Raw genomic sequence first — 57,671 nt, 5'->3', positions numbered from 1 at the left:
TTCTAATTGTGGAAAGCGTTGTGTTACCTGCTCATTTTCTAATTTCTGAATTGCTTGATCTAATGAGCGCCCATTTTGACTTAAATCAAACTCTGGATGTAGCGCTAAATCCTCACGATAAACTGTTTCTGAAGAAGCTTCTTCTTCAGCTGTTGTTTCATGCTCGTTGGAAAAGTTTTCAACAGTGGATAACTCATTTTCACTCTTATCCACTGGTTTTTCTACATAGTTATCAACAATATCACCAGAGTTATCCACTGTTTTTCTTTTGCTTTCTGGATAACTAATGGTTTCTTCAGAAAATACAGGAGAGTTTTCAACATTATCCACAGACTTATCAACAGATTCATGCACAAACTCGCTTTTTTCTTCCGCTACAAAAAATGTTCCGGTTGTTTGATCAAAATTCAAGCTTTGCGGTTTCTTAGGTTTCGCTTCTTCAAAAGCGTAAGATAAATCAATTTCGATTTGTTCTGCTTTTGGTTGATCAGCAACCTTTTTCTTGAATCGCAAATTGTCAGCTGCACTGGGAATTAAGTTCTCCTGTACCAATGCTTTTTGAATCGCTTGAGTAATTAGCTCAGTTAATTCCTGTTCCTTCGATAAACGAACTTCTTGCTTTGTTGGATGGACGTTCACATCCACTAACAATGGATCCATTTTGATTTCCAGTACAGCGATTGGGAATCGCCCTACCATTAGTTTTGAACCATAGCCGGCTACAATTGCTTTATTCAAGGAAAAATTTTTAATAAAACGTCCATTAATGATGGTTGAAAGATAATTACGACTAGCACGAGTCACTTCAGGTAAAGAAATATAACCGAATATTTCAAAATCTAAATCTTTCGCTTCAATCTTCAACATTTTCTTTGCTGTATTCAACCCATAGATTCCGGCAATCGTTTGTTTCAATTCGCCTTTTCCTGAAGTTGCTAACATCTTATTCCCATCATGGACTAATCGAAAAGCAATTGCCGGGTGACTTAAGGCTAAGCGATTCACAATATCACCGATATTCGCTAATTCAGTATGCAACGTTTTAACATATTTTAAGCGTGCTGGTGTATTAAAGAAAAGATTGCTGACTGTGATTTTCGTTCCTTGCCTTAAAGGAGCTGGGCGGTGTTCCATTACCGCACCTCCCTTAAGCTCTAAATAGGTTCCTTGCGTTTCTTCTTGATTGGCTGTTTCTACCGTCATCTCTGAAACAGAAGCAATACTAGGCAATGCTTCTCCTCGAAACCCAAGCGTACGAATTCGGAAAAGGTCGTCACGATTGTGGATTTTACTTGTTGCATGACGTTTAAAGGCGTTCTCAACATCTTCTGTCAAAATACCTTCTCCATTATCAATCACTTGGATCGTTTTTAATCCTGCTTCTTCAACTAAAATATCGATTTGACTACTTCCTGCATCTATGGCATTTTCCACAAGTTCTTTGACTACCGAGGCTGGACGTTCGACAACTTCACCGGCTGCGATTTGATTGGCTAAGCGTTCTGATAATTCTTGGATTTTCGCCATCATTCTACGCCTTCTTCCTATATAGTATTTATAGTTAGCTTACTCTTCTTATTTATCGTTGATTTACAGCTGTTTTTTCAATTCATAGAGTTGATTCAATGCATCCATTGGTGTCATTTCTAACAGATTCATTTGTTTCAATTTAGAAATAACTGCTGTTTCGACATCGCTTAATTCACTGAACAAGGACAGTTGTTGCGTTTCTTCTTGTTCTATCGATGCAGTATCAGTTACTGGTTGTGCTATTGCTTCAAGCGGTTCACTTGGAACAGCCACGGAATGATGGCTCACTTCTCCTGATTCTAATGTATGCAAAATATCTGCAGCTCTTGCTAATAAATTAGAAGGTAGCCCTGCAATTTTCGCTACATGGATTCCATAGCTTTTATCAGCTGGGCCATCCATCATCTTATGCAAAAATACTACTTCGCAGTCTTTTTCAACAGCTCCTACATGTACATTTTTTAATTGAGGTAATTCTTCCTCTAGTACTGTTAACTCATGGTAATGTGTAGAAAAGAGCGTTTTTGCTTGTACATGTTGATGGATATATTCAATGATCGCTTGAGCTAATGCCATTCCATCATAAGTCGCAGTTCCTCTACCTAATTCATCAAAAAGAATTAAGCTGTTTGGTGTCGCATGCCGCAACGCTTGATTGGCTTCCATCATTTCCACCATGAACGTACTTTGTCCAGCAATCAAGTCATCACTTGCACCAATCCGGGTAAAAATCCGATCAAAAATTGGTAAGATCGCTTTTTGCGCAGGGACGAAGCACCCCATTTGAGCCATTAAAACAGTTAATGCTAACTGACGCATATACGTACTTTTCCCTGACATGTTTGGTCCAGTTATCAATAAGATCATTTCATCTTCAGCCATATCCACACTATTGGGAATATATTCTTGATGTCCTAATACTTTTTCAACGACTGGGTGCCGACCTTCTTGAATCAGTAATTGGTGTCGATCCGAGACCATCTCAGGACGAACATATTGGTATCGCTCACTGATCGTAGCAAAACTTTGCAGAACATCGGCTGTACTGATTGATTTTGCTAAAATTTGTAATGGTTTGATCGCTTTTTTGACTTCTTCTCTCACTGCTAAAAACAGCTGATATTCCAAATCAACAGACTTTTCTTCTGCTTCTAAAATTTGCGTCTCTAACTCTTTTAATTCTGGTGTGATAAAACGCTCTGCATTGGCCAATGTTTGTTTACGTTCATATTTTTCCAGTTCAACATTTGCCAGATTCGCTTTAGTGATTTCGATATAATAACCAAATACACGATTAAAGCCAACTTTTAAATTTTTGATCCCAGTCTGCTGACGTTCTCTTGCTTCTAACTCTGCTAGCCACTGCTTCCCATTAGTCATCGCAGAACGGTACGTATCTAACTGATCATTAAAACCATCTTTAATGATATTCCCCTCAGTAATTTGTAGGGGCGGGTCTTCTTGAATTGCTTGATCAATCAAATGAACCAGACCATCCATTGGTTGCATTTCCTTCAATAAGTCAGTCCACTGACCTTGATCGATCCCTTCGATCAGTTGACGAATCAGCGGTACTTGTTCTAAAGAAGTCTTTAATTGAATCAAGTCACGCCCATTGACATTTCCAAAAGCCACTCTTCCTGCTAGGCGTTCTAAATCATAAACCTTCGTCAATGCACTTTGTAGATCAAGTCGTTCAAAATAGCTATTCAAAAGAGAAGCTACCATTTCTTGTCGTGCCTTGATTTGATTGAGTTGAATCAGCGGACGGTCAAGCCATTGTTTCAGTAAACGCCCGCCCATAGCTGTTTTCGTTTCATCTAGCAACCATAAAAGCGTGCCGTGTTTTTTTCCTGTACGTATGGACTGGCTTAGTTCGAGGTTAAACTTAGAATAGTAATCCATTTTCAAATAGTGATCCGGTTGATACTCGATCGCTTTTTGGATATGCGCAAGACTTCTTTTTTGTGTCACTGCTAAATAAGTAAGTAATTTTCCTGTCACTTCTTTTTCAAGTGGATCGGATAGCTCACTGGTTAAGAAATTAAACTCTGCATTTTCTTCACTTGTTTCTTGTTTTGAGAAAACTAATCCTAATCGATTCTTTAATTGCTCAGCAAGTTTTTCACTAATTTCATTTCCTAAAACAAGTTCTTTTGTTTGCAAAGCCGTCGTTTCGTTCAGTACAGCTTCTTCATCAAACAAATGAGCAGTTTTTAACTCCCCTGTGCTTAAATCAGCATAGGCAAATCCAAATTCGTTGCCTTGGCTAACAATTGCTGTCAAAAAATTATTGTCTTTAGCAGATAGTCCCTTACTATCCATGACTGTTCCAGGTGTTACTAATTGAATCACTTCACGTTTAACCATCCCTTTGGTGGTCTTAGGATCTTCTACTTGTTCACAAATAGCCACTTTATAGCCTTTTTCAATTAAAATATCAATATAGCCTTGTGCTGCATGATGGGGTACCCCACACATTGGGATTGGTTCGTCTGCATTACGATTCCTGCTGGTTAATGTTAACTCTAAAATTTGAGACGCATTGATGGCATCTTCATAAAATAATTCATAAAAATCACCTAAACGATAGAACAAAAAAGCATCTTGGTATTGGGCCTTGATGCTTAAATATTGTTCCATCATTGGAGTATTCTTAGTTTTTTGAGGCATTGTCTTCCTCCTCTATCCAATTATTGATTTCATCTTGCAGCATTTTCGTCAAATGATGCAATAAATCATTTGCTTCAAGCAATTGTTTCCGATAAGCTACTACGATCGGATGTTGATCAAATTGTTTCGTCAATTGTTCAACCCGACCATTCGCTTCTTTTTCTGCTATTCTTTTCCCATAATAAGCATAGTTTGCTGCTTCTTTTTGTGCAGATTTGATATCTTCCGTTAACTTTTCTAAATAGGAACTAGTTTGTACTTTTCGCTCTAGTTCGTGGTAGCGGATGATTGTTTCATGTTCACTTAAAAGTTGAGCTAATTTATCCGCTTCTCGTTGAATATTCGGCTCTTTATGCAAAAGATGTCTCACTTTCTATTCTAAAAATGGACGGTCCTCGTTGATCTGGATTAATTGGATGGTTTTCGCTTTACCAGTTGCATCGTCAAATTCCAGTAAACAGCCACTCAAAATACCTCGTCCTCGTTCAACGACTTCAAAACGTTTCGGCAAAGCTGTTAAAAATTTTTCGATAACTGGTTCTCGGCGCATACCTAAAATTCCGTCATAAGGACCTGTCATACCTACATCAGTTAAATAGGCAGTTCCCTGCGGTAGAATCCGTGCATCATTGGTTTGTACATGCGTATGGGTCCCAATGACCGCTGAGACTTTTCCATCTAAGAACCATCCCATGGCTTGTTTCTCACTTGTCGTTTCTCCATGAAAATCAACGAAAATGATTGGCGTTCTTTTTTTTGCTTCGGCGATCAAGCGATCCATCTTGCGGAATGGATCATCTAAGTCGACCATAAAAGAACGTGCTTGCATGTTGATTACAGCTAGTTCTACTTGATTGACTTTCACGAATACCATTCCTTGACCTGGCGTTCCTTCAGGAAAGTTTGCTGGACGAACGATTTTTTTTGCTTGATCGATAAATTCAAAAATATCTCGGTTGTCCCAAGTATGATTGCCCATCGTGACAACATCTACACCGTCTTGTAAAAACTTTTTATAAATTTTTTCAGTTATTCCTCTTCCAGAAGCTGCATTTTCTCCATTTACGATTGTGACCTGTGGTTGATATTTCTTTTTTAAACGAGGAAGATAGGTTGTAATCATATCTCTTCCCATTGAACCTACTACATCACCAATAAATAAAACCCGCACACGTTTTCCTCTTCTCTTTTAACATCATTCTATATTATAGTTGTTTTTTTGTAGAAAGAAAAGGGCAGAAAAATCCTCTGCGTAACCCTCATCTGAAACTACTAAAAAACTAGCTGAAGTCAGTCTCCAACTAGTTCTTTTTACTATCCTAGATTATACTTGTTTATTTAAATCATGGAAAGTTGCTTCAATGCTTTCCAAATTCCATCTTCATCATTTGTATCAGTAACCAACTTCGCTTCTGCTTGTACCTCTGGAACTGCATTTCCCATTGCAACACCAATGCCTGACATACGCAGCATCTCCCGGTCATTTTGGCCATCACCAAAACTAATGATATCTTCTTGCGCAATTCCGACTTGTTCTGCTAGGTGTAAAATCGTGGCTGCTTTTGAACCGTCATGTGGAACAACATCCACACTTTTTTCATGCCAACGAACAAATCGAATCTTATCGTAACTAGAAAAATGATGATCGTAATTCTGATCAAAAAATGCTAAAGCTTGATAGATATCTTGTTCTTCCACAAAGTACTGATCAAGTTCAGGTAAAACAGCACCAAAAGAATGCATTGCCTCTTCCATCATTCCCACATGATTGGAAGAATAACGTTTGATATTATCTAGACTCACAAAAGCAGTATCGATATTTTTATCTTGTGCTTCTTTGACAAAATTGTCTAATTGTTCACGGTCAAGCAAATTTTTATAAACTTGTTCATGATCTAAAAATCCAGCAGCGCCATTACATAAGATATAATTTGTAAATGCTAGATCTCGGATAACCTCTTGCGCATGGAAACGACTACGCCCAGTAGCAATCGTTACCAAATGTCCTGCTTTACGTAACTTATCCAAGGCTTCTCTTGTGCTGTCTAATGCTTGTTTATTTGTGTCCAGTAGCGTCCCATCAATATCAAAAGCAAATAATTTACGTTTCATTTTTTTAGTCGACTCACTTTCTTATAAATACTTGCTTGCTTCTCTTCTTGTCAAAGCAGACCATTCTTTTGTCAATTGTTCTTTTACCCAAGAAACATTTGTCTTGCTATAATCGCGCAATGCCCACCCAATCGCCTTTTGAATAAAAAATTCCTTTGAGAAGCGATCTTCAGTAATCACTCGATCCAACAACAGCTGATTGGTAGCTTCTTTAAATCCTAACTGTAACGTAATTGCTATTCGCCGAAGCCAAAAATCTTCTTTTTTTTCAAACAAAAGAGAAACCGTCTCTAATTGTTCCATATGAAGTTTACACCATGTAGCATAAACTTTCCGCCAAGCATCAATCGTATCCCACCATGCTTTTTCCGGTACCAATACAGACAATTCGACCAACTCATCCAATGATAAACGTTTGATGTTTTGTTGAATCAAATCAATCGCCAGGTACTGATACTCCCGTTCTGTTTTTTCATAATAATAGAAAACAAGGAAAAAAAGTTCTGGAACATCAAGCACTTTGCTTTCACGCAAAAGTGTTTGTTGCAATTTCCAACGTTCTGGTTTGGGCACACCTGCAAATGAGAACTGATTTCTCATATACATTTCCATTGGATGTGCTTTTTCTTCATTTTTTTGAAAAACTAAAAGTTCCAAGACAGTCCTCCTTGAAAAATCAAGCCCGTATCTTAGGTGACAGCTGAAAAATCACTGTCACTACCTTTTAGTGGCTCTGTAGGTTGAAAATAGGCTGTGCTTACACAAGCATGATCCTTCATTTATTTCTTTTTAAGATTGGTACGTTTATTTTTCATGCTTTTAAAAGATACCCTCTTATTTTATAGAGTGAAACAAGGTTTGTAAAGCGTTTTTAAAGAGAAACGTACTTGACAGTTTCACCTTGTTTCCCTTATACTGGACTTTGTGTAAAATAATGCAGCGGAAAAATAATAATTTCGTCCCTAGTTCATTGCCCCGATTCGGGTTCAATTGCGTAACCGCGGCTGCAAAGGTGAAGATTGAAGAATGGACTACACGATTATGAATTTTTTATCGGATTATTTTACTCCAAAAACTAAATTTATTTTATTGGAGGAAATTTTAATGTCTCGTTATACAGGACCATCATGGAAAATTTCTCGTCGTCTAGGTATTTCATTATCAGGCACAGGAAAAGAATTAGCACGTCGCCCTTACGCTCCAGGTCAACATGGACCAAACAGCCGTGGCAAACAATCAGAATACGGTATGCAATTAACTGAAAAACAAAAACTACGTCACATGTACGGAATGAACGAACGTCAATTCCGTAACTTGTTCGTTAAAGCTAGCAAAATCAAAGAAGGTAAACACGGGGTTAACTTCATGATCTTACTAGAACAACGTTTAGACAATGTTGTTTATCGTCTAGGTCTTGCAACTACTCGTCGTCAAGCTCGCCAATTAGTTAACCATGGTCATGTGATGGTTGATGGCAAACGCGTTGATATCCCTTCATACCACGTTGAAGTTGGTCAAGTGATCTCAGTTCGTGAAAAATCACAAAACATGACAACAATCAAAGAAGCTGTTGAAGCAACTGTTGGTCGTCCAGCATTCGTAAGCTTCGATGCTGAAAAATTGGAAGGTTCATTAACTCGTTTACCAGAACGTGACGAACTATATCCAGAAATTGACGAAGCTCTTGTCGTTGAATACTACAACCAAAGCCTATAATTTTCAAAGCTTTGGCTTACAAGCCCACTATCTATTCGATAGTTGGGCTTTTTTTATGTAGATTTCCCTCTCTCTTTTCTAGCTCTCTTCTTTATTTGAATTTGATTCGCCCGTGTAACTCTCCTAGAATCATATGTTGAGACTTGCCAAAAAGTTCAAAATGAAACAATGTTTAACTGAACATATAACCTATCCTCAAAGGAAGATAGACTAATATTTTGAAGGAATACTTCGTTTATTTAAAAAATATACTTTACAAAAAATAATTTTTCTTATACAATTTCGTTAACTTAGAAAATAAAAATGGTTAACAAAGGAGAACTTATGACAAAATCACTCAAAGAACTCATTCTTGCTGCAGAATTTGCAGCGATCATTGCCGTTCTTTCACAATTCACTTTCCCTCTAGGTCTAATTCCTTTGACTGGACAGACTTTTGCCATTGGTTTAACTGCTACTTTCCTTGGTAAGAGAACAGGAACTGTCTCCGTCTTGATCTATCTTTTATTAGGTCTTATTGGGTTACCTGTTTTCTCGGGGATGTCTGGAGGGATTGGTGTATTATTCGGTCCTACCGGTGGCTATCTAGTTGGTTTTATCCTCCAGTCTTGGCTAATTGGATTTATCATGGAGAAAGTCGGTTCTCGCTATCCTCTGACAATATCCGCAAACTTAGTTGGTTCAGCAGCCGCATTATGCTGTGGCATGCTTTGGTTAATGATCAGTAGCAGTCTTTCTCTTCACACTGCATTTTTAAGTGGATTTCTTCCTTTTATAATCCCTGAAGCAATCAAATCGATTGCTGCCGCTTCGGTAGGTCTGTTTCTAAAAAAACGTTTGTCTCGACTTCAGTTGTTTAGTATGGATAAATAACTAGACAAAACAACTACTACGTTGTATTCCTTTACGAAAAATTTTTTAAAATAAAATCGTCACTGATTCAAACTGATTGTGACATTACCTAAATTCCTTGAATTGTTGATAAATAAAAAAAGCTTACAATCGTAAGCTTTCAGACTATAGACAAAGTGCTTATTTATAGTGTTTTGTCTTTTTTATACGTTAAAACAGAACGATAAATTGGAGCTGTACCCTATGCTTTCAAAACAAAGTAAGTTTAAAGATCTCTATAAAAAAAGAGAAGAAACGATTGAACGAATATTCAGCACCACAAAAGAATTTCATGGATTACGTTATACCAATCAAATAGGAATTGTAAAAATACACATGAAAATCGGGCTTACTTTTGCTTGTCTAAATATGAAAAAGCTAAATCAAAAAATATCAAGCGAAAAAAGAGTATTTTTCTAAAGAAAAGAAGACAAATTTTTCTTTTGTTTTTGAAAATAGCCCTATAAAAAAGACAAACCTTATTTTTACATAAGGTTTGTCTTCAATCTGATATAAATTATATTTTGTAAAAATTTCTGATTCTTAATTCTTAATACGTTGCTATACAGTTGATTCGTGAACACCATGTACATTAGGATACTATCAGTAGCATTGAACTAACAGATCACTACTTTAAATTTTGGAAGGATCTATCGCCAGAAAAAAACGCCTCCAACATAAAATTAGAGACGTTTAAGCATTCTTTGTACTAACTAAATAATTGTTGCCCCTTACCAAGCGGCAACTATATTTCCAAATCAACGTATTTATTTCTATATCATGAAAGAAAGCTCATCAATAGCAGTACACCTATTGTTATTACTAACTCCATAATATTTTCAATCCATACTGGAAAGAATAATCCTTTGTAAGGTGACCGAAAAAGGGATCGATATTTTTGGGGGATAGTGAAACTCAGTACACTAGATAGTGCCCATAGAAACAAAGCGAATGATGCATGGTGTTTCATAGCTAAAAAAAGACTTAGAGCTAAGAGAATAAATTGACAAATTCTTAGAAAACCCAGGGATTTCATCTCCCACCTCCTCATGTACTAAATACAATCTCTATACTCATTTATTATATCAATAAATTTAACAGAGATTGTATTTTAGTTTAAATGATCAATTTACCAACGGTTATCATATTTAGAAGACCATCTTGATTCAGTAAGTGTAATCCGAGCAGTACCGGTATTTCCATGGTTGTCAATTTTATCTCTGCAATCTTTTGAGTAAAGGGTAAGCTTACCCATTGCTATACCTGCTAAAAGAGCTGCAGCTCCAATAACTACTGATCCAGCAGAAGTACTAAATTTAGCTAAAGCCGTAGCAAGGCTACCGGTTCCTGCAGCAGCAACATACATACCATTATAAGCGGTACGAGCAGTTTGTTTGCCCGAAGCTGTATTATAATATACATTCCAGCCACCATTTTGTATACGTTGACCTAACCCAGCAGCGAAGGCTTCTGCTCCCTCATATTTGTTAAGTATATATTGTGCCGTGCTTTCAGGATTGGCCTTCGAAGCTACTTGATATTGAGGTGTAGCTAGTTCCTGTTCTAATGCGACCCATTTCGCATTTTTCACCACTTCTATTGAAGTTGCTTCTGGCACAGCAATTTCATCAGCTGCTACTACTATTGATGCCGTGGGAGAAAATATACCTAAACATAAAAGAATTGCGAAAAATAAAGCATAAATACTTTTAGAGGACCTACCAATTTCTTTTTTCATTTGTTCTGCTCCATTCATTTATTGTATTGCAAGCGTTTACAATACAATGATAACCCCTAATGGGAATTCATACATTATATTATCCAAAAAGAATGATGATAAAACGGCGTCATTATAATAACATTTTAGAAATGATAAAATATTTTTTACAACACCAAAAAAGCTACACAATAATATTAATATAAATTAAATTTCTGTAAAAATAACAAACCTCATTTAAATTCTTTGTTTTATAGAAGGAGTGTTTTTCTAAAGAAAAACAGACCACTTTTTCTTTTGTTTTTGAAAATAGACCTATAAAAAAGACAAACCTCATTTTTACATAAGGTTTGTCTATAATCTGAAAGCTTTCAATCGTAAGCTTTTTTATCTTCTATTTTTTAAATCTTAGCTAACTCATCGCTTATTTTTTTAGATCCACTTTTTTACCGATCCAATAAATGATGACTCCTCCCACTAGCATGGAAGCTAGCTCGCCCAAAGCAACGGTTCCCCAAGTGAAGAAAAACGGTAATTGATAGAATAGCTTTAATTGCCCAGCAACTGTAAACATAGAAAATGCAAAGATCAAAGCTGTAATCGCCATTTTTATTTTCATGTTTTTCACTCGTTTCGTTATCTCATAGTTGATCAATAAGACGAGTAAGGTGCTGATACTACCAACTACGACATCAATCCATCCCAGTGGTGAGGAAAGATTGGCTAGAGCCACACCTAGCGTGATAGCCAAAATATACTTTTTATTATAGAGCGACAAATAATTGAACATTTCGGAAAGACGTATTTGAATGGCACCAAAACTGATAACTGACAACACGAATGTAACTGCCACATATAAGCCTGTTACAAGTGCCATTCGAGCAATTTCTGCTGTGGTAAAACGATTAGTAGAACGAATTTTCTTTTGATCCATATTCTTTCTCCTTTACAAGGTCGTGATACAATCGATCATCCTTGTGGTCAAAAATGCCACAAAAGATCTCGTCTCTCTCAACTCTTGGTAATAACTACGACCAAAGGATGGGAATTGACTTCCAACTGAAGTGCCGTAGTGCGAATAAATTCGCTAATCATAGCTTATCTGAAAACAATAAAAAAGACAAAATCATTTTAATAACCAACCACCGTCGATTGGAATGATCGTCCCTTGGATATAGCTTGCTTGAGGGGTCGCCAAGAACAACGTTAATTCAGCAACTTCCTCTGGTTGCGCCCACCGTTTAACAGGTGTTTTATTCGCCACCCATTCTGCCATCTCACCATTTCCTGCAAAATCAGCTGCATTCATAGGTGTTTGAATCGCGCCTGGTGCAATTCCTTTGATACAAATACCTTTAGAAGCATAATCTAATGCTAATTGCTTCGTAAAGCCAACAATTGCATGCTTTGCGCTGGTATAGGCAATCCCGCCCCCACCACCGACAAAGCCAGCAATTGATGCCATATTGATGATTGTCCCCTTTTCTTCCTCAAGCATATCTGGAAGGATCAAGTGCGTTAGCTGAAACATACTCTTGACATTAACAGCAAACACTCGATCCCATAAAGCTTCATCTGTTTCCAACAATGGCTGGTACTCATCTAAAATTCCTGCTGTATTCAGCAAGATCGCAACTTTTCCAAACGTTTCGTGACACTGTTCAACCGCCTTTTTTAACAAAGAATGATTCGTGATATCACCTAAAAAATAAGCAAAGGTTTCAGAAAATTGCTGGGATAGATCGTCCATTCGGCCTAATTGCTGATCAAAACCAAACACCCGCGAACCTTGTTCTAAAAAGGCTTTAGCTTGTGCCTGTCCGATACCTGAAGCTGCTCCAGTGACAAAAACAACTTTCTCTGTTAGATCACTGTATCTATTTTTCATTCCACAATGATCCAATCTTCAGCTAAAATGTCACAGACTGTAGGCGCAAAACTGGAAAATCCTTCGTCACTTGTTTTGATTAAAAAGTAAGGGGTAACGGGACAACCGTCAAATTCTTCTCCTGAAACAAGAACGACATACAATTCAAAACCACTCCAACCTTTTCGAATTACTTTATTCCCTTTTTTTAATGCTGGTAAAATTTCTTCAAATGTCATTTATTTCGTTCCTTTCTTTGTCTTTTCGGTCTTGGATCAACACAAATTTTTGGTACAATTGGATATAATCGTTTAACTGTAACTCTCCAGTCACGATAAAGTATTCTAAATCAGACCATGGCTTACGATGCACTTTGCTCGTTGAAAGTAATAAATCAACTTCTCGTCCCCGATAATCTGTTGGTAAAAATTTCAAACAATAAACATTTCGAAAAAAACGATGTAAGTCTTCTATTAACAACTGCTCTTCAAACAGAGGGAAATCTGTCATCAAAAGAATCGTGATCTGCGGTAACTTTGGTGTAAATGCACCCATTGTCTTTAAAACCGTTAAATACCGCCCCATCAAAAAAGACGTATTTTGAAATGCTAGCTGATCCACTTTTTGCTCGGTCTCAAAAAACAAATCGAGCCACTGGATAATTTCACTATTTTCGATCATCAAATGATTTATAAAGTCACTGTCGTTCCCATCAATGGTTTCCTTAGCTTCTGGAAAAAGATAGGCAAATAAATGACTACTAAAAAGATAGGTTTCAGCTTCTTTTGTTAAGGGTTCTTCTGACAATCCTTGTTCCACTTGATAGAGAGCTAATGCTTCTTTTGCTTCATAAAGTGCATGGTAGGGTGGTGTTTGTCTCCTTCGATGGAAAGCAAACATTTCTTCTCGGATGTCTTCATCCGTATAGTACTCTTCTCGTGTCATCAAAACTAAAAATAACGCACCTAATTCTTCTTCATTTTGAAAATAGTTAGGAAACACTGGTTGCATCCAATGACAAAATTTTTGAAACATAGGATTATCAGTAATCAGTTGTCGCTTTCGTTCGTTTAACGATACGTAATGCTTCTGAGATTTACGCAAGAAGAAAGCTCCTAACATATACTCTAGTCTTCTTTTTTTGATCTCATTAAGGCGAACATTGAAAAAAGCCATGATTTGTTCAGCAATTTTTTTCACATCTAATTGTGAAATCGTTACAAAAGGCCAAATTTTCCCACGAAACAACTGCCAAAACGTCATGTGAAGGTAAAGCCGGATGATTTCTTCTTCTCCTTGCACCACATAAGTCCCACGTTGTAAATAAATCCCGTAATTTTTTAATTGTTCTCTCCACTCGTTGATCTTTCGACGCGCAGTTGATTCGCTGATATATTGTTTTTGAGCAAATTGATAGATCGTATGAAACTCTTCAAAAAAAATATCGTGCAATAGCTGGTATTTCAGCGTACTTTGCACGAGAAAAATCAAAAAACGCTCATGTTCGATAGAATCAAGCGTATCATAAAAGGAATAGCCAGAACGAGGGGTTTTCATAAACAATGTTTGAGAGCTCTCGTTGAACTGATGGTAATTTTTTGTTAATTCGTTTAAGTACTTAGCGACACTTCTTGCATCTAATTGGACTGTTTGTGCCAGTTCAGCAATCGTGTGCCACTGATGATCCTCGAAACTTTCCAGCAGGAGAATTTTATAATAAAGGTCTTTATCAAATCGTTTTAAATATTCAGATGACAAATACAACTTTTACCACTCCTTTATGCTAGAACGTTTTTTTCATTGTAGCATAAATCCTGGGAAACAACATCAAAACAGGTTAGTAAAAAACTGAAATAATAATGGTAATAAAAAGACGGTCAGCATGCCATTGACGCCAATGGCTAAGCCTGAAATAATCCCTTCGATCTCACCCAATTCGATTGCCTTTGCTGTACCAATCGCATGAGAGGTACTTCCTAAAGCAACCCCCTTAGCAATCGGACTGCTGATCTTAAAAAGACGAAAGATATGAGTAGCGATCAACGACCCAAAGATACCAGTAGAAACAACAATTGCAAGCGTGACCGCATTGATTCCTCCCATCGTATGAGAAAGATCAACAGATATCGCTGTTGTCACTGATTTAGGTAGCAGAGAAATGACCATCGCTTTTTTTAATGTAAATAAATAGCCAATACCCACACTGACTAAGCAATTAGCTACGATCCCCGCTAAAATTGCCGCAATGACTGGGAAAAAATTTTCTTTTAACAAATGAAAATTTTTATATAAAGGAATAGCTAATGCAACTGTTGCTGGCGTGATCATCATGGTCAAAAAATTCCCACCCACATTATAATCCTGGTAACTGATTCCAGAAAAATGAAGAAAAAGAATGATCACTAAAATAGACAATACCAACGGATTGATAATCGGCAATTTATACTTGCGTAAAAATTTATCTGATAATACGTAGACACCTAACGTTAAGCTTAATCCAAATAATGGGTTACGAATAAATTCAGTCAATTTGTTGCTCCTTCCTTTTGATTTTCTGCAACTTTTGGCTACTTGTTTGTTTCAATTGAACAGATTGTAACATTTTTTCTACTACTTCTGCCGTTTTGCCTGCTACGACCATCGTTACGATCGAACAGATCACTACCGCACCTAATAAAATAGGCCAAATTGTCGCAATATCACCAAAATAGTCAAGTAAACCTACCCCTGCCGGGACGAATAAAATCGTTAAATTATTTAATAAAAAATCACCTGTTCCTCCTAAATGCTCAGGCTTTACTAGTCGCATCTCAAAAGCTAGGAACAAAAATAAGATACCTAGGATACTTCCAGGAATTGGTAAATGGAACAATACACGAGTTCCTTCACCTAAAACTGAGAAAAAGAGGATAATAAAAAATTCTTGAAAAAATTTCATCTATGAAACACTCCTTATTGTTAGCTTTCATTTTACTAACAATATTTTTCTGAAATTTTCAAATTGTGCTGTTTCTAAAGTACAATATTTGAAAAATATAATCGTTTTTTTTTGGTATATTTATAATTAAGGTTGGTGTTTTGTGGGAAAGTTCCATACGTTGTTTTGGAAGTTGGTCAGATTTCTTTTATACATAGAAATCATTTTTTTATCTGCACTTATTTATGACCAATAAAAACGTCGGATGCGAAGCACTACACCTATTGTGTTGTTGTTTCTTTTTTTTTGCATTTTTATAAATTTTGGAGGTATATATGGATTATTCACTTATGACCCGTCTTGTGGCGGAAATGATCGGTACAGCTTTATTAATCATTCTTGGGAATGGTGCTGTAGCAAACGTAGATTTAAAAGGAACAAAAGGTTATGGAAGTGACTGGATGTTGATCGCTGTAGGTTATGGCTGTGGTGTAATGATGCCAGCAATGATTTTTGGTGGTATCAGTGGAAATCATATTAACCCAGCGTTCACAATTGCTCTTGCCTCAAATGGTTTATTCCCATGGGCTGAAGTATTACCTTATATTGCTGCTCAATTGATTGGTGCCGCAATTGGACAATTGATCGTTGTAGCTTGCTACAAACCTTATTATGATCAAACAGACGATGTAAACCATGTATTAGGTACTTTCTCAACAATCAACAGTGTTGGTTCTAAATTCAATGGTTTTGTTAATGAATTCTTTGGATCATTTGTTTTATTCTTTGGTGCACTAGGAATTACTAAAGCACCTTTCTTCCAAGACAATCTTGGTACAGCACACTTAGCTCTTGGTTTCTTAGTATGGACGTTAGTTGCTTCTCTCGGCGGACCTACTGGACCTGGTTTGAACCCAGCACGTGACTTCGCACCACGTTTAGTCCACGCATTGTTACCATTAAAACATAAAGGTTCATCACAATGGGGTTATGCATGGGTACCTGTTGTTGCACCGATTTGTGCTGGTATCGTTGCTGTCTTCTTATACAAATTCTTATTTATGGCTTAATTTATCAAAAAAACTTGGAATCACTTCGATTCCAAGTTTTTTTATTTGGAGAAAAAATTGATTTCTGTCCTCTTTTAACCTATGTCATACTATGCAAAGAACGCAAAATAAATTGCAGACTTTACTATTTATTTTATAAATGGAGGAACTCCTATGCCTTACGAAACAGAGCTTCAACGACATCTTGATATATTTGCTCTTTCTTTATCATTAAAGAAAAATAATAGATGGTCTCCGGAAGATGATAAAGTGAATTACCCACTTTTATTTTCTATTTATATTAAAATGATCCAACAAGATGAACAAGAATTTTTTGTACGTAAGCAAGACAAATTAAAAATGATTCAGTCACTCAACCGAAGCAAGGATTTCTATTCTTTTACTCGTCACACACAACTTTTTCATACTTTAAAGCGGATGATTTCAAATGATCCTCGAGATTTTATTCTTTTACCCTTATCTTATAGTATAAAGAAAAATAAAAAAAGTGGTCATGTTTCCGGAGCACTCATCTACAAAGAAACGAAAAACTATAGAATTATTCTAGTGGATAAAAGGAAGCACCTGTCAAACTCATCTGTAAATATGGTTAAAATTCCTTCGGAGAAAATGGCTCCCCTTTGTAAAGAATTGTTTGCACAGAGAGATCATCCTAAACTCGAAACTTGTTATGATATTCTGTACAGAATTATTGACCATTCCTCTTCTAACAGCTTTTCGTCACTAGACTATACGATGCATGAACAAAAAGAAGGAAATTGTGTGGTCAAAGAAATAGAAGCTACTGCAAAAACTGCGCTCTTACATTGCCGCCATGACCTTCTTGCTTCACAAGGTAAAAAAAAATTAAAATGGAGTGATGTTCCCGAGTCCACTTTGGAGATGCAAAAACGTTTTTTAACTGTGATCAAATCAAAATACATAAAATCTCCTCTTCCTGATTATTTCTTTGAAATTTACAAATTGAGAAAACGAGCGAATGATGAACATTCGCCTTTAACAACGACAGAAAAAAAAAGAATACATGAAATATACAAAAAAATATTTGCCGATCATCCAGAAATTCAAGAAATCTTCAAAGAAACGCCTTCTAGTAACCTTTCAAAAGTAGAGAAACCAATACAGTTAAACAAAGCAATTATAGCAGATCCGAAAATGGGTAAGTATCCAAAAGCTGGCAATACCAAAAATATGATCAATATTTTTGAAAAAATAACTGACGAAAAAAATAGGATAGCTAACGGACTAAGAACCGAAAAAAGGACGCCAAAAGATGAGTTCATTCGCTAAAGGGGATAATGTGAATCAATAATCCGATTGTGCTCAACAAGAAAAAATAAACGAGTGCCTAGCTCCGCAATAAATAGTTAGACCGTGACCGTTCTAACCCTATTTTCAAAAAATGATATTACTCGTTGACAATGGAATAAAAAGCCATGACAACCCTTCTAATAAGAAATGGTCGTCATGGCTTTTGCAAACTCTTCGTACAAATGTTCATTGCGGTAGCGATTAAACTCTGGGTCGTGTTTTCGTAATAGCGTGCGTAACTTCATGGGATGATAACTATCGATCAAGTGATTTTTTCGTACAAACTCCCTCGTCAATTGCCATTCATAATAATAGCCAAAAGGACGGCAACTATAGCGGGTACCATGAATGATTTTATCTTCAAAACGACGATGGGTATGTCCAAAAACAACCTGTTTGATATTATCGTATTGATCTAATAGTTGTCCAAAAGAAGCTGAACCTAAAAAAGCATTTAAGTTGTTCCAGCGTTCGTATGGAGCGTTTTGATAGACAATAAAGTCTTTTTTAGGAACAAAATGTGTCGCTAAAATAACGTCCAGTTTTTTTGCTTCTAACTGGTCTAGTAACTTTTTCATTGCTATCAGAACTCGAGCGTTGACTTCAATGTCACTTCCCTCTCGTTTAATAAAACGATCATACCAGTAAAGGTTCTTCATGCGCAGAATTTGTTTATTTTCTTTTAATTCTGAGAATTGATAATCATACCAACCATTCATCCCAAGTAGGACTGTCTGCTTATTCAACGCCAGATATCGTTCATTTAAAAAGTGAGAATCCGGGAAATGATTCATCATTTCTTCTCCCTCAACATCTGCCAATTCATGGTTCCCAAAGTTGAACGTTGTAGGAATTCCTTTTTTGGCAAAAAATTCAACAACTGCTTGGCAAAGATCGACTTTATTCGCCACATCTCCTGCTAAGTGAAGCCGTGTGATCCCTTTGTCTGTGAGAACCTTCCACAAAATCAGCCATTCTTGTTCACTAAACTGATTGATATCTACATGTAAATCGCTGATAATTGCCAAGTTTCCCATACGCTTACCTTCTGTCTCCTATTTTCTACTCGTGATGTATGATTTGAAGATTACCTTTTAGTAATCCACTGGGGCCTTTTAACTGTAAACTCTTATAAGTCGGTTCAACTGCAATTGTCGTCGGATCATCTAGATACATCAATGCACTTTTTTTGATGTAGATTGGTCCAACAGCTGTTTCTACTTTGACAGAGTATAAACTCAAATCTTTTGTTGTCTCTTTCTTTACGAGAATCAAACGAAAGGATGTATCAATCTGACAAGTTACTCGACTGTCGGCAAAAGGACCATCTCCGTCTTCAATATCAAGTAATAACTGTTCATCTTCATTTTGTTGTGCTAATAATTTTTCTTTTGCTTCATCTGTTAGTAATAATTCCATTCTTATCACCTCAAACTTAGCTTAATGATTTTACAACTCAGATGCAACTAACTTGTTTATGCTACACCTTTATCAACTTCTACCTGCTTGCCATTCTTGTCGTGTCAATCCTCGCAAGACAACTGAAACGATTTTTCCTTTGAAACGCCTTGCATCAGGGATGATTCCTTCTTTTTTCATCCCAAGTTTTTCCATTACACGCCCCGACTTAGGGTTTTCTGCATCGTGATAAGCAAAGATTCGGACCAAGTTTAACTCTTCAAATCCTAATTTTATCAATGCTTGACTCGCTTCTGGAACAAATCCTCTTCCCCAATAGTTCTTATTCAGTGCATATCCGATCTCTGCGTTATCTTCATTTTCTTGTACTCTTAAATCAATTGTCCCGATGAATTGTTGATTTTCTTTTAATTCAATACCGTACTTCCCTAAAGGTGCTGACATAAAATAATTAGCGATGCTGTTTTTCGTATCTTCAACGGATTGATGTGTTGGAAATACAAACCGTGTCGTTTCTTCATCATGAGCATAGTCATACATGTCTTTTGCATCATTTAATGTAACGGGGCGTAAAATCAAGCGCTCTGTTTCAATACGTTGATGTTGCGCAAAAACCAAATTTCGATTGATCAATTGTTCCATCGCTATCCTCACCTTTTGCTTTTTCGTTTTCTTAACTGTAGCGAAATTTGTTATAACTTTCAACTACTTCCGTCGAAAGAATTCTTAAACCTGCCTAAAATAAAGGACTGGAAAGTTCAAAATAAAAAATCCTTAATCATTGCTTGAAAAAGAATAATTTTTTGTTCACGTTTTATTAACATCTTTTCGTTATCGTTGAAATAACCAATAAATACAATGGATATCGGAGGAGTTCCTATGAGAGAATATACGAAAAAAATCTATTTTATTGAAGAAACCCAAAATATTGAAGGATCTTATATTGAAGTAAAAACCTTATTTGTCAACGAGGATAAAGAACAAGCCCTCACGACATTTAAACAATTATCAAAAAAACTAATGCCGTCTTTTGGCTTAGTACTCGGTGAGTATAAAATCAAAGCCGGAAAAAGTTATTTTTCCCAATTATTACAACGGTGGGCACATTTACCAGCTGAATTCTATCGTACGATGACAATTTTAAATTACCAAACATTAGCTGAAACAAAAGGATAAAAATTTAAGTTTTATTTATGTTTCGTTTATTATCCTTATCAACACCATAGGAGGCGAACGAGATGATAAAAAAATTTTTCACACGATTATTTACCCAGCATCAACCTAGAATTAATCCTTATGAAGTCGAAAATGAATTTATGTTGAAGACAGACTTCCCTAAATGCTACTAATAGCTTGCTTTATAACCAAAAGAGAGACTGACAGATTATTTTCTGACAGTCTCATTTTTTCTCCTATTTAAATCTTCTAAATATATATATCTATATACAAATCCATAACCATTAATCTTCCTTAAAAAAAAATGTACTTTTATTAAACAAGCTTATGTTCTAGAAAAGTATTTCTCTTGCTTTACAACATATGATTGTAACGAAGGCTCAGTTCTTTGTTGTCTAGGTAAGGTAAGAATATCTCCCATTTTTTTTAATTGAGGTATAGAAGGTGGCATTTGTTCATTGTTGATTCCTACAATACGAGAATCTTTTTTAAATTCTTCAACAATTTTATTCCGTTTATAAAGCCTCCAATTTCTTTTATAAATATTGTTATATCTTCTTTTTAAAACTATGTATTTTATTTTTTTATATATATTATTTTTTCTTTGACTTCGTATTTTTTCTAATTTCATCATCTTCTGTTGTAATTTTACATTTTTTGGATGATTTTTTCGCTTCAGATAATAATTGTTAAAAATATAGTCAAAAGACTTATTTTGTTCATGTTTATTAGTTTTCAAAGCCTTAAGAAATCGTTTTCTCATCTCTAAAGTTGAATTAGGGCAAGAGTTCCATTTAGGTCTCAATGTTGGTTTAGAATGAGAATATGACAGAATACTTTTTTGACAGTTAAAAAGAGCTACTTTAAGTGTAGATTCTACCTCGTTAACAATGCAGTTTCCAACATTTTGAAGTGACATATCAACGTTAAGCCTAGAAACACACTTTTTTGTTGATATGTGAACTAATTTCTTTAATTCTTCGAAAGGTTGTATCGTTGGTAGAGCAAACTTATTACTTAAATAAAGTACATGATTAAGCTGATCTATTCTTTCAGCATAGATGGTTACAAGTCCAACAGGAAATTGATGATTAAATAGTTTCGCTTTATCAACCATTACTACGTCATAACAATTTCCATGTTTATATATTATTAATCCAGAACAATGTCCTTTACCAGAATAAAGAGGATAGGCAAGTGGTACAATCAAAAATGACGTAGGATCATTTGTTTTAAGACTTTCCAGTATTTGTAACGATGCAGTAGTACTTGGTGCATTACAAAAATCTAGTGTTTTTGTTAATGACGAAAGAATGTGTTCTTTCCTATTTTCATCAATAAAGAACCCATCAGTATCCTGTTCAATCATTTTTTTGTAGGTAGAAAGTAGCATCACTTCGTCCTCTGTGCCAGTATCACCGTCTCTCTTGTGCTCTTTGACAGCATCTTCCATTCTATAGTATAAGTTGGTATTATGTTTTAACCCTAAGGTCAGGGCTAAAAGCTCATAACGACGTTGATAATCATCCATATAATTCAATTCCTTTCATATGTAGAGATTAAGATGAATAATTTAAAAAACTTTATTCGATTCATTAGTGGGAGTTGCTAACAAATATAGCATAGTTGAAGATATAATATTCATTAATTTTTTCCTCAAGAAAGAAATAGTTGTTCTAAGCTTACATAAATATGAGCACATCCCGTTATGACTATAAAAAAGATTACTCCACCATCTATAGAATCTAATATTTTTTTATATATAAAGAAAATGAGACCGATAACAATCGTCCCATCTCATTTTTACTTTATTTCAAGGCTTGAGCAACATCTTCAATCATTAATTTCATGGATTCTAAGCCTCCACCACTTAGATACCAAACGTCTGGCTGTAGCGAAATCACTTTATGATGTTTACCTGCATCCGTTTGTGCAATCAACTCATTCGCAGCGACATTATCCTTACTGTCATCGCCACCGATCGCTTTCGTACGATCTACCACAAAAAGAATACCAGGATTTTTGTCTAATACATATTCATAAGAGACGCTTTGTCCATGAGTAGAAGCTTCAATATGTTCATCTGCTTGTTTAAAACCAAAGACATCATGAACAAGTCCGAAGCGTGATCCTGAACCATAGGCGGATAATTGTCCTTCATTGACTAACGTCACTAACGCAGTTTGATCAAGATTACTTGTTTTTTCTTTTATCTCATTGATTTTTTTAGTTAAATCGGTAAGTCCTGCCTCGGCTTGATCTTCTCGATCAAAAATCTTTCCTAAGGTTTGAACATTTTGTTGTATCGATTCCCATGGCTTGCTTGAATCAACAGCTAAATATAAAGTAGGCGCAATTTTGTTTAATTCCTCTTGATAATCGCTTTGTCTCCCTGAGATAATGATCAAATCAGGTTGCATTTGGTTGATTTTTTCTAAATCAGGTTCTTTAAGTCCGCCTGCGGAATCCACTTCTTTATATTTTGCCAAATAGTCTGGTAAATTCTTAGTGGCCGCACCAACGACTTTATCTCCCACTCCTAATGCATCCAAAGTATCTAAAGAACCATTATCAAAGACGACGACTTTTTGAGGTTTTTGTTTAACTTCAATTTTCTCACCATTACTGTCTTTTACGGTCAAAGAAGATTGAACTTCTCCGCCGCTGGTTTTCGTATTTGTCGTAGTACTTCCCGCATTGCTACCACATGCTGCTAACGCTACTGTTGCTACTAATAAAAAACTGACAACTAATTTTTTCATTCCGATTCTCCTTCTGCTATTTTAAAAATAAAGACAGAATCTGCGTCCTTCAATCTCGCAAACTCGAATGTCCATTTCATATAATTCATCTAAGATGTTCTTTTGGATAATTTCATTGGTGGCTCCTTGAATAAACAGTTCCCCATTTTTCATGGCAATGATCTCATCCGCATAGCTTGCTGCAAAATTGATATCATGAAGCACAATAATGATCGTTTTCCCTAAATCTCGAACTAAGTGTTGTAAAATTTGCATGATCTGAACAGCAAAATTCATATCCAAATTATTTAGCGGTTCATCTAGTAAGATATAATCAGTATCTTGGGCTAACACCATCGCTATATAGGCTCGTTGTAGTTGCCCACCCGAAAGCGTATGGATCATCTGGTTTTTTAAGGAGGTTAAACCTAAGTGTTGCAAAGCTTCCGCCACGATTTGTTGATCCTTTGTAGTTAGCTTGCCTTTTGTATAAGGAAAGCGCCCAAATTCTACCAATTCTTCCACTGTGATTTGCATACTGATGCCATTTGATTGGCGTAAAATGGCTAATTTTTGAGCTAATTCTTTTGATCGCCAGGCTTTCACTTCATTATGATCAAGATAGATTTCCCCAGTATCTTTCGCAATCAAACGACTAATCATGGATAAAACCGTTGATTTACCAGCACCATTGGGACCAATAAAAGCCGTTAATCTTTGGTCATGGATAGAGACATCGACATCTTTGACTACCCGTTTGTCATGGTAACTTTTATTGACCTTTTTTAAATCGATCATCCAATTGTCTTCCTTTCTCGAATCAGTTTGATCATAAAGTACAGTCCTCCTGAAAATTCTACGATGACACTGACAGTGGTATTCCATTTAAAAATTTGTTCAACCAGCAGTTGTCCCCCCACCAAAAACAGTAACGCAACCAAAAAACTACCTAAAAACAACTCTCGATGCCGATAAGTCGCAAATAATCGATAACTAACATTCGCTACAATAAAACCTAAAAAAGTTAATGGTCCTACTAATGCCGTTGCTGTCCCTGTTAAAAGACTGACACCGCACAGGATTAAAAATTGAAATCGCTCTGTATCGATTCCTAAATTGATTGCCTGCTCTTGCCCTAGATGAAAAACATCTAAATAACGACTTTTATAAAACAAAAAGAGCCATGTACCACTAATCAATATAGTTGCTGGTACTAGATAATGACTAGGGATGTTCCCAAAACTAGCAAATAATTTTCCTTGTAATAAATCATATTCGTTTGGGTCCATCACCACTTGTAGAAATGTACTCACACTACTGAACAAAGTCCCTAAGATGACACCAGTCATCAAAAGCAAAAACAAGTTCGTTTGCCCTCTCTTCAGTAAAAAGAAAAAGAGTAATTGACTCAGACCTACCATTAACGCAATATTTGTCAAAAAAAAGCCAATCCCTGTTTGCTGAAGCATGGTCACACCCCCAACGACAAAGAAAAGGACCGTTTGAACTAAGACATAGAGAGAATCTAGTCCTAATACTGAGGGTGTCAGAAACTGATTTTGGGTAATTGTCTGAAAACTGATCGTGGCACTACTGGTGGCTAACGCAACAAGTAAAAAAGCAACGATTTTTTTACTCCGTAAGGCCCAAGCAAATTGCCAATTTCCATAAGTGTTGATCGTTAAATAGCTCATAATCACTAAGAGGACAAGAAGCAACAGTCCAATGAATACGCCCCTTTTTTTAAGCATATTTTTTCCTCCTAACCAACAGATAGAGAAAAATAATTGCCCCGAAGATCCCCACGATCACACTTACTGGGATTTCGTAAGGGTAGATCACCAAGCGAGCAACGATATCACAAAAAAGTAAGAAAACACTTCCCAACAATGCAGTAATACCAATTGTTTTATGTACTTGATCTCCATATAAACGGGCTGTGATATTTGGAATGATTACCCCTAAAAATGGAATACTTCCCACCATGATCAAAACAATCGCACTAGCCAAAGAAACGAGACCGATCCCTAGTAACTGCATTTTTTTATAGTCAATCCCTAAATTGACCGCAAATGACTCCCCCAATCCAACAATCGTAAATCGATAAGCAAAGAAAGAAATAACGATTAATAATGGAACGGTTACATAAAGCAATTCATAATTTCCACGTATAATCGTGGCAAAATTCCCCTGTAACCAAGAAGACATATTTTGGATCAATTGAAATTGATAAGCAAAAAAAGTGGCAATGGAGCCGATGATATTACCTAACATGACACCGATCAATGGTAACATCAGTTGATTCTTTTGAGGTAACGTTTGTGCCAAAAAAAGAAATAAAAGTGTCCCACCAAAAGCAAACAAAAAAGCGGTAAATGAACGTAAAAGCAACGGTGCATTTGGTAAAAAAAGCATCACCACTAAAATACCCAATCTTGCACTATCCATCGTTCCAGCTGTGGTAGGCGAAACAAATTTATTTTGCGTCAAATGTTGCATGATCAAGCCACAAATACTGCTAGTTGCTCCTGCAAGGATCAGGCAAACCGTTCGTGGCAGACGAGTGGCAAGAAACAATTGCGTGCTTTGTCCTTTGAATTGAAGCAAATCAATTACTTGAATCGTTGAGACACCAATAAATAATGAGCTGATAGTCAGTAAACCTAACAACCCTATGAGCCAACCGTAGCGCATCAAACCCCTCCTGTAATTGATAATGATTCTCATTCTTATTCTAAGTGAACAGATGAACAAAAGCAACCGCTTTTTTTCCTTTCAAACTTCAATTGTTTGTATGTTATACTTTTATTAGCTATACAATGAAAAGGAGGATATTTTGATGTCAAAAGATGATGTACAAAGCCACTTAGATAAGGGGATGTATGGTACACCATTAGTTAATCCGGAGGAACAACATAAATATATGGGGACATTCCGTGAACGTTGCTATTTAAGTATGACTGTAGCTGAGATGAAAGATCCTATAAACAAAGAAAACTTTCTCAAAGAAATCGAAAAACAACCCGATGTTACGGTTCTTCTGAATGGCTCGCTACCTTTAACGATCCAGAATCAATATATCCAACTTGCTACCAAACAAAATGTACGCTTTACGATCGTTAATGATTATGTATCTGATGATCCCAATAGCTTTGGTTTATTAGTCGCTGCTAAAGAAGCGGTCAACGAGCCAGTCATTGATGTAGAAAAGAAATATCCCAAACAAGAGTCTCTTTCTCCAAAAGAACAGCCGAAGAAAAAAAGCTTTTGGGAACGACTATTTTAAGCTTATGCTGACTGTCATATTCCCCATAAAAGGCATGATACTCAAAACAATCTCTAAAAAAGAGAAGATACTAAAATTGACAAGCAATTTAAGTATCTTCTCTTTTTTTGGCGTTGAACACTATTTTCAATCTACAACATACCTCATTCAGTAAAAAATCTTTCACCTATGTTATCCCATAGCTAATTTCTTTTGATCTTCATAACTATTCAATCAATTTTAAGGGGCATTAACTAAATTCCATTCAACGTGCCCCGTATAATTTCCGGGTTGTGCTACCTTTGCATCAGTGATTTTGAGCGAGACATTTCCTAAATCATAATTATAGACAGAGGTATGAATTGCTTGAGTAGCTTTCATTATAACGGTTGGGCTATCCGTTTTTATTTCTGGTGAAATAGTACCTTGGACTTCACTACCACAATCAACCAAGTCCGTACTAGGATTAAATGGCGCATTTCCATCATTGATATTTTTCTTCACGATACCTTGGTTAGTTAGGACGATCGAGCTTGTTGGAATCTCCTGAGCGCTATCCCAAACAAGTTGCGCTTGTAGTGACCAACTATTATTAGTTTGACTCTCATCACATACACCGACATCAAAAGAAGTTTGTTTAATAAATGGAATATATTGCTCTCCTGATTCTTTTAATGGTGTTTCAAGAAAGCTAAATTTCTTAGGGATATAAGAAAGTCCAAATGAACTTGTTGTTCCCGGTCTCATATTGTCTGAAGGAGATGGCATTTCTGGTAATGGTGACCAGATGGCTTGATAAGTCGTATTGAGTAAGTCTGTCACCTGATTTCCACTGCCCCCTTCTTTTATGTTCCAGCCGATAAAAATGCTATTTGGTTTCTCAGCGACTAGAGTAGCTTTGAATTGATCAAGTGTTGCCATTTGTAGTTTAGGATCGGTAGGAGAAACCGCAACAGATTGGAAATAGTGTTTTGTTATACTATTATCTTCAAACGTCCCCCCGTTGGCATCAAAAGTAGGGCCAGCGATTATCCGATTATTTGAAAGATAATTATAATTCAATAGTTTATTATCTTTGGCAATAACTAATAGTGGAGTCTTGTTGTCTGTAGTAAAGATATTAGTAGTATCAGTGACATTCGTCAGATCAAATTGTCTTAAATCTAATAAGTTTAACTCATTCATGCCAAGAAACATGCTGTTCATAATCTTTACTTTTTCGGTTTGAAAAGAGCTCAAATCTAATTTTTTTACACTAGATAAATAAGAAAACATATGATCCATATTTACTACTTGACGAACATCCCAATTTGCTAGTTCTAATTCTTGTAATTTTCGATCTGCATTGAACATATAATTCATATCTATAATATGGGAAGTATCCCAACCACTCAGATTTGCTTTAGTTAAAAGGGGATCATTAGCAAACATCGCTCCTGTGTTTGTCACTGCACTAACATCCAATCCCGTCAAATCTACTTCCTTTAAATTCGACCAAAATTGAAAAGCATGTCTTAAATCTGTCGTTTGAATTGGTACTTTATTCCCCGAAGCAATTTTAAAACTGGTAATCGATTTATAATTAGGGAAAACTGCAGTGTTGATATTGTTCAAAATAGTCGACTTTCCATTGATTACTGTAGGCACAACGATTTCTTGGCTCTTTCCAATGTATTTCGTTAAAAGATAACGATCCTTTTGTGGCGTCAACTGATATTGCCATTCCGATACAGTACCGGTTGCTGCTGTAACAGAGGAAGTTATTTGATCTACAGGCGATGTCGCTACATAACTTCCCTCAATAGAATGTTCATTCATTAGGTCTTTTAAAATGACACTGTTTGCTAGTTGTTCTTGCAATTGATTCTGCAATGAAACTGGCCAATGACTTAAATCTAAATTTTTTAATGCGTGACAATTAGTGACGAATCCTTTGACACTTTTAATCATGGTTGTCTTCCAATTGTTGATTCCCTCAATTTTTGTTAACTGTGGACAATCATTAAACATATCACTCAAATCTTCTGGCATTTCATTTTCTAAGATTGTCACTTGTGTTAAATTCGGACAATTCATAAACATACCTGATAGATTAGTCGCATCAAGTTTGTTGATCTTTACAGATTGTAATTGCGCACAGTTTTTAAACATTTCACTTGTATTAGTCACTTGACTAAAATCAGTCTGCCCAAAATCAACATTTCTAAGTGTTTGATTTCTAAAAAATACTTGTGACAAGTTGACACTATTTCCCTGATCACTAGCAATACAAGGGGCGAAAGGAAGATCAGCAGATACCGTCAAAGAATGCACTTCATTTTTGTTGATATCTCTCAAAAATTGTGGAGATAAGATTAGTTTTTTTATATTTGGTTGAATAGCATCTAAAAATGAAGAATTAATCACGATGGCTGGGACTTGGGTATTGTCTGACAATCCTGACAGCGTTAGTTCTGAATCATTCAATAGATAGTTGATGTGTTGATAGACTCCCTGATGAATTCCTCCCGTTGGCGATTCTACTACTTGCTTCAAGTCGTTGTTTTCAACGGCAGTCGCTGTTTGCTCTGTTTGGCTATCTGCAAAGCCTGATTGTCCATAATAAACCATATTTCCTAACAAAATCATCATGATCGAAACATATTTTATTTTTCTCAAATCAGTCAGCTCCTCTTCACTTATAATTGTTTCGCCACAACGAAAAAGTAACCAATACCTAATAAGATGAAACAAATTGAAGTAATAAGAATTAGTGTATTAAGATAAAGAATCGTTTTATTTTCTTCTCCTATAATCACTCTTTTATAATTCATTAAAAATAGGTAAATGGCTAAGCCCATGAAGAGAATACCCGTTGAAATAATAAAAATCGGTATCGTATACATAATTGTTCACTCCTTCCAATCAAATAAATATAAGACTTATACTTATTTGATTCCTCCTTTGAAAGTATGTTATTTCTGTTCATAAAGTAAATCATTCATACTCCTATTTTTTCTAAAAATGGATATAAACGAAAAATAGAATGAGTACTCATTAATTTTTCTTATATCTTATAATGAGATAACTGATGCCAGCTACATTGACTAAAAAGAGAATGATCCAACTAATTTGGAGCCATTGAGGAACAACAACGTGATAAAGCGACTGTTCATTGATATCATTAGCCGTTGTTGGATTGATCGTAAATTCTTTGCTAAATAACCATTCCTTGCCACCTGCCTTAACTGAACCAGTAAAAACATATGTCCCTGCTTTTAGTTCATCCTTTTTCCAATCAAATTGAAAAGGATAGACTGAATAAGGTGCAATATTTACATTTGTTTTTTGTTGCTCTTTGATGACTTTATCTGTATTTTTTTCAAGAATTTTACCTGCAACAGTTGCTTGATCAAATATATAAGGGTTAGGATTTAAAATATCTGCTTGAATGATTTTTCTTCCATTTGATAAAATCGGAGCGACTTTTTCTAAAGTAACAGAAATAGGTTGATTCATTTTGGTTTTTGCATTGTTGGTTAAAACTACTCCTAATGTGTAGTTATACGTATTTTCGATTGATACTTCTTTTTTCTGGTCTTTTGGTGTTTTTTCAGCTTTCTCAGAAACCACGATTCCTCCGACGACCACACCGGGAAATTTTTCTTTGGGTAATGTAACCGTAAGAGAGGTCTTTACTTCACTCTTTGCTGGTACTTTGACTTCTGACTGTGTCGCTTTGACGATCGAAGTCAATGGTAATTTCAAATCTTTGTTGTTTTTTATCGTACCTGTATAATCTAACAAACCATTCGCATTGGTATTTGCGTTTGTAACTTTAACCGTTAATCGTTTCTCCTGATTTGAACTATTGATCAATTTAACACCCAATTGATCTTGTGTGCCTGGTTGCTCACATAGATAAAAATAGCCTAAACTAGTATCAATTTGATGTACATTTGGGATACGTTCGATCGTATAGCCTCCCATTATTTCTTCTGCTTGAACATCCAACGTACCAATAAACATAAACATAAGAAATAAGATGATTGATTGCACTTTTTTTAACAATACCGTTCTTCCTTCCTTTTTTTGATTATCAGCAGCTCTTTGATCAAAAGCTTGGTCTGCCAATAATCAAAAAAAGGAAAAGAGTAAGTCCTTTCCCTTCTTAAGGTAATTATGGAGCAACCGATAGATTCCATTCGACATGTCCTGTATGTGTCCCTGCTGGCGTAGTTTTTGTATCTGCTATTTTAAGAGACACTTGTCCTAATCCATAATCATAGGTGTCATTATGCACAAATCCCTGTGTTCCTGACATCAATAAAACTTGAGCATCTGATGTAATCTCAACATTAGACACAGCAGTAACTGAACCAGCTGGAGCGTCCACTAACTGACCATTTCCAGTATTGACCTTCGCATTAGTTCCAGTATGGGTAGTTTGAATCGACATTCCTTTTTCTCCATTATCCCAAACAACTTGTGCTTTTAAAGACCATCCCATAGTTTCCCGAGTTTTGTCTTTGACCCCGACATCAAATGTGCCAGAATTTTGTGGCATGGTCACAGGGATCGTCTGAGAGCCAGTTTCCAATAATTTTGTTGACGGGATTGTAAAAGTACCTGGTTCATAAGCAATCCCAAAGGCAACCGTAGGATTATTTGATTTATTCCCTGGATCAGATGAGCTGGCAGGATCTTTCGTATTACTTGGTGGCGTTGGATTACTCCCACCATTCGTTGGTAATTCAAGTGGCGCACTGATCGGTGTTTCAGCTGTTGCTGGACTCGGAGTCGTAGTTGTGCTTGCTGCGTATACCCTTGGATTATTAATTAATAAAAAAGAAGCCAACAAGCCAGTGCTGATTAAAAAAGTACTTTTTTTCATTTATTTCACTCACTTTCTTTTTCAAACATCGGGTATTTTTATACTGTCCTGATTGAACAAAAAAAGCGTATCATTAAACTAGATTCAGTTTTTGTTCGTTTTTTTTGATTTCATACTTGTTTTCAAAAAAATCTAAGAGACAGAACAGTAAAAGTAGTACACAAGGCGATCATTTGTACATGACTTTTAAAAATAAATCGTGTACTTAGAGCAACCCGATGCATAAAAAAAACCCCATAAAATCCGAAAATAACACCCTTATTTTCTGGATTTTATAGGTTATTTTTTAGCTAGTGAGTTTTGCCATAATGTGATTAATTTTGAGTCAGGATATTAAGTTCAGGATACAATAAATTCAATACATCTAAAGTCAATCTTCTCCCTTTACCTGCAAATGGGTACACGTGCATATGCATCGCTGGATTGAAGTTAGCTTCGATAATCCCATAAGCAGTAGCGCTATTTTCCGGTGCTACCTCTTTGTCCGGAATAATCAAATCGATTCCACTAATTTTTGCGCCTAAAGCTTCAACTGCAGAAACAGCTATCTGCTTATAACTTTCAGAAAATTCGTCTGTGACATCAATCGAATCGCCACCTGTACTAATATTAGAATTTTCTCGTAGATAAACAACCTGATCTTTCTGGGGAACAGAAGAAATGGTAAGCCCTTGTTCTTTTAACATCAGTTGCTCTAATTCTCCTAATTGAATTAGCTCTAAAGGTGCTCGATGATTTGTGCCTCTTAAAGGATCAAGATTCTTTTCAGCAACCAATTCAGCAACTGTACGTTGTCCATCTCCGACGACATTCGCAGGTTTACGAAGCATGATTGCTTTGACTTTGCCATCAATCACAAAGAAGCGATATTCCGTGCCTGGCATAAATTCTTCTACTAAAATCGAACGATCTTCGCTAAAGGCAATCGCAAGTCCTGCTTGATAGTCCTGTAAATCAGCACCATCTTTAAAAATCGTGATGCCTAGTCCATAGTTCGTTGATTTAGGTTTAATGACAAATGCTTTGTTTGCGAATCTTGGATAGGCTTTGACTGCTTCCTCCATTGTCGTAAACTCGGCTCCGTTTGGCACACGATAGCCGGCTTCTCTCAAGACTTTTTTAGTGACCGTTTTATTTTCCATGATCAAGGGAACGATATAGCTATCTTTACTTGTCATATTTGCATTTTTCACGTACTCAATATGATCGTGATGCTGTAACCGCAAAAATTGATCCGATTCGTCAATCACTTTCACTTCAATACCTTTTTGGATCGCATCAAATAACAAGATTTGCGTAGACAACTCCATCTCTCTAAATCCTGCGAGTTGATACGGACGTTCATGCGCTTTTTGATAGTAAGAAAGACCCAAAGAGGTAGCAAACTGATGTTGACTACTTTCTTTTGCTGCTTGATAGATTGTTCCTGCTAGTGTTTCACTTGGACGTTCCAGTTCTTCTAACATTTTTTCAATCAATGGTAGTGCCTCTAGTTGCTCAAGTTCGAGCGCCATCTTCTTCATATCAGTTAAAAGATAACGGCCTTCCTCGATAAACTCGGTTTGATTTAGAGGATGTTCAAGAGAGACGATTTCATTTTTTCTAGTTCCTTCTTCTACCCATTGATCAGCTGCTTCTTTTTCTTCCGTCCATAACATATAAGTTAAAAATAACTGTAAGAAACGAACTTGTTCTTGATCAATTCCTAAACGTGCATTGGGATTTAAATCGATATTTCTTAATTCGATATAACGCACACCCGTTTTAGCTAAATCTGCTACCCGTTTACCACCACGAAAACGAAGTGGCGTATAAAATTCTTTTTCTTCTGATAGTTTTCCTTCTTCAACCATCTTTTCAATGTCGAACAAATATTGCTCCATTGAAGCATACGAAACTTTGACATTTGGATGATTCGTATAACCATACGAACTATTCCGAATACTTCGAACTGGCTCATTAGGAGCTGGTTTATCAATGAAATAGTTTGCTTCACTTAATGGTGATGCCCCATAAAAGTAGGTAATCAACCACCGATAGCGCAGAAAATTGCGCGCAGTTTTCAAATATAGCTCTGTTTTAAAAGCAGCAAACTCCGAAAACTCTGTTTGTTGCACAAACAACGATCGAAGCAAATCATCTCCAAATTCAAAATTAAAATGGATACCACTAACCATTTGCTTTCTTTTCCCATATTCTTTAGCTAAATAGCGGCGATATAACACATCTTCAAAATTTGCTAATTTTGCAATCATGATGTCTTCATCTTTTGCTGGCAATGCTGGTGGCATACTTAAAGGCCAGATCATTTCATTTTCAGGAATTGAGCGAGCAGCAACATCATAAATGGCTGACATATATTGGAAAAGCTCATGGATCGAATCGGTGACTGGTGTAATTAATTCAATTTGTGTTTCACTAAAGTCTGTCTGTATATATGGATGAAACGTACGATCGCCAAAAACACTTGGATGATCAGTACGTGTTAGATCTCCTGTAAGGTTCACTCGCTGTCCTTCTCGTTCCACACCAAAACGTGCTTGATCGATAAATGGACGTGAACTAGGATGTTTTAGTAATTGTTTAAAATTCATGTTGATTATCCTCCAGTTCGTATGCCTCTAATTATAGTAAAAAATAGCCAGAAAAAGAATGAAATTGTTTCAAAATATAAAAAAAGCCTATCCAATTTTATGTACGCTTACTTCGTCGGTTGGGTTGGTTCACTCCCATACCTTACTAATCCCATCATTATATGTAGAATTACCGTTACCTTTCTATAAGAAAAAGCATCTAGCTAAAAAGATTCAATTTTTTAGCTAAATGCTCTTCTTGCTGATAAAAAGAATAACTGCTTACTCTTCTTTCAACAATCCTTTAAATAAACCAATAACAAAATCATTAGGTTCAAATGGTTCAAGATCATCGATTCCTTCGCCAAGCCCTACCAATTTCACTGGTAAGTGAAGTTCATTACGGATGGCTAACACGATCCCACCTTTGGCTGTACCATCTAGTTTGGTTAAAACGAGCCCAGTGACATCAGTTGTTTCTTTAAATTGTTTTGCTTGTACCATTGCATTTTGACCAGTAGTCGCATCTAGTACAAGTAATGTTTCGTGAGGTGCATCTGGTAATTCTCGTTGAATGACACGTTTGATTTTTTCCAACTCATTCATCAAGTTGACTTTGTTTTGTAAACGTCCAGCTGTATCTACTAACAACACATCTGCCTGTTCACTTTTCGCACGTTCCATCGCATCATACACAACTGCTGCTGGGTCGCCACCAGCATTTCCCCGAACCACTTCGACACCAGCACGTTCGCCCCAAACCACTAATTGGTCAATCGCACCTGCTCGGAAAGTATCGGCTGCTGCCAGCAGCACTTTTTTTCCTTCATTTTTGTATTGGTGGGCTAGTTTTCCGATACTGGTTGTTTTTCCAACACCGTTTACCCCGACAAACAAAATAACTGTTAATCCTTCTTCTTGTAGATTTAATTCATTAACTTCGTTGATTCCTTCTTGTTCATATAAATCCACTAATTTTTCAATGATTGCATTTTGGATCTCAGCTGGTTTCTTTGCGTTTCTCAGTTTTACTTCTTGACGCAACGCTTCAGAAATCTGAATAGCCGTATCAAACCCAACATCCGCACCAATCAGTGTTTCTTCTAATTCTTCAAAAAAGTCTTCGTCTACTGTCCGAAAATTAGCAAACAATTCATTCATTCGTTCGCCAAATGTTTTTCTGGTTTTTTCTAATCCTTTATCATATTTCTCTTGTACTTCGACTTCTTCTGGTTCTTGTTGTTCACCAGTAAAAGCACGCTTGATTTTATCAAAAAAGCCCATACGATCCCCCCTAATCTAAAACAAATTTTTCGATAACTTTGGCTACACCATGTTCTAAGTTACTTGACGTAACATAATTCGCTGCTTCTTTAACAAATGGGACGGCATTTGCCATGGCAACACCCATTCCAGCGTATTCAATCATCGGCAAATCGTTTTCTTCATCCCCAATTGCCATGATCTCAGCTGGTTCTAAACCTAAATCTTTTGCTAGTAAAGAAATACCATAAGCTTTTGTCACACCTTTTGGCATAAATTCTAAAAGCATACTGCGGGTCTTGATGATTTCATAACGTTCATGAAATTCGGCTGGTATTTCTTTGATCTTAGGATCTAATTCCGCTTGCGGATAGGCAATAACTGCTTTATTCAACACAAACTCGTCTGTCAGATCTGCTAAATTTGCCGGTTGAAACTGCAATAATTTATTTAATGTGTTGTATAAAGATTTCTTCCCTGGTGCAGTCGGTAATTGTAAAACCACATGATCTGATAATACATCTAAGGGCAATGCCAATTTTTGCGCAAGATTATATAAACGATGGATATCAGCAACTTCCATCACTTTTTTCTCAATGATTTCTCCTGTATCATTTTTTTGAACAAGACCACCATTGAAGGTGATGCTATAATCCCCTTCGTCCACTAATCCTAACTCTTGCAAATAATGAGCCATTGCTGCTAAGGGACGACCAGTACATAAAACGATCTTAACACCTTTTTCTTTTGCTTTCGCTAAAGCTTGCTTATTCTCATCTGAAATTTGTTTTTCTTCATTCAATAATGTACCGTCTAAGTCGATCGCAATTAATTTAATCATTTATTTCCTTACACCTTCGTTTCCATTTTTCCTTCTTCATTGATATCTTCCATACGGACAGACACAATTTTTGAAACACCTGATTCTTGCATGGTTACTCCATATAAAACATCGGCAGCTACCATGGTACCTTTTCGGTGTGTGACCACGATGAATTGAGTGTCATCTTGGAAATCACTTAAATAACGTCCGAATCTTTTCACATTTGCTTCATCTAACGCAGCTTCTACTTCGTCTAAAATACAAAATGGAACAGGACAAACTCGGATGATTGAAAACAGCAAGGCGATAGCAGTTAATGCTCTTTCCCCTCCAGAAAGCAAGCTCAGACTTTGTAATTTCTTGCCTGGTGGTTGCACTTCGATTTCGATCCCTGTTTTTAATAGATCCGATGGGTCAGTCAATACCAATTCTGCGCGACCACCACCAAACATATTAGGAAAGACTACTTTAAACTCTTGCCTGATTGCTTCAAAGACTTCTTTAAAGCGAGCCCGTACTTCAGCATCCATTTCTTCCATTGTTTCAAACAATTGGTTCTTTGCAGATAACAAATCATCACGTTGTGTGGCTAAAAACGTATGTCGTTCATTCACTTGCTCAAATTGCTCAATCGAACGGATATTCACTGGTCCAAGGTCTGCGATCTGCTCTTTTAAGACTGCTACTTTCGTGCGACTACTTACAATATCGGAAGTTGGCTGGTAATCAGTGACAGCTTTTTCAAAGCTGATTTGGTATTCCGTTTGCAAATAGCTCAGCTGATGATCCAACAACATTTCTGCACGGTCTTTTTGCACTTCCAGTTTCGATTGTTCTGTTAGTTGTTGCTTTTGTTGTTGGTTTTTTTCAGCAAGTACTGTTTCAAGCTGATCGATTTCTTTTTGCGTACGTTCTCGTTGTTCCTTCACTGCCACTAGTTCTGCTTGCAGTTCTTCACGCTGTTGCGCAAGTTCCGTGATTTGGCTCGCTAAACTTTCTTCAGTGATTTCATGATCAGAAAAATCTGCAGTCAATGTTGCTAATTGTTGCTCTAAACTTGTCTGACGTTCAAGTGCTTCATTTTTTTGAACACGTGCTCCACGTAATTGGATCTGTAAATGATTGAATTGCTCTTTCAAGACAGCTAAATCTGCTTGTTCCTGTGCTTTTCGTGCTTGGACTTGTGATCGTTTTTCTTCCATTTGATCACTTTCTTGGTTCAGTGATTTGATCTCTTCATCGATTTGTTGTCGTTGTTGTTCGATTTCCTTTTGTCTTGCCGTTAACTCTGCTTGTTGTTTTTGATATGTTTCGATGAATTGTTGCAATTCTCTCGTTTCAAAGTTTGAGAGTTGCTTTTCTTTTTCAAAGCGTGCTAAGTCATTCGTGATATTTTGCAGTTGATTCGCTATTTCCTGCTCTTCAAACCGCAATTGTTCATTTTGCGTACGCAACTTTTCTTGTTTTTGGCTCAAGTCAGCGACTTTGGTTTGTAGTTCTTGAACAATTTTTTCTTGATTTTGCAACTGCTGATCTGCTTGTTCATATTCTGCTGTCAGCTGTTTCAATTCTTGATTTTGAGAGAAGAGACTGCCTTGATTCCCCCGTTTATTTGCTCCACCCGTCATGGAACCACCAGCATTCATCACGTCTCCTTCCAGAGACACTACTCGGTATTGGTATCGTATGGTCTGAGCAATAGCATTGGCACTAGTTAGATCCTTCGCTAATAAGATCGTTCCCAATAAATTGTGGACCACGGTTTGAATTTCTGCAGGGAATGTCACCTGTTCACTTGCAATACCTAAAAACCCATCTACCGTTGCTGCTTGCGAAAGAACGTGCGCAGGTAACTGTCTAGGTTTAATCGTTGTTAACGGTAAAAAGGTCGCTCTACCCCCTCTTTGCTTTTTCAAATAAGTGATTGCTTGACGTGCATCGTGTTCGTTTTCAACAATGACGTGTTGCGCTGCTCCGCCTAGAGCTGTTTCGATTGCAAGGGTAAAAGAGCTAGGTACATCAATCAACTCAGCGACTGCACCTACGATACCAGATAATTGTTGTTTATGTTGTAAAACTAACCGAACGCCCTGGTAAAAACCAAAATAGTTTTCTTGGATTTCTTGTAAACTTTTTTGGCGTGCCTTTAATTGTTGGACTTGGTTCATCAATTGGTACATTTTAGGTTGTTCATTGGTTAATTTAGTTTGTACTGTTTTCCCTTTTGTTTGAACTTCTTCCAACTCATGTTGGTTCTTAACTAAAGCTTGTTGAAGATTTGCTTGTTTTTCAGATAGTTCCTGTTTTTGAGAGGATAACGCCAAGACAGAGGCTTCTACTTCTGATTGCTTCGCTAATGTTTGTTTACTTTTGGACGTTTCTTGTAAATATTGACGTTCAAGATATTTCAATTCATTTCCGACATTCGCTTGTTCTTGCATCAAATCAACATATTGATCTCGTAATTCAGATAATAATTCCTTCGTTGATTTTTGATATTTTTCCAATTCTTGTTGTGTCTTCATCAACTGTTGTTGTGCTTCTTGGATTTCTGTTTCTTTTTCAGTTGTTTCTTTTGTCAATTTTTCCTGAAGTTCCTCAAAATGCGCTACTTTCTTTTGCGCCTCGGCCAAAGAAGCCTGATATTCTTGCGTACTCTTTTGTGTATGCTTTGTCCGCTCTATTAAGACATCTTTTTGCCCTTCTGCTTGTTTTAAACTTTCAGACAATGCCAACAGACTTTGTTGACCTTTTTCAATTTGACGGTCTTTTTTGGCGTTTTGCTTTCTTTTTTCTGATAGTACGGCTTCTTGCGATTGGATATGTGTCGCTAATTTTGTCAGCTCTTGATTGAATTGTGTCAGCTGAGTTTGTTTTTCTTCCCACTCTTTTTTCGCTACGTTGATCTCCGTAATCATCAACGCTATATCCGTTTGGGTTAATTCTTCTTTTAACTGCAAAAATTTCTTAGCGATTTCACTTTGCTCAGCTAGAGGTGTTAATTGCTCTTGCAACTCGTAAATAATGTCTTGCACTCGACTAAGATTATCTTCTGTTTCAAATAACTTTTGTTCCGCTTTTTTCTTGCGTTGTTTATATTTTAATACACCTGCTGCTTCTTCAAATATTCCCCGACGGTCTTCTGGCTTACTACTAAAAATTGCTTCTACTTTCCCTTGTGAAATGATCGAAAACGATTCTTTTCCTAAACCTGAATCTAAGAACAGTTCTTGGATGTCTTTCAATCGACAAGGTTGTTTATTGATAAAAAAATCACTTTCGCCTGTTCGTCGATAGCGACGAGTCACGCTGATTTCTTGATAATCCAATGGTAAATAATGATCGGTATTATCCAAAAGTACTGTAACTTCTGCCACATTCAAAGGCTTACGAGAGTCTGAACCAGCGAAAATAATATCGGGCATTTTCCCACCTCGAAGGCTCTTAGCAGATTGCTCGCCTAAAACCCAGCGGATTGCTTCAGTGATATTACTTTTGCCACTCCCATTTGGTCCAACGACGGCTGTCACACTATTTTCAAAATCAATCACTGTTTTATCTGCAAAGGATTTAAATCCAGCTATTTCAATTCGTTTTAAATACACGAAGCGTTCCCTCACTTACTTTTACAGTGCTGCCAGTGCATTTTCTGCAGCAGCTTGTTCTGCTAGTTTTTTCGATTTTCCTTGCCCAGTCCCAATCAACTTGTCATCTACATAGACTTCGATCCAAAAAATCCGTTCATGTGCCGGACCTTCCTCTTTTATTAATCGGTATTCAATAAATACATCACCTGATTTTTGCAACACTTCTTGCAACTTCGTTTTATGATCCATCTCATGTGAAAAAGCACCTGCTTTGACTTTTGGAAAGACAACTGTTTGAAGAAAGGCATGGGCTGCTTCAAACCCTTGATCAAGGTACAAAGCACCTAGAAAGGCTTCAAATAAGTCACAAAGAAGAGCTGGTCTGGTTCTTCCCCCAGAATTTTCTTCTCCTTTACCTAACATGATATATTTATCAAATCCACATTCTTTGGCAAACTTGGATAAACTATCTTCACGAACGATCGCCGCACGTGTCTTTGTTAGTTTCCCTTCTGGGATATCTGGATATAAACGATATAAATATTCTGAAACCATTAATTCTAATACGGCATCTCCTAAAAATTCTAATCGTTCATTATCTGATAATTGAAGGTTGCGATGCTCATTCACATAGGATGAATGGGTAAAAGCTTGTTCAAGTAAATTGAGATCGTGAAAAACGATAGTATACTTTTCTTTTAATTCATTTGTCAGCTGATTGTCCATTTTTCACATTCCTTTATGGATATTTTTTCAATACTTCCTTATTATACTGGTTTTTGTCTAAATTTGAAATGGTTCCGACAAAAGGTAAGTAAAGGTTTAATAAACCTCAAGGATCCAATGATTTTTTTCGATTAAAGAGTTTATTAGCTGATCATTTGATTGATTTGATAAATAGGATTCAAAAGTTGCCAGCTATACGAAAAGACCTCCCAAACCGTTTCCGTGTTTGGGAGGTCTTTCTCATTGCCAGATTCGTTCAATACTTTCGCTAAACGGCATGTATGTCCTTATTTTAAGAACGTGATTCTGCTGTTACCGTTACTTTCGCCCATGGATTTGGTGCATCATATGACCAATCCCAATCTTTAGTACGATCGCTCACTGGTAGTACTTCATTACGGAACAATGTTGGAATTGCGAAAGCTTCTTCAAATGCATATGCTTGCCATTTTTTATATGCTTCTTTTTGATAATCTGCATCAAATGCTTCACTTGAATTGATATCATTGATCAATTTCGTATTTTCTTCTGATTCAAAACGAGTGTAGTTGAATGCTGCATTTGGTCCCCATAGTCCGTTTGGATTTGGATCAGTTCCTGTACTCCAAGCTGCTTGATATACATCAATTTCAGGATCGTCATTTTCTAATTTATCGTAGAATGAGTTAAATTCGATTAAACGTCCAGTCGTGTATTTCACATCTAAGCCGATTTTTTTCCATTGTTGCACATAGTAATCAGATAATGGTTGCGCTGTTTCGCCACCTGACATTGAAGCAAAGTTGATCGTTAATTTATTTCCGTCTTTATCTTCACGTAACCCATCACCATCTACATCTTTATAGCCAGCATCATCCAATAATTTGTTTGCTTTATCGATATCTTGCGTAAATCCTTTTAGATCGTCATCGTGGAATGATTCAAATACAGGAGGAATCAATGAAGTAGCATTGCTTCTTAACCCTGCATAGAAACGTTCCCCTACTGCATCGTTATCTAATGCATAACCCATTGCTTGTCGCAATGATTTATCTGCCATTTTAGAATTTGGATCGTATTCAACACTGCTCTTTTCAGCATTCCATTTACCTAATTTGAAGCCTAAGTAAGTGTATGATGTTTGTTCACGTCCTAAGTTTGTGTAACCTGAGACATCTTTATATGTGTCATACGTATCTGTAGGCATTTGGAAAATCATGTCATAAAGTTTTGAGTTCAAAGCTTCTGTTGCACTAGCAATCGGCAATGATTTCATCGTGATTTTTTTCAATTGTGGTTTGCCATTCCAGTAATATTCATTTGGTAGATACTCTACTGATTCTCCTGCAACGATATTACTCATGTAATATGGACCAAAAGTCACTGGATTTTTACGTACTTGATCACTTGATTCCATGTCTTTGATTGCTACACCTTCAAGTGTGTGTTTTGGAGCTGCATATGCCCAAATCCCACCACCTGATTGAAGCATACTTGGTTCCACTTTTTTATATTCGATTTCAACTGTCTTATTGTCCACTTTTTTGATACCTGAGATTGTCGGAGCGCTACCGCTATGGTATTCTTCCATCCCAACGATGTTTCGGAAGTTATCATCATAACGGATACCTGTATAATCCTTGTTACCGATAATTTCATAAGGGAAAATCACGTCATCTGCGGTTACATCTTTACCATCTGACCATTTTACATTGTCTTTTACTTTGATCGTTGCTTTTTTCGTCTCTTGGTCTAAATCTAAACTCGCTGCACCATCATTTGTGATCTTGAAGTCCGCATCATTTGTAAATAGTGCTTCATGAGAAGGTGCCATAAATGCTGCATCGTAAGAATCTTGATAAAATTCCCATTGGAACAATCCTTTGAATTGACTATCGGTTGCTACTGCAGCCTCCAATTCGCCATCTTTTATTGCATCTTTATCATTTTTCGTTGAGATTGGAAATGTTAATTCCTTCTTCTCACCGTTATTTGCTGAACTCCCAGAAGAGTTAGAACCTCCGCCGCTTCCACAAGCAGCTAATGCCATTACTGAAAAAAGTGTAACAACGCCTAAAATTGATTTCTTCATTCCTTATTTCCCCCTTTGCTTTCTTCTTTATCCTAATCGTTGGCGTGCATCGGCAGAACGCTTAAACGCTTGTCCAACATAGTTTATACTCAACATCAATACTAAAATTAGAATTGACGCAGGTAACCAGATCCATTGTCGATTCACTAAAACCTCACCGTTGCTGGCATAACCGATTAGCGTTCCTAAACTAGGAACATTTGCTGGTAAGCCAAACCCTAAGAAAGTCAAAGTGGTCTCGATCCCAATATTTGCTGCAAAGTTCATCGTTAAGTTGGTAATGATCAATGAACTTAAGTTAGGCATGATTTCACGGAACATGATTTTAAAATCACTTGTTCCCATTGTTTTTGAAGCACTCACATAATCACGCCTTGCTTCTGATAAAGTTTTACTTCTGAATAATCGAGCTTTAGCAACCCAATAAAATGCACTCATAATGAAGATGAACGACCAAACATTATATCTAGAGATAATCGATACAAATACGATAATAATCAACATAATCGGTAAAATCATAATGAAGTCAACGATACGCATCAAAATGTTATCGATGATCCCCCCATAAAACCCAGAAATGATCCCTAGTCCAACCCCGATAATCGAAGTGATGACTGTGATTGCAAAACCAATGGTGACGGAGTTTCTTGCACCGATAATCAGTTGTCCTAAAACATCCCGACCACCTTCATCTGCTCCTAAAATAAATTTTGTCCCCTCGGTAGAGATAGCACCTGGAGCTGCATATTTATCAAAGATGCTGACATACATTACTTTATCTTGGTCTGTAAATAACGCACCGATAAAGATAACTAACAATAAAATAACTAGTAAGCCTAATGAAAAAATGGCGATTTTATCTTTTTTAAATTCACGGGCAATCATTCGTAATCCCATTGGCGGGATACTTTCTTGCACAACGTCTTTCTTTTTATCACTCATTTGTCTTTTCTCCTTTCTGATTGAATTTTATTGGATACGGATACGTGGATCAACAATGCTCATGATGATATCTGAAAGCAAGGTTCCGATCAACGTCGCAATTCCTAAAATCAATACTAAGGAGGTAATAACTGTATAGTCACGTTGTCCGATCGAATCAATAAACAATTTACCGACTCCTGGGTAGCCAAAAATCTTTTCAATAACTACTGAACCAGCAATCAAGGAAGTAATTTCATAACCCATTTGTGAAGCCATCGGCAATGCCGCGTTTCGGAAAATATGACGACTAAATACTTTATTGGTTGGTACCCCTTTTGAACGGGCAGTTCGCACAAAGTCTAAAGATTTTGAATCAATGACTTCGCTACGTAAATACTGGATCGTTACAGCTGTAGCTAAAAAGGCTTGAGTGATCGATGGTAAAATGATGTATTTCATGCGATCAATCAACTGGGTGAAAAAGCCCCCTTGGATTCCTAACGTCTGGGAGCCGCTGGTTGGGAACCAACCTAGACGATAACCAAATACAAATAACATAATCAATCCAAAGATAAATAACGGAACAGCAAAACTAAAGAAATTGTAGATTACAACAGCTTTATCCAAAAATGAGTTTTGGTATCTGCCCGCCAACATACCTAGTGGTACAGCAATCAAATAAGTAATGATAACTGTTAAGATCGACAAGTAAAGAGTATTGACGATACGCTCACCAATCAAATCAGAAACTGAACGTTTGTATAAGAAACTTTGACCGAAGTCTCCTTGTAACGCATTCCCGATCCATCGGAAATACTGGACATACCAAGGATCATTCAAACCAGCTGCCTGTCTCATTTGCTCGATGACTGCTGGATCTTGGTTGGGGTTGATCAACCCGGTAAAAGGATCTCCAGGCATCGCTTTTGCCAACATAAAGATCAAAATACTAAGAATAATAACTTGTGGGATCATTAATAATACACGTCGTAATATCGTTTTCCACATTAGCTGGCACCTCCATCTTTCAACGCTACTTTATGCGTCGGTGTGATCGTACGGAGATCGTACACTCGACCAGTTGCATCGTAGTACTCCTTTTGATTTTGGATGTACTCACGTTCCACTCTTCGTCGATTCTCTTTGTGTAACTCCCGATTTTCGACATCAATCCGAGGGATAGCAGACAGTAAACGTTTCGTATAGATATGACGTGGATCATTATAAATATCTTCTCGTGTACCAATTTCAACGAATCGACCTTTATACATAATTGCGATATTATCACACATATGTTTCACGACTCCCAAGTCATGAGAAATAAATAAATAACTTAAACCAAATTCTTGTTGGATTCGTTTCATGAAATTTAATACTTGCGCCTGAACGGATAAATCCAATGCAGAAACTGGTTCATCTGCTACGATGAGTTTTGGGTTTGTCGCAACTGCACGTGCAACCCCTAAACGTTGACGCTGTCCACCTGAAAACTCATGCGGATATTTATACAGCGCATCTTCCGGCATCCCTACGATATCCAGTAGATTTTTCACTTTTTTCTTTTCCTCTTGATCACTCAAACGTTCAAAGTTACGGATCGGTTCTGCAATAATATCCAATACTCGCTTTTTAGGATTCAAGCTGGACATTGAGTCTTGGAAGATCATTTGAACATCTTTGTTATAGCCAATTTTTTGTCGGTTACTTTTTTTAGTGACATCTTTACCTTCATAAATGATTTGTCCTGAAGTCACTTTTTCTAATCCAACGACTGCTTTCCCTGTCGTTGATTTACCAGAACCAGATTCTCCGACTAAGCCATACGTTTTTCCTTTTTCAATAATGAAGTCGACACCATCTACTGCATATACATGATCCGTTACTCGATTAAAGAATCCACTACGAATAGGATAGTGTACTTTCAAATCGCTGATTGTAATTAATTCTGTCATCTACACCTCTCCTTTTTCGTCTCTAAAGTGGAAATGTTTGTAGCAAGAGCAACGAACCAAATGATTCGGAGCAATTTCATGAAGGACAGGGTTTTCTTCGTGATCACTGGCTGGGATCCAAGGAATCCGAGGAGCAAAGCGACAGCCAGTTCGTGGCATGTTTTTCAAAGAAGGAACAACGCCTTCAATCACATGGAGCTCAGCTTCATGGTTTCCCTCTTGAGGAATAGAGTTCAACAATGAACGGGTATAAGGGTGTTTAGGATTTTCAAAAAGTTCTTTGACCCCAGCTACTTCAACAAATTGACCGCCATACATTACCGCTACCCGATCAGCCATTTCTGCCACGACACCCAAGTCATGCGTGATCAGAATGATTCCTGTTTTGGTTTCTTCTTGTAAGTCTTTTAATAAATCAAGGATTTGCGCTTGAATCGTTACATCTAGCGCTGTCGTTGGCTCATCCGCAATAACAATCGGTGGCTTACACGCAATCGCAATGGCGATGATTACCCGCTGTCTCATCCCCCCAGATAATTCATGAGGATATTGTCGTCCGACTCTGACAGGATTAGGAATCCCAACTTGCTCCAACAATTCTAAGGCACGAGCTTGCCGTTGTTCAGCGTTCATTTTGGTATGATAAGATAACCCTTCCTTAATTTGATCTTCAATACGCATCAAAGGGTTTAACGCAGATAACGGATCTTGGAAAATCATCCCAATATCATTCCCGCGGATTTTGTTATACAAAGTTTCATTCAATTCAATCAAGTTTAAATCATTATATAAAATTTCGCCTGTGATCTTTGTGTTGTTTGGATCAAGTAACCCCATAATAGTAGTCGCTAATGTACTTTTCCCGCAACCAGATTCTCCAACGATTGCTAAGATCTCGTTTTTATCTAATGTAAAAGAAACGTCATCTACTGCATCGTAATACTCATCTTTAAGACGGAAGCCTGTATGTAGGTTCTGAACATCTAATAGTTGATTATCTGACAATCGAATACCCCTCTCTGCTCCCTGGTTGGAAGTTTTCTTAATAAAAAATGATATCCCACAGAATAAAACGTTTTATAATAAGCGTTATTCTAAGGATAGTGCAATATATTATTAATAATTATATATAAAACCCCTCTACAATGCAAGAAAATTTCAGTCAGTTGCCAGAATTGTCAGAAAAATCTATTTAAAATAAAGATAAATCACTTGAAAAATTAAAAAAAAGTGAGTAAAGATCCGATTGATCTTTACTCACTTTCATGCTGATGATTAGTTAAGATGATTGCTGATGTAGTCAACTGCCCCACCAACTGTTTCAATTTGTTCTGCATCTTCGTCAGAAATTTCTGTTCCAAACTCATCTTCAAGTTCCAAAACAAATTCCATGATGCTGATTGAGTCAGCTTTTAGGTCATCTTTGATATTTAATTCATCAGTTACTTTATCTGTATCAATTTCAAAATGATTTGAAATAATTTTCGCTACTTTATTAAATACTTCTTCACGTGACAATGTTTTCACCTCCAACAATTATCAAAATTGCCGATTTCCTTCACCAAGGCTAATTTTACTGACATTTTCTAAGATTGTCCACCTTTTTTTCTATAGGGTCGTCGTCGAGCAACCAGAAACATTATTCTGCAGGTTTTTCGAATTGTTCAACTAACTGCCCTACCACATTGGTTTCCAGCATAGTGTGGATTTGTCTGATGGTATGTCTCACTGCATCTGGTCCAGTCGCACCGTGAGTTTTGATGACTGGTGCCTTTAATCCAAAAAGAACTGCTCCGCCATGTTTTGAATAATCCATTTCTGATTTTAATGAACGTAACCCATCTTTCAACAATAGTGCGCCCATTTTTCCTTTAAACCCTTCATTTAAAATGGCAGCTTTCAAAAGGTCCATCAGATTCATTGCTGTTCCCTCAATGGATTTCAATACTGCATTGCCTGTAAATCCATCGGTTACAACAACATCTGCTACCCCGTTCAATAGTTCCCTCGCTTCAACGTTTCCAATAAAATTCAAACTGGTTTCATTTTGAAGTAATTCGAAAGCTTTTTTAGTTAATTCGCTTCCTTTTGTTGCTTCCGTCCCATTATTCAATAAAGCAACTCGAGGTCTACCGATTCCTCGGACTTTTCTTGCATAAAATGAGCCTAAGATGCCATATTGTAATAAATGTTCCGGTTTATTTTCAGCATTTGCACCTAGATCAAGCATATCAAACCCTGCATTGGGTTGACCGACTACCGGTAAAGTAGACATCAGACCAGGGCGTTCGATGTTTTTGATACGACCAACAATAAAGAGTCCAGCTGCTAATAATGCGCCAGTGTTCCCCGCTGAAAAAATCGCGTCTGCTTCACCATTTTTGACAGCTTGTGCTGCCAAAACCATCGAAGCATTCTTCTTACGGCGAATGGCTTTAACTGGTTCATCATCACTATCGATTTTTTCATCTGTATGAATGATCGTCACATTGTGTTCTGTTGTTAGATATTTTCTTATTTCATTTTCCTTACCATAAAGGATAAATTCCACATCTGGGAAATCTTTTTGAGCTAAAGCCACACCTTCCACAATGGCTTGTGGTGCGTGATCTCCACCCATTGCATCTACGGCAATTTTCATTATTTCCACTCCTTTTTTATCATCACTATAAAGTATAGCACAGTCTATTAATCAAAATAACGATTATCTTGATTTTCCAAGTCTAAACTACGGACCAAATGTTGGTATTCTGGCAATAGTTGCCAATCCTTTAACTGCCATAGCTTTTGTGCCTCATCACGAGCTACCTCTAATATATTACTATCTGTTACAAGATCAGCAATTGCAAATTGCGGTAAGCCTGATTGGCGAAAACCAAATACTTCTCCTGGTCCACGCAACTCTAAATCTTTCTCACTTAGAATAAAGCCATTGTTCGTTTCTGTCATTATTTTCATTCGCTCAATCCCTAATTCATTTTTAGGATTAGCTACCAATACACAATAAGAAGCATCACTACCACGTCCAACACGTCCACGTAATTGATGTAACTGTGCTAATCCAAAACGATCAGCATCCATGATCAACATGACTGTAGCATTCGGAACATTTACACCCACTTCGATGACCGTCGTTGAAACCAAGATTTGCATCTTGTTTTCTTTAAATGTTTCCATAATTGCTTCTTTTTCCTGGTTCTTCATTTTACCATGTAACAATCCGACTTCATACTGAGGCGCAAAAAGCGCACTTAATTTTTCATAAATTTCAACAGCGTTTTTAACGTCTAATGCTTCTGACTCTTCAATCAACGGGCAAATGACATACATTTGATGTCCTTTCGCCAGCTCCTTCCATGTCCAATCTAACACACTATTTAATTGTGGCGTACGAACCCATCTCGTCTCTATTGGAATCCGGCCAGCTGGAAGTTCGTCAATTACCGAAACATCCATTTCTCCGTATGCAGTAATCGCTAAAGTCCGAGGAATTGGTGTGGCTGTCATAAATAAAACATCTGGACGCCAGCCTTTTTCACGGAGTACTTTTCGCTGATTCACACCAAAACGATGTTGTTCATCCGTAATAACTAAACCTAAGTGTTGAAATTCGACTCCTTCTTGAATCAACGCATGGGTACCGACAACGATATCGATTTCTCCTTGTTCCAGCAATTCGAGTAGTTCTCTTCGTTCTTTGGCTTTCGTCGAACCCGTTAACAGAGCAAGTTTAACTTCTTGCGCATCAAATAATTGAAGAAGGCTTTCCATGTGTTGTTGTGCCAAAATTTCAGTTGGTACCATCAATGCGCCTTGAAACCCTGCAGTGACCGCCGCATATAAGGCAATTGCTGCAACAATCGTCTTTCCGCTACCTACATCACCTTGCAATAGGCGTTGCATATGTTGCGGACTTCTTAAGTCACGACAAATTTCATTCGTGACTCTTTTTTGGGCATCCGTCAATTCAAAAGGTAGTTTTTGAATAAATTGTTTCAAGCGCTGGATGTCATATAAAATTTCAATGCCATTTGTTTCTGCTTTTTCCGATTTTTTAAGCCCTTGAAGTCGCATTTGAAATAAAAAGAATTCTTCAAAGACAATTCTTCGTTTTGCTTGATGGTTTTCTTCATGATTTTTCGGAAAATGCATGCTCTTAACAGCTGTTGGCCGATCCAACAGTCGATATTTCTCAACTAATCCATTGGGAAGATTCTCTTCGATCAAATCACCATACTCTTCGAACCCTCTTCGAATCAAATCGACTAAAGTTGTTTGACGGATTGATTTATTGACATGATAGATTGGAGAAAAATCATCCACCGCTTGAGAACCCAAAATTTTCATACCATTTAATGACTTCCGTTTCGCATCCCATTTTCCATAGACAGCAATTTCTTCGGATAAGATCACTTTATCTTTCAAATAAGGTTGATTGAAAAAAGAAACATTGAAGACAGCATGATCCTGCATCATACGAAATTGGAGTCGATTCTTTTTGTATCCAAAGCGACTCATTACTGGTGGTGAAACAACCAGGCCTTTTAAAGTCACTTTTTCTTGATCAAGTATTTCATTTAAATTTCTTTCTTGAATGTCTTCATAGCGAAAAGGATAATAGGTCAATAGGTCTTCGATGGTTTGGATTCCCAGACTAGCAAGACTATCCGCCCTTTTTGCTCCCACACCGGCTAACATCGTCACTGGATCATTTAAAGACCTCATATTTCACCCTCCTTTACCGTATGTTTCACTATCAATCCATTCCTTAGAAATAGGGCTGCACCAACAACCTGGTACAGCCCCCGTTCTTTTACCGTTCGTTCAGGCGAAAAGGATTGTCCTTTTCTATTCTGCAGAGAATAAATACGGATAAACCGGTTGATCGCCTTGATGAATTTCAATTTCTAAATCTGGATATTGTTCAACTAATTTAGCTGATAATTCTTCTGCTTGATGAACCGAACCACCTTCACCTGCTAAAATCGTCACAATTTCTGTTTCTTCAGTGATCATTTTTTCTAAGGTAGCGAATGAAGTTGCCATCATGTCAGAATCTGAGATAACGATTTTCCCATCAATCATCCCTAAGAAATCGCCCTCAGTAATTTTCACCCCATCAATGGTTGTGTCACGAATCGCATGAGTAATCTGCCCACTAACGACACTTGCAAGCATTTCTGTCATAGTCGCTTTGTTTTCTTCCAACGATACTTGATCATTAAATGAAAGCATCGCAGTTAATCCTTGTGAGATCGTTTTTGATGGTACGACCGCTACTGGGATATCTGCTACTTCAGCCGCTTGATCCGCAGCCATGAAGATATTTTTATTGTTTGGTAATACGATGACTTTATCCGCATTGACTTCCTTGATCGCTTTAACGATATCTTCCGTACTTGGGTTCATCGTTTGTCCACCACTAATGACGTAGTTTGCTCCTAAACTTTCAAATAACTCTTGCACTCCTTTACCGGCTGCAATCGCTACGATCCCATAAGGTGTACGAGCTGCTTTTTGTGGCTTCGCTTGCTCATCGTGTTCTAAAATCGTTTCATGCTGTAAACGCATGTTGTCGACTTTGATTTTTACTAATGAACCAAATTTTTGTCCATAATTTAATACTTCACCTGGATTTTCGGTATGCACGTGGACCTTAATGATCTCATCATCATTAACAACCAATAATGAATCACCGATTCCATCTAAGTAATTACGAAATTCTTCATAGTCAAATTGGCTATCAACGGTTGGTCCTTCACCGATTTTTACCATGATTTCTGTACAGTAACCATAATGGATATCTTCTGTTGCTAATTGACCTTGGACACTGCGATGATGCTCAGCATTGACCATTTCATCCATTTCAGCTGGTGATGGTTCATAGACTTCTGTCATTTTGAACTCACCATTCAAGGCACTTAAGAAGCCTTCATATACAAATAGCAAACCTTGACCGCCACTATCGACGACACCGACTTCTTTTAACACTGGTAACAAATCAGGTGTTTTCGCTAAGGCACGTTTCCCACCTTTTACCACAGCCGTCATCACTTCAACAACGTCGTCACTTGTTTTAGCTTTCTTTTCTCCAGCTTTTGCAGCTTCACGGGCTACTGTCAAAATGGTTCCTTCAACAGGCTTCATGACTGCTTTATAAGCTGTCTCAACGCCATGCGTAAAAGCCGCAGCTAAATCTGCAGCGTTTAACACTGTCACGTCAGGTATTTGCTTTGAAAAGCCTCGGAATAATTGAGACAAAATAACTCCTGAATTTCCTCTGGCTCCCATTAGTAGGCCTTTTGATAACATTGCTGCTAACTCGCCTACTTTTTCAGAAGTAGAATCAGCAACTGCTTTAGCTCCACTTGTCATAGATAAATTCATATTGGTACCTGTATCTCCATCAGGAACTGGGAATACATTTAACGAATTGACATATTCTGCATTTACTTGCAGACGATTCGCGCCCGCCTGAACCATTTCCTGGAATTGGCTTGCACTGATTTCTGTTACACTCACCTAGATAATCCTCCTTCAGATCGACTGCTGAATCATTCAGCAAGCCTTCTGCCTAGTCTGGCAGTACACGAACACCTTGGACGAAAACATTAACAGAATTGGCTGTTACACCTAGTAATGTCTCCAAGTTGTATTTTACTTTTTCTTGGACATTGCGAGAAACTTCTGAAATTTTTGTACCATAACTAATGATCGTATAAACATCTACTGCGATACCATTAGCTTCTTGGCGAACAACTACTCCTCGAGAATAATTTTCTTTTCGTAGAATTTCAGTAATATTATCTTTTATTTGGTTCTTGCTGGCCATTCCTACAACACCGAACACATCTGTTGCGGCGCCACCAACAACTGTTGCAATCACATCATTGGTAATTTCAATGGTTCCAGCTGACGTTTGAATTTTTACAGCCATGAATGAGCCTCCTTAACGGGCAAAATACTCCCATTTTTCTTCTATCATATTTTATCATAGCGTCACTCGAAATAAAAGGCAGTTACCCTAAAGTACTCAAAAACCGCTGAAAATTTTAAAATTAGTCCTGTATAATTTACAATTATTCCCATGGATTGTCAATTCTTGCTATGAAAAGACACTTGCATATTACCCCTTCATATGATATGTTATTCTGGTATGAGCTGAATTATTCTATCGCTCCAAATCGAGGTAAAGGGGGAAAATTACATGGCAAAAGTTTGTTACTTTACTGGTCGCAAGACAAAAAGTGGAAACAATCGTTCTCATGCGATGAACTCAACAAAACGTACTGTTAAACCTAACTTACAAAAAGTTCGCGTTATGATCGACGGAAAACCTAAAAAAGTTTGGGTGTCAACTCGTGCTTTGAAGTCAGGAAAAGTTGCACGCGTTTAATTGAATGAAGTTTGAACCGTTCGGTGCGTGAACGGTTTTTATTTTTATTATAATGCCTTACTTTTCATAAAAGAAGTTAGTTGAAAAGCCTACAAATGATCTTGATGAACGATCATTTGTAGGCTTTTTAGGTTTTGCCAAGTCCTTAATATTAAACATCTATTCTTTTAAAAACTGGTATTTTATTATTTATAAAATCAGTTTATATAAGTTTTTTTGCCTTTTATTTTCAAAATAAATGTTATTTATTATTGTTTTTTTATTTTTTTGGAAATGCCAAGTCTTTTCATGTAGTTAAAAATATGAATATGATAAACTAGAGATAACTTCATATTTCATAGAAATTTGGTGAATGAATCAATGAAAACAAAAATCAAACTTTTTTTAAAAGAAAATGGTCGTTATGCTTTTGCTAGTTTTCTGATCCCTTTTTTGATACTTGCGTTAGTTTACTTAAGTATCGGAATTTATCCAGGAAGTAGCCGAAGCATTCTTGCAAGTGATGCATTTTCTCAATTTTCAAATTTCCATGCAAGCTTTCGGAACATGTTATTAGGAAAGCAAAGTATTTTTTATACTTGGAACGCCTCATTAGGTCTGAATTATTTATCTTTAATTTCATATTACTTAGGCGGATTATTTACTCCGCTTGTTCTTTTGTTTCCTAATAATATGATGCCTGATGCTTTATATTTTCTAACTCTGCTTAAAGTTGGGTTTGCTGGATTATCTTTTTGGTTCCTTGCGCGGACGTATAAAATTCCACGTTGGGGACAAGTGGCTTTAAGTGTTAGCTATGCTTCGATCTCTTTCATTACCGCTCATTCTGAGATCATTATGTGGTTAGATGCGTTTATTTATCTTCCACTTATTATTTTGGGTATCCATCGGGTCATGGATTATAAACGACCAACATTATTATTTGTTAGTTACTTATTGCTCTTTTTATCCAGTTTTTATATGGGCTTTATGATCGGTATTTTTTCTTTTCTTTATTTTATGGCAAGGCTGTTTACAAAATGGTCACTCTACAAAAAATCGATTGTACCTTATGGGATTACTTCCTTATTAGCTGGTGGAGCATCAATGATCATTATTCTTCCAGCAGTCTTGGATCTCCGATCAAATGGCGAAACATTAACACAGATCACTACACTAAAAACCGAAGCTACCTCATATTTGGATATCATCATGAAAAACATGATCGGTGTCTATGACACAACCAAATATGGCTCCATTCCTTTTATTTATGCTGGTTTGTTTCCATTAGTTTTATGTCTATTTTATTTTGCTAGTCGAAAAATCAACTTAAAGAACAAACTTTTGTATGGTAGTTTATTTGCTTTATTGATTGCTAGTTTCTATCTTGTACCACTCAACCTCTTTTGGCATGGTATGCATGCGCCTAATATGTTTTTGTTCCGCTATTCCTATTTGTTTTCTTTTCTCGTCCTTTTGTTAGCGGCCAAAGGATGGGAACGAATAACTAAAGAGGATCAAGGCTTACTCCTAAGTATCATCATCATTTTAGCAGCAGTTTTTGCTATCGCATGGGGACTTAAGCCTAATAATAGTTACTCTTATATTACAACGACATCGTTTGTCTTAACGATTGTTTTCTTGAGTCTTTACGCGTTAACAATTGGCTTTTTCCAGCAACCAAAACAGCCCGTTAAATACCTTAGCTTATTGTTACTGTTACTGATGACAGGAGAAGCAAGTGTCAATACGAATAGTATGATTCATGGGATATTAGACGATTGGAATTATGCTTCACGAAGCTTATATACTGATCCTGCTCCTAGCATCAAGTCACTTGTTGATCAGACAAAAAAAGAATCGGATACTTTTTATCGATTAGAAAATCTTGATCCGATTTCTCCTAATGATTCCATTAACTATGGCTATAGTGGTATCAGTTTGTTTTCTTCTATTAGAAACAGGAACTCTTCTGCTTATCTAGATTCGTTAGGCTTTCGTTCAAGAGGAACAAATCTTAATATCCGCTACGCAAACAATACGTTATTGATGGATGGGTTTACAGGAATAAAATATAATATTGCTAAAAACGACAGTAGCTTTAGCAAATATGGCTTTGTGAAAGAAAGTCAGAGCGGTGACTATACACTCTATAAAAATCTAAATGCTTTACCGCTAGCTTTTACAGCACCAGTAGATATTAATCACGTGGAACAACCATTAACTGACAATCTCACGAGTCAAACCAATTTGATCAATCGGCTGGCTGATTTAAATGAGCGGTATTTTACTTTCTACACACCAACTTTGAAAAGCCAACAAAACGTCACAGTAAACAAGACGTCTACCGGGGTGACTTATTCTGAAACCACGAATAACCAGCCCAAAACGCTCACTTGGGAAGTGCGTGTACCAGCAAACACACAAGCTTATCTCAGTTTGTTCCCTACTAACTATGCCCAATTAGAAAGTTCTACCGCCACGATTACTGTCAACGGTGTGTCACGAAAGACTCAGATCAGTATTTCTGGACAATATTATGATCTAGGATATTATCCTCAAGACACAACAGTTACTTTCTCTGCTAGTTTTTATGGTACAAAAGAGGTTAGCTTTATGGAACCTAAAGTTCTTGGACTTGATGTTGTTGCTTATCAAGCAGCAATGAATCAAATCAAAGAAAATGGTGTTGCTATGAAAACGACCGGCCGAACAGCCACTGGTACTGTCAACACATCCGAAGAAAGAATGCTAGTCACAACGATCCCTTATGATGCTGGCTGGTCCGCAAAAATCGATGGAAAGGCAGTCAAAGTCGAAAACTTCAAAGATGCCTTTGTAATGATCAAACTACCTGCAGGCAAACATACCGTCACTTTTAGTTACTTACCTCAAGGTTTTATCATCGGATCGATTTTGTTCGTTCTTTGTATCGGACTTTTTATCCTATATGTGTGGTATCAAAAGAAAGAGCCCAAAGTAAATAAGCGATATAAACATAGTTAATGATCCACTCAGCGCCATCATTTCTAAAATTGAAATGATGGCGCTGATTTTTACGTTGATGACTCTTATAGTTCTGATTACTTATCTACTACCGTATTCAGTAATTTCATTATGTTCTGTTATCTTCCTTACAGGACTTGTGGAGCCTGCAATCCTTGACGTTGATTGCAGACTCGAACTTGATTCACGCCTTTTCTCCAAAAGCTCTCTTAAGCGTTGAACATCACCCTGTTGATTACATGAACTGCCCTTATTTAAATTCCCACCTCCGGAAAGAGAGTGTGAATTGTCAAGGACCCAACCGCTTATTTTTATTATTTCAACCTACAAAACATGTTCCGTCATGGCAAAACCTACCAAAAAAAAAGACAGAAAGAAACTTTTCTTCTTTCTGTCCCAATTATTCTATCTCTCATAACCAACATCAATTTCTTATCATTCCTCAACGAAGTTAAAAAGTTAAATGTTCTGGTTTATTGATTACTTATCTGTCGTACCCAACGGCGCCCTTAGGATTATTTATCCGGCTTACAAGATTTGGAGATGCTGTAGAATGCATTTTGACCTCCTGTGTGCCGCAGTTTCCTAAAATTCCTCTCAGTTCTTTTTTCTGACTATTACTCAACCTACCGTTATCTACCTTTCCATTCTCCACTTCTCCGTTATTAAACTTGCCATTATTCCCCACTTCATTACTTAATTGTCTAGCTTTTTTTTGATATATTGGGTTGTTTTGCAAGTCACCGATATTATTCAAATATGTAGGTCTAAACAAAGGCATGCCACCTGTTTTTTTGGTTTGAGAGGTATGTTGATCTAAACTGCCTGTTTTTCCTTCTATCTTGCTGACTAATATAGGATTTATCACTTCTAAATTTAAATTTGTTTCTTCTGGAGTTGCATCATCTTTTTTATCCAATAAACTACTTCTACTTGATTGTCCTTCTTCCACAGATAATCGTGGTTCCTGTAAGTGTTGATTTTCGGTTAACTTATCCGTTTCAAATACATTGTTTATTTTTGAAATAAGGGTGTTTATCTCCCTATTCGCTTTCTTCCAGTATTTTTTTTTATCATCCTGTTTTATGCTCTCGTAGCTCTCAGCAACAAATTTTAATTCTGACTTTGTTTCTTCAACATTTCCATTATACGTTTTTAATGTTTCTACTGCTTTTTTTTGAAACATATAATGTAATTTTTGTGGATCTTCCCCTACTCTTCGAGCATATTTTTCACAAAACTCTTGGAGGTCAATACCAACAAATCCGTTTATATCTCGCAATACACGATGATGAAGAGAAGTGTCCTCTATTTGAGCTGTTAATTCAGCTAATCCCACTTCCATTTGCTTTTTCAGCCGAGGATCTGTTTGTTCACTTGATTGTTTATCAAGTGTATTCTTCAGATTTTTCAAATCAGCTAATTCTTGTTCCAATTCTTGCTCATTTTTTGTAAGATATTCTTGATCTTGTTCATTTAATGTGTATTCATTTTCCTTACTGAGAATCATCTTACTATCTATGTTATGTATACCTGCTTTTTTTAACGTATTGCTTGTGCTGAGATCGTAATAATTATAGCTTTTTGTTGCGACTGAATTTTCCGCTTTTGTCATTAGGATAAAAACATTTCGTTTCAACCCTTTTTTCATTGCAATCTGGTAACGAACTTCTAGTAAATCTCGTAAATTTTCTTTAAAGCTTGGAGTGTCTATATACCCGTTTTGATACGCCGTAATAATCTCATCATATAATTTCTTTTTTGTTTTCCTCAAATCTTTTATTCCTAATTTTACATACTCACTTCGTTCTTTTGAAATTTCAGGAACAGCATTTTCTAAGTCATTTTTGTACTTATAGGCGTTAGCTTCTATCAAGCCATTATGTTCAAGTACCTGAAATATTTTAGAACAGAGTTCGGTTATCTTCTTCTTCGATTCATTCCAGGTTATTTCACTATCCGTTTTCTTTAATTCTTGATATTCTTTATCAATAGATTGCCGTTCACTGAAGTTAGTCCCCGACGTTTTTAAATGATCTGCCAGTGTCAATTGAAACGACCGATAGAGTCGTTGCGGATTTTCCCCTATTCTT

Annotated in this window: 49 protein-coding genes and 1 pseudogene (2 of these 50 cut by a window edge); 9 read left to right on the top strand and 41 right to left on the bottom strand. The window is 36.8% G+C overall.

Features of this window, described 5'->3' with window-relative positions; translation table 11 throughout:
* From mutL to IGK81_RS00835, 6 genes are all read right to left on the bottom strand, one after another.
* On the bottom strand, positions 1 to 1,527 hold the 5' portion of the coding sequence (gene mutL / locus IGK81_RS00860; RefSeq protein WP_034698748.1) for a DNA mismatch repair endonuclease MutL. 573 nt of this gene lie to the left of the window's left edge; only the first 1,527 of its 2,100 coding nucleotides appear in the window; its start codon is at positions 1,525 to 1,527; the stop codon falls past the left edge of the window.
* A gap of 63 nt (positions 1,528 to 1,590) precedes the next feature.
* On the bottom strand, positions 1,591 to 4,203 hold the full coding sequence (gene mutS / locus IGK81_RS00855) for a DNA mismatch repair protein MutS (protein ID WP_034698680.1): 2,613 nt from the start codon (positions 4,201 to 4,203) through the stop codon (positions 1,591 to 1,593).
* Positions 4,187 to 4,561, bottom strand: coding sequence for a YlbF family regulator (locus IGK81_RS00850; protein ID WP_010736830.1), 375 nt, complete (start codon positions 4,559 to 4,561; stop codon positions 4,187 to 4,189). The genes mutS and IGK81_RS00850 overlap by 17 nt, the downstream gene beginning before the upstream one ends.
* 15 nt (positions 4,562 to 4,576) lie before the next feature.
* On the bottom strand, positions 4,577 to 5,374 hold the full coding sequence (locus IGK81_RS00845) for a TIGR00282 family metallophosphoesterase (protein WP_010720381.1): 798 nt from the start codon (positions 5,372 to 5,374) through the stop codon (positions 4,577 to 4,579).
* 167 nt (positions 5,375 to 5,541) lie between these two features.
* Positions 5,542 to 6,315 (bottom strand): Cof-type HAD-IIB family hydrolase, encoded by a 774-nt coding sequence (locus tag IGK81_RS00840; protein WP_010720382.1) that lies wholly within the window; start codon positions 6,313 to 6,315, stop codon positions 5,542 to 5,544.
* A 21-nt stretch (positions 6,316 to 6,336) separates the two neighbouring features.
* Complete coding sequence (locus IGK81_RS00835; protein WP_034698678.1) at positions 6,337 to 6,972, bottom strand: DNA alkylation repair protein; 636 nt, start codon at positions 6,970 to 6,972, stop codon at positions 6,337 to 6,339.
* Between the two features lie 447 nt (positions 6,973 to 7,419).
* Between IGK81_RS00835 and rpsD the strand changes: the two genes are divergently transcribed.
* The 3 genes and pseudogenes from rpsD to IGK81_RS00820 form a co-directional block, all read left to right on the top strand.
* Positions 7,420 to 8,031, top strand: a complete 612-nt coding sequence (gene rpsD, locus IGK81_RS00830) for a 30S ribosomal protein S4 (RefSeq protein ID WP_010720384.1) — start codon at positions 7,420 to 7,422, stop codon at positions 8,029 to 8,031.
* A gap of 324 nt (positions 8,032 to 8,355) precedes the next feature.
* Positions 8,356 to 8,904: a biotin transporter BioY gene (locus IGK81_RS00825; protein ID WP_010736828.1), complete on the top strand. Its 549-nt coding sequence runs from the start codon at positions 8,356 to 8,358 to the stop codon at positions 8,902 to 8,904.
* A 246-nt stretch (positions 8,905 to 9,150) separates the two neighbouring features.
* Positions 9,151 to 9,303 (top strand): annotated as a pseudogene (locus IGK81_RS00820) (transposase); the annotation flags it as partial.
* A gap of 748 nt (positions 9,304 to 10,051) precedes the next feature.
* On the opposite strand, the gene IGK81_RS00815 reads toward IGK81_RS00820, so the two are convergent.
* The 7 genes from IGK81_RS00815 to IGK81_RS00785 form a co-directional block, all read right to left on the bottom strand.
* Positions 10,052 to 10,660, bottom strand: coding sequence for a hypothetical protein (locus tag IGK81_RS00815; RefSeq protein WP_141639396.1), 609 nt, complete (start codon positions 10,658 to 10,660; stop codon positions 10,052 to 10,054).
* A 403-nt stretch (positions 10,661 to 11,063) separates the two neighbouring features.
* Positions 11,064 to 11,573 carry a QueT transporter family protein gene (locus IGK81_RS00810; RefSeq protein ID WP_034698672.1) on the bottom strand — a complete coding sequence of 170 codons (510 nt, stop codon included), beginning with the start codon at positions 11,571 to 11,573 and terminating at the stop codon, positions 11,064 to 11,066.
* A 192-nt stretch (positions 11,574 to 11,765) separates the two neighbouring features.
* A complete protein-coding gene (locus IGK81_RS00805) occupies positions 11,766 to 12,527 on the bottom strand; it encodes a 3-oxoacyl-ACP reductase (protein ID WP_034698670.1) in 762 nt (253 codons plus the stop codon).
* Positions 12,524 to 12,745, bottom strand: coding sequence for a DUF2829 domain-containing protein (locus IGK81_RS00800; RefSeq protein ID WP_010720389.1), 222 nt, complete (start codon positions 12,743 to 12,745; stop codon positions 12,524 to 12,526). The genes IGK81_RS00805 and IGK81_RS00800 overlap by 4 nt, the downstream gene beginning before the upstream one ends.
* Positions 12,735 to 14,270, bottom strand: coding sequence for a helix-turn-helix domain-containing protein (locus IGK81_RS00795; protein WP_034698668.1), 1,536 nt, complete (start codon positions 14,268 to 14,270; stop codon positions 12,735 to 12,737). Before IGK81_RS00795 ends, IGK81_RS00800 begins: the two co-directional genes overlap by 11 nt.
* A gap of 63 nt (positions 14,271 to 14,333) precedes the next feature.
* A complete protein-coding gene (locus IGK81_RS00790) occupies positions 14,334 to 15,035 on the bottom strand; it encodes an LrgB family protein (protein ID WP_010720391.1) in 702 nt (233 codons plus the stop codon).
* Positions 15,028 to 15,444: a CidA/LrgA family protein gene (locus IGK81_RS00785; RefSeq protein ID WP_010720392.1), complete on the bottom strand. Its 417-nt coding sequence runs from the start codon at positions 15,442 to 15,444 to the stop codon at positions 15,028 to 15,030. The genes IGK81_RS00790 and IGK81_RS00785 overlap by 8 nt, the downstream gene beginning before the upstream one ends.
* A 314-nt stretch (positions 15,445 to 15,758) precedes the next feature.
* Between IGK81_RS00785 and IGK81_RS00780 the strand changes: the two genes are divergently transcribed.
* Entirely contained in the window at positions 15,759 to 16,493 is a 735-nt protein-coding gene (locus tag IGK81_RS00780) for an MIP/aquaporin family protein (protein ID WP_010720393.1), read from the top strand.
* A 153-nt stretch (positions 16,494 to 16,646) separates the two neighbouring features.
* On the top strand, positions 16,647 to 17,783 hold the full coding sequence (locus IGK81_RS00775) for a hypothetical protein (protein ID WP_051641763.1): 1,137 nt from the start codon (positions 16,647 to 16,649) through the stop codon (positions 17,781 to 17,783).
* A 158-nt stretch (positions 17,784 to 17,941) separates the two neighbouring features.
* Here IGK81_RS00775 and IGK81_RS00770 read toward each other — a convergent pair whose 3' ends face one another.
* From IGK81_RS00770 to IGK81_RS00760, 3 genes are all read right to left on the bottom strand, one after another.
* Positions 17,942 to 18,841, bottom strand: a complete 900-nt coding sequence (locus IGK81_RS00770) for a metallophosphoesterase (protein WP_034698666.1) — start codon at positions 18,839 to 18,841, stop codon at positions 17,942 to 17,944.
* 25 nt (positions 18,842 to 18,866) lie between these two features.
* On the bottom strand, positions 18,867 to 19,223 hold the full coding sequence (locus tag IGK81_RS00765; protein WP_010736822.1) for an iron-sulfur cluster biosynthesis family protein: 357 nt from the start codon (positions 19,221 to 19,223) through the stop codon (positions 18,867 to 18,869).
* Positions 19,224 to 19,295: 72 nt separating this feature from the next.
* Positions 19,296 to 19,865 carry a GNAT family N-acetyltransferase gene (locus IGK81_RS00760; protein WP_010720398.1) on the bottom strand — a complete coding sequence of 190 codons (570 nt, stop codon included), beginning with the start codon at positions 19,863 to 19,865 and terminating at the stop codon, positions 19,296 to 19,298.
* Between the two features lie 237 nt (positions 19,866 to 20,102).
* On the opposite strand from IGK81_RS00760, the gene IGK81_RS00755 reads away from it, so the two are divergent.
* Positions 20,103 to 20,399, top strand: a complete 297-nt coding sequence (locus tag IGK81_RS00755) for a hypothetical protein (protein WP_034698663.1) — start codon at positions 20,103 to 20,105, stop codon at positions 20,397 to 20,399.
* 325 nt (positions 20,400 to 20,724) lie between these two features.
* On the opposite strand, the gene IGK81_RS00750 is transcribed toward IGK81_RS00755, so the two are convergent.
* The 5 genes from IGK81_RS00750 to IGK81_RS00730 form a co-directional block, all read right to left on the bottom strand.
* Positions 20,725 to 21,930 (bottom strand): hypothetical protein, encoded by a 1,206-nt coding sequence (locus IGK81_RS00750; RefSeq protein ID WP_034698660.1) that lies wholly within the window; start codon positions 21,928 to 21,930, stop codon positions 20,725 to 20,727.
* Positions 21,931 to 22,207: 277 nt separating this feature from the next.
* Positions 22,208 to 23,161, bottom strand: coding sequence for a siderophore ABC transporter substrate-binding protein (locus IGK81_RS00745; RefSeq protein ID WP_081128351.1), 954 nt, complete (start codon positions 23,159 to 23,161; stop codon positions 22,208 to 22,210).
* Positions 23,162 to 23,182: 21 nt separating this feature from the next.
* On the bottom strand, positions 23,183 to 23,938 hold the full coding sequence (locus IGK81_RS00740; RefSeq protein WP_034698655.1) for an iron ABC transporter ATP-binding protein: 756 nt from the start codon (positions 23,936 to 23,938) through the stop codon (positions 23,183 to 23,185).
* Positions 23,935 to 24,891, bottom strand: a complete 957-nt coding sequence (locus IGK81_RS00735; RefSeq protein ID WP_034698652.1) for an iron chelate uptake ABC transporter family permease subunit — start codon at positions 24,889 to 24,891, stop codon at positions 23,935 to 23,937. Before IGK81_RS00735 ends, IGK81_RS00740 begins: the two co-directional genes overlap by 4 nt.
* Positions 24,884 to 25,834 carry an ABC transporter permease gene (locus tag IGK81_RS00730; RefSeq protein WP_010736816.1) on the bottom strand — a complete coding sequence of 317 codons (951 nt, stop codon included), beginning with the start codon at positions 25,832 to 25,834 and terminating at the stop codon, positions 24,884 to 24,886. The genes IGK81_RS00735 and IGK81_RS00730 overlap by 8 nt, the downstream gene beginning before the upstream one ends.
* Positions 25,835 to 25,979: 145 nt before the next feature.
* Between IGK81_RS00730 and IGK81_RS00725 the strand changes: the two genes are divergently transcribed.
* The gene (locus tag IGK81_RS00725) at positions 25,980 to 26,426 is read left to right on the top strand and encodes a YueI family protein (RefSeq protein WP_010720405.1); all 447 of its coding nucleotides are present in this window, start codon (positions 25,980 to 25,982) and stop codon (positions 26,424 to 26,426) included.
* A 219-nt stretch (positions 26,427 to 26,645) separates the two neighbouring features.
* Here IGK81_RS00725 and IGK81_RS00720 read toward each other — a convergent pair whose 3' ends face one another.
* From IGK81_RS00720 to IGK81_RS00630, 19 genes are all read right to left on the bottom strand, one after another.
* Positions 26,646 to 29,063: a BspA family leucine-rich repeat surface protein gene (locus IGK81_RS00720; RefSeq protein ID WP_034698650.1), complete on the bottom strand. Its 2,418-nt coding sequence runs from the start codon at positions 29,061 to 29,063 to the stop codon at positions 26,646 to 26,648.
* A 20-nt stretch (positions 29,064 to 29,083) separates the two neighbouring features.
* Entirely contained in the window at positions 29,084 to 29,290 is a 207-nt protein-coding gene (locus IGK81_RS00715) for a hypothetical protein (RefSeq protein ID WP_034698647.1), read from the bottom strand.
* 151 nt (positions 29,291 to 29,441) lie between these two features.
* Positions 29,442 to 30,455 carry a DUF3324 domain-containing protein gene (locus IGK81_RS00710; protein ID WP_034698743.1) on the bottom strand — a complete coding sequence of 338 codons (1,014 nt, stop codon included), beginning with the start codon at positions 30,453 to 30,455 and terminating at the stop codon, positions 29,442 to 29,444.
* A gap of 109 nt (positions 30,456 to 30,564) precedes the next feature.
* Positions 30,565 to 31,278 carry a hypothetical protein gene (locus IGK81_RS00705; protein ID WP_034698644.1) on the bottom strand — a complete coding sequence of 238 codons (714 nt, stop codon included), beginning with the start codon at positions 31,276 to 31,278 and terminating at the stop codon, positions 30,565 to 30,567.
* A gap of 314 nt (positions 31,279 to 31,592) precedes the next feature.
* Positions 31,593 to 33,872, bottom strand: a complete 2,280-nt coding sequence (gshAB, locus tag IGK81_RS00700) for a bifunctional glutamate--cysteine ligase GshA/glutathione synthetase GshB (protein ID WP_034698641.1) — start codon at positions 33,870 to 33,872, stop codon at positions 31,593 to 31,595.
* Positions 33,873 to 34,133: 261 nt separating this feature from the next.
* Positions 34,134 to 35,135 (bottom strand): signal recognition particle-docking protein FtsY, encoded by a 1,002-nt coding sequence (ftsY, locus tag IGK81_RS00695; RefSeq protein WP_010720411.1) that lies wholly within the window; start codon positions 35,133 to 35,135, stop codon positions 34,134 to 34,136.
* A 10-nt stretch (positions 35,136 to 35,145) separates the two neighbouring features.
* The gene (locus tag IGK81_RS00690; protein WP_034698635.1) at positions 35,146 to 35,955 is read right to left on the bottom strand and encodes a Cof-type HAD-IIB family hydrolase; all 810 of its coding nucleotides are present in this window, start codon (positions 35,953 to 35,955) and stop codon (positions 35,146 to 35,148) included.
* A gap of 8 nt (positions 35,956 to 35,963) precedes the next feature.
* Entirely contained in the window at positions 35,964 to 39,542 is a 3,579-nt protein-coding gene (gene smc / locus IGK81_RS00685) for a chromosome segregation protein SMC (protein WP_034698633.1), read from the bottom strand.
* Positions 39,543 to 39,563: 21 nt separating this feature from the next.
* A complete protein-coding gene (rnc, locus tag IGK81_RS00680) occupies positions 39,564 to 40,250 on the bottom strand; it encodes a ribonuclease III (protein WP_010720414.1) in 687 nt (228 codons plus the stop codon).
* 292 nt (positions 40,251 to 40,542) lie between these two features.
* On the bottom strand, positions 40,543 to 42,321 hold the full coding sequence (locus tag IGK81_RS00675) for an oligopeptide ABC transporter substrate-binding protein (protein ID WP_010720415.1): 1,779 nt from the start codon (positions 42,319 to 42,321) through the stop codon (positions 40,543 to 40,545).
* A 27-nt stretch (positions 42,322 to 42,348) separates the two neighbouring features.
* Positions 42,349 to 43,263, bottom strand: coding sequence for an ABC transporter permease (locus tag IGK81_RS00670; protein ID WP_010720416.1), 915 nt, complete (start codon positions 43,261 to 43,263; stop codon positions 42,349 to 42,351).
* Positions 43,264 to 43,290: 27 nt separating this feature from the next.
* A complete protein-coding gene (opp4B, locus tag IGK81_RS00665; protein ID WP_010720417.1) occupies positions 43,291 to 44,253 on the bottom strand; it encodes an oligopeptide ABC transporter permease in 963 nt (320 codons plus the stop codon).
* A complete protein-coding gene (locus IGK81_RS00660) occupies positions 44,253 to 45,197 on the bottom strand; it encodes an ABC transporter ATP-binding protein (RefSeq protein WP_010720418.1) in 945 nt (314 codons plus the stop codon). The genes opp4B and IGK81_RS00660 overlap by 1 nt, the downstream gene beginning before the upstream one ends.
* The gene (locus tag IGK81_RS00655; protein WP_034698630.1) at positions 45,198 to 46,202 is read right to left on the bottom strand and encodes an ABC transporter ATP-binding protein; all 1,005 of its coding nucleotides are present in this window, start codon (positions 46,200 to 46,202) and stop codon (positions 45,198 to 45,200) included. It abuts the gene before it with no gap.
* Positions 46,203 to 46,472: 270 nt separating this feature from the next.
* Positions 46,473 to 46,715: an acyl carrier protein gene (gene acpP / locus IGK81_RS00650; protein ID WP_010720420.1), complete on the bottom strand. Its 243-nt coding sequence runs from the start codon at positions 46,713 to 46,715 to the stop codon at positions 46,473 to 46,475.
* A 121-nt stretch (positions 46,716 to 46,836) separates the two neighbouring features.
* The gene (plsX, locus tag IGK81_RS00645; RefSeq protein ID WP_010720421.1) at positions 46,837 to 47,838 is read right to left on the bottom strand and encodes a phosphate acyltransferase PlsX; all 1,002 of its coding nucleotides are present in this window, start codon (positions 47,836 to 47,838) and stop codon (positions 46,837 to 46,839) included.
* Positions 47,839 to 47,885: 47 nt separating this feature from the next.
* Positions 47,886 to 49,922, bottom strand: a complete 2,037-nt coding sequence (recG, locus tag IGK81_RS00640; RefSeq protein ID WP_034698627.1) for an ATP-dependent DNA helicase RecG — start codon at positions 49,920 to 49,922, stop codon at positions 47,886 to 47,888.
* Positions 49,923 to 50,045: 123 nt separating this feature from the next.
* Positions 50,046 to 51,719: a DAK2 domain-containing protein gene (locus IGK81_RS00635; RefSeq protein ID WP_034698624.1), complete on the bottom strand. Its 1,674-nt coding sequence runs from the start codon at positions 51,717 to 51,719 to the stop codon at positions 50,046 to 50,048.
* A gap of 52 nt (positions 51,720 to 51,771) precedes the next feature.
* Positions 51,772 to 52,134, bottom strand: coding sequence for an Asp23/Gls24 family envelope stress response protein (locus IGK81_RS00630; protein ID WP_010720424.1), 363 nt, complete (start codon positions 52,132 to 52,134; stop codon positions 51,772 to 51,774).
* Positions 52,135 to 52,404: 270 nt separating this feature from the next.
* On the opposite strand from IGK81_RS00630, the gene rpmB reads away from it, so the two are divergent.
* Both rpmB and IGK81_RS00620 read left to right on the top strand, forming a co-directional pair.
* Positions 52,405 to 52,593 carry a 50S ribosomal protein L28 gene (rpmB, locus tag IGK81_RS00625; protein ID WP_010720425.1) on the top strand — a complete coding sequence of 63 codons (189 nt, stop codon included), beginning with the start codon at positions 52,405 to 52,407 and terminating at the stop codon, positions 52,591 to 52,593.
* Positions 52,594 to 52,953: 360 nt separating this feature from the next.
* Positions 52,954 to 55,578, top strand: coding sequence for a YfhO family protein (locus tag IGK81_RS00620; RefSeq protein WP_034698622.1), 2,625 nt, complete (start codon positions 52,954 to 52,956; stop codon positions 55,576 to 55,578).
* A 484-nt stretch (positions 55,579 to 56,062) separates the two neighbouring features.
* On the opposite strand, the gene IGK81_RS00615 is transcribed toward IGK81_RS00620, so the two are convergent.
* Positions 56,063 to 57,671 carry the 3' portion of a hypothetical protein gene (locus IGK81_RS00615; RefSeq protein WP_051641762.1) on the bottom strand. Its footprint extends 1,022 nt past the window's final position, so 1,609 of the gene's 2,631 nt are visible here — the last part of the coding sequence; its start codon lies off the right edge, out of view; the stop codon is at positions 56,063 to 56,065.

Origin of the sequence: Enterococcus sp. DIV0703 (assembly GCF_051711065.1) — a bacterium.
Lineage (GTDB): Bacteria > Bacillota > Bacilli > Lactobacillales > Enterococcaceae > Enterococcus_B > Enterococcus_B hirae.
Note: the sequence above shows the minus strand (reverse complement) of the source record. Positions and strands in the feature narration are given on the sequence as shown.

What these genes read in the sequence shown, in the direction of transcription:
- mutS (WP_034698680.1), bottom strand. Translation starts at nt 4,203, where the DNA reads ATGCCTCAAAAAACTAAGAATACTCCAATGATGGAACAATATTTAAGC.
- IGK81_RS00840 (WP_010720382.1), bottom strand. Translation starts at nt 6,315, where the DNA reads ATGAAACGTAAATTATTTGCTTTTGATATTGATGGGACGCTACTGGAC.
- rpsD (WP_010720384.1), top strand. Translation starts at nt 7,420, where the DNA reads ATGTCTCGTTATACAGGACCATCATGGAAAATTTCTCGTCGTCTAGGT.
- IGK81_RS00825 (WP_010736828.1), top strand. Translation starts at nt 8,356, where the DNA reads ATGACAAAATCACTCAAAGAACTCATTCTTGCTGCAGAATTTGCAGCG.
- IGK81_RS00815 (WP_141639396.1), bottom strand. Translation starts at nt 10,660, where the DNA reads ATGAAAAAAGAAATTGGTAGGTCCTCTAAAAGTATTTATGCTTTATTT.
- IGK81_RS00810 (WP_034698672.1), bottom strand. Translation starts at nt 11,573, where the DNA reads ATGGATCAAAAGAAAATTCGTTCTACTAATCGTTTTACCACAGCAGAA.
- IGK81_RS00805 (WP_034698670.1), bottom strand. Translation starts at nt 12,527, where the DNA reads ATGAAAAATAGATACAGTGATCTAACAGAGAAAGTTGTTTTTGTCACT.
- IGK81_RS00800 (WP_010720389.1), bottom strand. Translation starts at nt 12,745, where the DNA reads ATGACATTTGAAGAAATTTTACCAGCATTAAAAAAAGGGAATAAAGTA.
- IGK81_RS00785 (WP_010720392.1), bottom strand. Translation starts at nt 15,444, where the DNA reads ATGAAATTTTTTCAAGAATTTTTTATTATCCTCTTTTTCTCAGTTTTA.
- IGK81_RS00780 (WP_010720393.1), top strand. Translation starts at nt 15,759, where the DNA reads ATGGATTATTCACTTATGACCCGTCTTGTGGCGGAAATGATCGGTACA.
- IGK81_RS00775 (WP_051641763.1), top strand. Translation starts at nt 16,647, where the DNA reads ATGCCTTACGAAACAGAGCTTCAACGACATCTTGATATATTTGCTCTT.
- IGK81_RS00770 (WP_034698666.1), bottom strand. Translation starts at nt 18,841, where the DNA reads ATGGGAAACTTGGCAATTATCAGCGATTTACATGTAGATATCAATCAG.
- IGK81_RS00765 (WP_010736822.1), bottom strand. Translation starts at nt 19,223, where the DNA reads ATGGAATTATTACTAACAGATGAAGCAAAAGAAAAATTATTAGCACAA.
- IGK81_RS00760 (WP_010720398.1), bottom strand. Translation starts at nt 19,865, where the DNA reads ATGGAACAATTGATCAATCGAAATTTGGTTTTTGCGCAACATCAACGT.
- IGK81_RS00755 (WP_034698663.1), top strand. Translation starts at nt 20,103, where the DNA reads ATGAGAGAATATACGAAAAAAATCTATTTTATTGAAGAAACCCAAAAT.
- IGK81_RS00750 (WP_034698660.1), bottom strand. Translation starts at nt 21,930, where the DNA reads ATGGATGATTATCAACGTCGTTATGAGCTTTTAGCCCTGACCTTAGGG.
- IGK81_RS00745 (WP_081128351.1), bottom strand. Translation starts at nt 23,161, where the DNA reads ATGAAAAAATTAGTTGTCAGTTTTTTATTAGTAGCAACAGTAGCGTTA.
- IGK81_RS00740 (WP_034698655.1), bottom strand. Translation starts at nt 23,938, where the DNA reads ATGATCGATTTAAAAAAGGTCAATAAAAGTTACCATGACAAACGGGTA.
- IGK81_RS00735 (WP_034698652.1), bottom strand. Translation starts at nt 24,891, where the DNA reads ATGCTTAAAAAAAGGGGCGTATTCATTGGACTGTTGCTTCTTGTCCTC.
- IGK81_RS00730 (WP_010736816.1), bottom strand. Translation starts at nt 25,834, where the DNA reads ATGCGCTACGGTTGGCTCATAGGGTTGTTAGGTTTACTGACTATCAGC.
- IGK81_RS00725 (WP_010720405.1), top strand. Translation starts at nt 25,980, where the DNA reads ATGTCAAAAGATGATGTACAAAGCCACTTAGATAAGGGGATGTATGGT.
- IGK81_RS00715 (WP_034698647.1), bottom strand. Translation starts at nt 29,290, where the DNA reads ATGTATACGATACCGATTTTTATTATTTCAACGGGTATTCTCTTCATG.
- IGK81_RS00705 (WP_034698644.1), bottom strand. Translation starts at nt 31,278, where the DNA reads ATGAAAAAAAGTACTTTTTTAATCAGCACTGGCTTGTTGGCTTCTTTT.
- gshAB (WP_034698641.1), bottom strand. Translation starts at nt 33,872, where the DNA reads ATGAATTTTAAACAATTACTAAAACATCCTAGTTCACGTCCATTTATC.
- ftsY (WP_010720411.1), bottom strand. Translation starts at nt 35,135, where the DNA reads ATGGGCTTTTTTGATAAAATCAAGCGTGCTTTTACTGGTGAACAACAA.
- IGK81_RS00690 (WP_034698635.1), bottom strand. Translation starts at nt 35,955, where the DNA reads ATGATTAAATTAATTGCGATCGACTTAGACGGTACATTATTGAATGAA.
- rnc (WP_010720414.1), bottom strand. Translation starts at nt 40,250, where the DNA reads ATGGACAATCAGCTGACAAATGAATTAAAAGAAAAGTATACTATCGTT.
- IGK81_RS00675 (WP_010720415.1), bottom strand. Translation starts at nt 42,321, where the DNA reads ATGAAGAAATCAATTTTAGGCGTTGTTACACTTTTTTCAGTAATGGCA.
- IGK81_RS00670 (WP_010720416.1), bottom strand. Translation starts at nt 43,263, where the DNA reads ATGAGTGATAAAAAGAAAGACGTTGTGCAAGAAAGTATCCCGCCAATG.
- opp4B (WP_010720417.1), bottom strand. Translation starts at nt 44,253, where the DNA reads ATGTGGAAAACGATATTACGACGTGTATTATTAATGATCCCACAAGTT.
- IGK81_RS00660 (WP_010720418.1), bottom strand. Translation starts at nt 45,197, where the DNA reads ATGACAGAATTAATTACAATCAGCGATTTGAAAGTACACTATCCTATT.
- plsX (WP_010720421.1), bottom strand. Translation starts at nt 47,838, where the DNA reads ATGAAAATTGCCGTAGATGCAATGGGTGGAGATCACGCACCACAAGCC.
- recG (WP_034698627.1), bottom strand. Translation starts at nt 49,922, where the DNA reads ATGAGGTCTTTAAATGATCCAGTGACGATGTTAGCCGGTGTGGGAGCA.
- IGK81_RS00630 (WP_010720424.1), bottom strand. Translation starts at nt 52,134, where the DNA reads ATGGCTGTAAAAATTCAAACGTCAGCTGGAACCATTGAAATTACCAAT.
- rpmB (WP_010720425.1), top strand. Translation starts at nt 52,405, where the DNA reads ATGGCAAAAGTTTGTTACTTTACTGGTCGCAAGACAAAAAGTGGAAAC.
- IGK81_RS00620 (WP_034698622.1), top strand. Translation starts at nt 52,954, where the DNA reads ATGAAAACAAAAATCAAACTTTTTTTAAAAGAAAATGGTCGTTATGCT.